The organism is Tabrizicola sp. YIM 78059, from assembly GCF_004959785.1.
In the GTDB taxonomy this organism is placed as follows: domain Bacteria; phylum Pseudomonadota; class Alphaproteobacteria; order Rhodobacterales; family Rhodobacteraceae; genus Tabrizicola; species Tabrizicola caldifontis.
In genome coordinates, this window is sequence record NZ_SJZH01000010.1 from 1 (window position 1) to 56,602 (window position 56,602).

Consider the following 56,602-nt stretch of genomic DNA (forward strand, 5'->3'; position numbering starts at 1 on the left):
ACCCGATGCCCGCCCAAACATTGCCAGAAACCGGTACGTCCGAGGAGGGTCTGCGGGAGGGGGCAGTCGCAAACCATGACAAAAAGCCGGTTTCCGATACACCGCCCGAGAGGCGGAGATCCGCCCCCGTCGTGGTCGTGCAGGAAGTGTCGCAGAAAGATGACACTGTTGCCGAGGACCTGCCTCCGGTGCGCTTGCGGCCGCGTCGCGTGATCGTCATAAGGTAGGGCATGGCACAGGCAGACGGAGAATTGACGGTCGCGCAGCGGCTTGGTCGGCTCTTGGATCGGGGCGTGCTTCCGGCTGGCGGCCCGGCGGAAGCGGCAGAGCGGCTGCTGGAACGCCTTGAACGCCCGGCGCGGGTGGCGCTGTTGGGCCTGCCCGGGTGCGGCAAGTCGTCCATTCTGAACCTGCTGACCGGCACCGTGGTCGTGCCAGAAATGCTGCGCCTTCCGACGATCATCGTGCAGCATGGCGAGGAGGAGCGGATGCTTTGCACGCTCGCCGATGGCAGGGCCGAGGTAGTGCCTGGCCGCGACCTGTCGCAGGTGCTGACGCTCAACCCCGCGCTCATCACGATCGAGGCCGATCTGCCGGCGCTGAAAGTGATCAGCCTGCTTGAAGTGGCCGCCGGCCCGATGGAGGCCGATCAGCGCCGTGCCGCGATCTGGGCCAGCAAACGGGCAGACATCCTGATCTGGTGCACGACCTCCTACCTGCCGAAAGAACAGCAGGTGTGGGAAGGCATGCCCGACATGGTCAAGGACAACGGCTTCCTGTTCCTGACGAAGATCGATCTGCTTGGCAGCCGCGAGGCCGCACAGGGCATGATCGAGCGGGTGGAGTTGCGGGCGGGGGAAGAGTTCCGCCAGGTGCTTGCGATTTCGGCCAAGCAGGCGCGCGCGGCCATGACAGCGCCGGGAGGGCTGGACCGCGACCTGTTCCGCGACAGTGGCGCCTCTGCCGTCATCACCACGATCAAGACCCGCGTGCAGATGGCGCGGCGCGCCGACACCGACATGGCCGAGCTTCTGATCGCACGTCATGCTGCGGCAGACGGTCCTGTGACGCGGCATCCGGCTGAGGCCGGCCCCGACATCCCGCACACCGGGGAAACACGGGGCTGGACGCCGCCGCCTGACCCGGTGCCGGAGGAACCCGCGCGCGAAGCCGCTGTCCCCGCAGAGCAACGCCCGGAACCAGAGCCCGCGCCCATTCCGGAACCCGTGCCCGAGCCGTCGGCCCAACCGGAACCCGAGCTGCTGCCGGAACCAGAGCCGGAAAAGGAACCGAGCCCGGTGCCGGAGCCTGCACCAGAACCGGACCCCAGGACCTGGCAGGAACCCGTCGCAGGCCCTGTCGTTGCCCGAGACGCCGTCGCCGGGCGGCAGCCCTCTGGCGACCCGGCTGCCGGTCGCAGGCGTTTTGCCGAGCGCATCAAGCAACTGCCGATGGGGGATGATGCCGGGTCCTCCTCATCGGTGCCGTTTCGCGCAACATGGAAATCCAAGGCCGAGGCTGCCGCACCACCGTCTAGGCCCGCCCGCGAAGCCGGGCCGGAGGCTGCATCGCCTGCCGTGCCAATGCCTGAACCCGCGGCGGGGCTTCCGCCAGAACCGGCGGTGATGAAGCGGCCCGGGCCCCGGAGTGGGCAAACCGGCGACACGGGTGCCGACGAGGGCGGCCCGGACGATGCGGCGATCGCAGCAATGCTGTCTGCGATTTCCGCTGCGCCCGAGGCGCCGCGCGTCCCGCGGGATCGCCTGGATGCCGGTCTGCGTTCGATGCCAGCGGAGGCTTCTGCGCAGATCGAACGTTTGGCGCGGCCATCGCTGTTTGGCGCGCGCAAGCCTGTGCCTGCCTCGCCGCAGGCTGCTGGCCGCCCTGCCGGCGGTGCCGCCGTTCCGGGCGAGCCGGTCACCCGGGTTCGGGGCCCCAGCCCGCGCCCTGCCGGGGAACAGCCCCGTGCCCCGATCCAGGCGCCAGAGGAATTCGCGTCGTCGCGCCCGGCCATGCCGCGCACGCCCCCCCCCGGTTCCCCTCGATGCGCAGGGACAGCCCGATCCGGCCCCCGCAGAACGCCGTGCGCGCCCGCGCATCGCGCGTGTGGTGTCGGTCAGGCCGGCCCCCCCACCTGCGGCCGCCTCTGGCGCGGATCAGGACATCGTGGATGCTGCAATCTCGCTGATCATGACCCGTGCCGCCGATCTTGCGGGCTGGGTCGATCCCGACGCCAAGGTGCCGGTGGACCAGATCCTTGAGCACAGCCGCGAGACGGCAGAGAAGGTAGCCGAGATCATCGGCAGGGGCGCGTCAGAGCATCTGAGGCGAATCAAGGCCGATCTGGGCGAGGTTCAGGATCTGATCATGCTGATGCAGCTTGAGAAGGGTCACGCGCCCGCAGACGATGCAATCACGCTGCTTCTGCAACTCAGGCGCGATCTGGAAACATTGCGCTCTATCTGACACGATTATTGAGCGTAGATTCGTCAAAAACCTGCCCAATTCGGACCACTTTCCCAACTTATGACACGATTGCGGGGACTTGCGCCTTGGGGTGTGACATAAATCTGGTTCAGGGCGAAGGTTGAGGGGTGATCATGGGACTTGGCGCAATCGTTCAGGATGATGATCCGGGTGCCGAACCGGTTGTTCCAGCCGTTGCGGATGCGGGTTCCGGCCTGAAGCGCAGCTTCCCCGGCCTTGGCCGCATTGCCGAGTCGATCCGGCAGTTCGAGGATGTCCTGCGCGACTTCGTCACCATGGCGGATCCGGACACATCCAAGAAAGTGACCCGCATCCTGCAGCAGGTGCGCGATGTCGAGCCGTCGGTCACGGTGATCGGGCAGATCAAGGCGGGCAAGACATCGCTGATCAACGCGATGATCGGCGCTCCGGGCCTTCTGCCTACCGACGTGAACCCGTGGACCTCGGTTGTCACCTCGCTGCACATCAATACGCCGCCGCCGGAACTGAACGTCAGGGCGAAGTTCAAGTTCTTCGACAACGCCGAATGGGAAAGGCTGGTGTCGAACGGTGGCCGGATCGGCCAGCTTGCGGCACGGGCCGGTGCGGACGAGGAGCTGGAAAAGCTTCGTCTTCAGGTCGTCGCCATGCGCGAAAAGGCGCAGGCACGGCTGGGCCGCAAGTTTGAGCTGCTTCTGGGCACCGAACATCGCTATGGCACGGTCGATGACGCGCTGCTGCGCCGTTATGTCTGTGTCGGCGACGATGATGCGGGCGGCGCCGATCAGGGCAGGTTCACCGACATCACCAAGTCGGCCGATCTGTACATGGATCGCGAGGACATTCCGATCATGCTGTGCGTGCGCGACACGCCCGGCGTGAACGACACCTTCATGATGCGCGAGCAGATCACGATCAACGCGGTGCGCGACAGCCGATCCTGTATCGTCGTGCTGTCGGCGCACCAGGCGCTGACCACGATGGACATGGCGCTGATCCGCCTGATCGCCCATCGCCAGAGCCGCGAGATCATCATTTTCGTCAACCGGATCGACGAACTGCCCGATCCTGCCAACCAGGTGCCGGAAATCCATCGCGCGATTCTGGAGACGCTGGAAAAGAACAACGCGCCGCAGGACATCGACATCATCTATGGTTCGGCCCACTGGGCCAATGCGGTGCTGGAAGGCAAGATCGACGAGATGTCCGACGACTCGACCGAGTCGGCGATCAACTGGACGCGCGCTGCCTTTGCCGAGAAGATGGGCGAATGGACGGCCGAGCAGCTTGTCTGGCATGCTTCGGGCGTGCCGGCACTGCTGGATGCGCTGGGGCAGCGGATGTACGAAGGCCCGGTGCGCGAGGCGCTGCAGAAATCGGCCCGCCAGGCGCTGAACCTGGCGCAAAGCCTGGACGTGGTCGATCAGGTCCGCATCCTGGAATCCGACGGTCAGTTGAACCGGACCATGACGCCGGAACAGCTGGACGCCGAGCTGCGCCAGATCGAACAGGCAGCCGTCGACAAGCTGACCCACCTGACGAACAACGTCTGCAAGGATTTCACCAACCGCATCGACCAGAGCTACGAACGCTTCCTCGACCGGGCGACGAACAGCCTGATCGAGCATCTGCAGACCCATGGCGAGGACGCGACATGGCACTACAGCCCCCTGGGGCTGCGGATGCTACTGTCGTCCAGCTACCAGGTCGTGCTGAAGAAGATGCACGCCATCGCGGCCGAGGTGAACAACGAGACGGCGGTCAAGATCGCCGACCTTTACGGCAAGACCTTCTCGATCGTCGTCGAGGGTTTCAAGATCGAGACCCCGGTCGTGTCCTACATTCCGCCGCCGATCAACCTGGGTCAGACCATCGCGCTGGACCTTCAGGTCAGCTGGTGGAAGGGCTGGTGGCAGCGCCGCCGCGGCTACAAGGCATTTGCACAGGACTTCAACAAGCTGATCCGGGCGGAAACCGACCCGATCATCAACGACCTGAAGACGATCCAGATCGGCCTGTTCCGCGAACGCACCCAGGCGACGCTGCGCGACTTCCTGCAGGAGCAGCGCGAACTTCTGATGAGCGCTCTGGCCAGCTCGGAAATATCGATGGAAGAGATGAAGGAGCTGTTCGGCGTGAATGCCTGGGAGGACCGGCAGCAATGCCTGGCCTCTATCATCGAAGAGCTTGGCGTCTATGCCGATTGAGGCCGGGAAGGGCAGGAAAGGATTGTACCCATGCCGATGACCCGCAAACCGCGCATCGCCATCATGGGCGAGTTCAGCTCGGGCAAGAGCACGCTTTGCAACGTGCTGATGGGCGCAAGGCCGCTGCTTGAAAAGGTCACGGCAACGCAGCTGCCGCCGGTGTGGCTATCCTATGGGCCGGAAGACGCCTATACGATGGGGCTGGATGGCGTGGCTTATGATCTTGACCTGGCCGATCTGGAACACGTGTCGCTGGATACGACGGAACATGTCCGCATCTTCATGAAAAGCGACATCCTGCGCTATTGCGACCTGATCGACATGCCGGGGATTTCCGACCCCTCGATGTCGCCTGAAGTGTGGGAACGGATGACCTATCTCGCTGATGGCGTCCTGTGGTGCACGCATGCGACCCAGGCTTGGCGGCAATCGGAAAGCGGTGTCTGGAACGGCTTCCCGCCCGAGATGCGGCGCAACAGCCTGCTGCTGATCACCCGTTTTGACAAGATCCACAGCGACACCGACCGCGCCAAGGTGTTGAAGCGTGTCCGGCAGGAAGTGGACGGGCTATTTGCCGATGTGTTCCCGGTTTCGCTTCTGAAGGCGATGAACGCGGGGGACGACCAGGAGAAATGGGCAGAAAGCGGGGCGGATGCATTCGCGACCGCGCTTTTCGAGATCATTCACCGCCTGATCGACGAAGGTTCCCCCGAGCCAGGACAGGAGAGGGCACCCGCAGTCCGACCCGAACCGTTCGACAGCGCCGAGGTGGGACAAAGCCTGATCGCCCGGTCGTTCGAGCGGCTGATGGCAGTGCGGAACAGGCCTGTTGTCAGGGTGATGCCGCGTCGCGTTGCCGCAGGCGAACGTCTGCTGCGCACCGAACGCCCGACGGGCGATACCGGCCCTGCCATCGTTTCCTTCTCGGATGACGACATGTTCGCAGCGGCCGAAGCGCAGATGACGGGCCTGCGGTCGCAAGGCAAGTAGGGCGGCGCAAGCCGGGGGGCGCAAATTGGGCGTGATCGAAAGCCTTGGCACCGTGGTCAAAGCCTTTCCCAAGGCGAGGGTGGTGGCTTTTGCCGACCTGTCGTCCAGCATGATCCTTGCCAGCCAGGGGGCAGAGGATATCACCCAGGAACATCTGGACGCCCTGTGCAAGCAGGCGCGGGCCAGCTTCGACGATCCGCTCTTCGCGCTATCGGTCGAGGCCTTTGGCGAGCCTCACGGGGCGCTGGTTGTGGGCGAAGACGGCGTTCGGGTCTTTCTGCGGTCGGAAAGCGAGCCGGCCGATGCACTGTGCTGCATCTGCGAGCATGGCATTGACCTGCCGGAATTTGTGACGAAAATCCGCGAAACGCTGGACGGGATTTCCGGCGGGTGACGCGCGGCACAGGCAGGGCGGGCAGGCCGTTGAACAAGGCAGCAATTCCGATCGTGGCTCGGCTGACGGCACTGCAGGCTGCGGCGCAGATCGCCCCCGGCGGTGCCAGGGTGATCGCCGTGGCGTCCGATCCCAGCCCTATCGTGGCGCTTCTGCGCGAGGTGAACGAAACCATCCTTGGCAGGGCACTACGATTCGAATCCAGCAGCGGTGCCTCCCTGACTCTGGAAGTCGCCGGGCGTCGCGCACTTCGCCTGACCGAGGCCGTCGGTCTTGCCGGGGCTGAACGCTGTCTTGCCGCCGGTGCCCTGGAGGATGAACACAAGGACGAGCTGATCAAGCTGTTGCAGGCGCTTGCCGCGCCGCGCTGCGAGTTGCGCGTGACCAGCCAGCCCCTTGGCCCTGCCGGCGAAGGCGTGAACGTCGGCTTGCCGGTGGCCCTTCTGGCCGACCTTCTGCTGATCGATCTGAACGCCGTTCCCGGAATGGCACCGCCCGCGCCCGAGCCGGAAGCAGAGCCCGTACGAGGGGGGCGCGGGCCGAAGGTCATTCCATTGCCGCGCACTGCTGCCGAACGAAAGGCGCCGCCGGCCGCGACATGCGATCTGGCGGCTCTGGCCCGTGCAATGGGGCCTGGCCTGGTGGCCTGGTTGGTCTCTGGCGGGGTGAGCGACGGGGTGACCGAGGGGCCGGAAGAGATGGTGGCGCATCTGCAGGGCTTTCTGGAGGAGGAAGCCGAAGCCGTTGGTCGCCAGCTTGACCTGATGTCGAACCAGCCCGGCAGCACGGTCTGTTCGCTTCTTGGGGCGACCCTTGTGGACGGCCACAGCATCCTGTGCGCCCGTTCGGGCGAGGGGCTGCTGCTTGGTGTGGTCGAGGGCGATGCGACCCAGGCACTGCTGTCTGCCTGGGCCGCGGCAAAGGCCTGATCAGCGACGCTTGCCCGCAGGATCGAACTGGAACATGCGATCGCGCTGCAGGGTCAGATAGACCGTCTCTGACACAGCGAAGTCATGCTCGCCGAACAGCCGGACGGTCAGCAGGCCATGATCGGGGTGACGTGCATAGACCAGCGTCTCGCCGCCCAGCTTCTCGACATGGCTGACCTCGGCCTTCAGGTCGCCGGACTCGCGGCTGATGGTCAGGTGTTCGGGGCGGATCCCGATCCGGCCGGGTGGATAGCCCATGCTGGCCGCGTCAAGGAAGTTCATCTGGGGGCTGCCGATGAAGCCCGCGACAAAGGTGTTCGCCGGGTTGTTGTAAAGTTCCATCGGGCTGCCGACCTGTTCCACCTTGCCCGCGCGCAGCACGACGATACGATCGGCCAGCGTCATCGCCTCCACCTGATCGTGGGTGACATAGATCATCGTCGCCTTGAGCTCGCGGTGCAGCTTTGCGATCTCGATCCGGGTGGCGACGCGCAGAGCTGCGTCCAGGTTCGACAGAGGCTCGTCGAACAGGAACAGTTTCGGCGTGCGCACGATGGCCCGACCGATGGCCACGCGCTGGCGCTGACCGCCCGAAAGTTCGGCCGGGCGCCGTTCCATCAGGGGTTCCAGCGCCAGCATTGCGGCCGCCTTGTCGGTCGCGGCCCTGATCTCGGCCCGCGAGACACCGGCCTGTTTCAGCGCCAGCCCCATGTTGTCGCGCACGGTCAGGTGGGGGTAGAGCGCATAGGTCTGGAACACCATTGCAAGTTCGCGCTTCGCGGGCGCCACGTCGTTCATGCGCTTGCCGTCCAGAAGGATGTCGCCCCCCGTCGTATCCTCCAGCCCCGCGATCATCCGCAGCAGCGTGGACTTCCCGCAGCCTGATGGGCCGACGAAGACGCAGAATTCGCCATCGTTCACGATCAGATCGACGCCCTTGATCACGTCGGTCTTGCCGAAGCTTTTCGTGACGCCCTTCAGTTCAAGTGCGCCCATGACGTCCTCCGCACAGCGCCTGGATTGAGAATCGTCGCCTCCCCTTGCTCCGGCTGTGGAGGGGATGGCGGCGGGCGATCCGGATGCGCCCCTCCCTCCCCCCTTTTGTGGGGGAGGGAGGCGCCTTGCGGCTGGGCCGCGTTCACAGCCGCACCGGCTTGCCCGACCGGACGCTTTCGTCGGCGGCAAGGCAGATGGCAAGCGACTGGACGGCATCCTCCATGTGGCGCGTCAGATCCAGGTTCTCCGTGATCGCACGGGCGACAAAGGCCTGTTCGCGCTCGCACAAATCCTGATGGCCGGGCTCGTCGGCCATCGACAGGTCCTGATCCGGCTGGCCGACGCGGTGCACGCGGATCGTCTGGGTCGCGGTGTGGGTGGCATGGTCGTCCGACCGCGCGCTTTCCGGCATCTTGATCGACACGGCACCATTGGGGCTGACCACGTCCTTCACGAAGAACGCCGTGTCCGACATCATCGGCCCCCAGCCGGCCTCATACCAGCCGACCGAGCCGTCATCGAACAGAACCTGGAAATGGCCGTAGTTGTACATGTCGGGCGCGATCTCGTCGGTCAGGCGCACCCCCATGCCTCGCACTTCCACGGGCTTTGCGTCGGTGATCTGGCACATCACGTCAACATAGTGAACGCCGCAATCGACCAGCGGGCTGGTGGTCTTCATCAGGGTCTTGTGAACCTCCCAGGTCGGGCCCTTGGACTGCTGGTTCAGGTTCAGGCGAAAGACGTAGGGTCCGCCCAGGGCGCGCGCCTCTGCGATCAGTCGCATCCATGACGGATGGTGGCGCAGGATATAACCGACGACCAGCTTCTTTCCGTTCGCCTTCGCGCAGTCCACCACCCGACGCGCGTCCTTCACGGTCGTCGCCAGCGGCTTTTCGACGAAGACATGCGCCCCGGCCTCCATCGCGGCCACGGCATAGTCGGCATGGCTGTCGGAATAGGTGGAGATGTTCACCAGATCCGGTTTCAGCCGGTTCAAGGCGGCGTGGAACTCGGGCTCGATGGCGTAGCCGTTCAGCGCCGGGTCCAGCGTCGGGGGAGAGCGGTTGACCAGCCCCACCAGTTGAAAGGCCGGGTTGCGGTGGTAGGCCAGCGCATGGCTGCGGCCCATGGTGCCAAGACCGGCGACCATCACTTTGATCATTTGACGGCTCCTGCGGTGATCCCGCGGATCAGCTGCCGCGAGAAGATGAGGTAGAGGACAAGGACGGGAACGATAGCCAGCGACAGCGCGGCAAGGACGGCATTCCAGTTGGTGACGAACTGCCCGATGAAGACCTGTGCGCCAAGCGTGACGGTCTTGGTCTGTTCGGCCGGAGCCAGGATCAGCGGGAACCAGAGGTCATTCCAGATCGGGATCATGGTAAAGACCGCAACGGTTGCCATGGCCGGCCGCACCAGCGGCAGGACGAGGGTAAAGAAGATGCGGTATTCCGACAGCCCATCGATGCGCCCTGCATCCTTCAGATCCTTCGAGACCGACTTCATGAACTCGGACAGGATGAAGATGGCCAGCGGCAGCCCCTGCGCCGTGTAGACCAGGATGAGCGCAGTCAGTGTGTTCACCAGGCCTGTGGCCACCATGATTTCCAGGATTGCCACCGTGCCCAGACGGATCGGGATCATGATGCCGAGGGCAAGGTAAAGGCCCATCAGGGTGTTTCCCTTGAAGCGGTATTCGCTCAATGCGAAGGCCGCCATGGCGCCGAACAGAAGGACGAAGAACAGGCTGGCCACGGTCACGATCAGGCTGTTCTGGAAGTAAAGCAGGAAATCGCCCTGCTTCAGCACCGTCTGATAGCCCACCAGGTCGAAGTTGGCTGGCATCGGCAGGGCCAGCGGATCGGCAAAGATGGCCTTGCGGCTCTTGAAGCTGTTGATGACGATGACGAAGACCGGAAACAGCGCGATCAGCGTATAGGTCAGAAGGACCGCGTGGGCTGCAATCGTTCGGCCAAGTGAGGTGCGCGCGCTCATCAGAACTGATACCTCCGCAGGCGGGTCTGGATGCCGAACAGGTAAAGGCAGACGCCGATCAGGATGATGCCGAACATCGAACCCGCGATGGCCGAGCCCATGTAGGGATCGCCCAGTTGCAGCTGGAAGCCGAAGAAGGTGCGATAAAGGAAGGTTCCGAGGATATCGGTCGAGAAGTTGGGCCCCGCAAGTGCCCCCTGCGCCACATAGATCAGGTCGAAGGCGTTGAAGTTGCCAACAAAAGTCAGGATCGAGATGATGCCGATACTGGGCAGGATCAGCGGCAGCTTGATCTTCCAGAACTGCGACCAGCCGGTGATCCCGTCCATCTCGGCGGCCTCGATCACCTCGTCGGGGATCGACAGAAGAGCGGCATAGATCAGCATCATCGGAATGCCGACGAATTGCCAGACCGACACCAGCGCCAAGGTGGTCAGCGCGGTTTCCTCCTTGCCCAGCCAGGGCTGGAACAGCGATTTCAGCCCCACAAGGTCCAGAAGGCCGGGGGCGATGCCCCAGATCGGCGACAGGATCAGCTTCCAGACGAAGCCGACGATGACGAAGGAAAGGATCGTGGGGATGAAGATCGCCGTGCGGTAGAACGCCGCCATCCGCAGGCGCGGGGTCGAAAGGATCGCCGCCAGTGCGATGCCGATCGGATTCTGGACCAGCATGTGGATCACGAAGAACCAGGTGTTGTTGGCCAGCGCGTTCCAGAAGGCGTCGGACCACAGCGCGTCGCCGAACAGGCGGGCAAAGTTCGCCAGCCCGACAAAGACCCGCTCGCCAGCCGCGTCCTTGTTGAACAGCGACTGCGCCAGGGTTCCGAACAGGGGAATGATCATCAGGCTGGTGTAGACCAGCACGGCCGGGGCCAGAAACACGGCAATGTGCCAGCGCACGGGCTTACGCGAAGCCATGTTCGTTCCCTTTCATGCTGGTAAGGATTTTCAGGCCGGGTGCGGGGGGCGCAAGGCCCCCCGTCCCGAAGGATCTGGCCTATTTCTGCGGCTCATACCACGAAGCCAGACCGGCTTGCAGGCGCGCGGCCGCAGCTTCCGGCGTTTCCGCACCACGGATCACGTTGGCCGCGGCATTCCAGGTCTCGTTCTCCAGGTTCGGCGTGCCGCGCGAAAGGATCTGGTAGGTGGACCGGATCGTGGACTGGCACTTCTGCCGCCAGGACACGAATTCCTGCGCCAGCGGGTCCGACATTTCGACCGGGGTCGAATTCAGGCTGAAGAAGCCGGGCAGGGCATTGGCATAAAGCGCCGCGAATTCGGGCGAACCCACCCATTCCAGGAACACCTTGGCGGCCTCTGCGTTCGGCGACTTCGCATTCAGGCCGATGGCGATGTCGGTGTGGTCGGAGATGTAGCAGGTATCGCCCGCAGCGCCCACCGGCGGCGGGAAGGCGCCCATCTTGAAATCGGCCTGGGCGTTGAAGCCCGCAATCTCCCACGAACCGGCCGGGTAGATCGCGGCGCGGCCGAGCGTGAAGAGGTTCTGGCTGTCCGGGTAGGTCTGGGCCTCGAAGCCGTCGCCCAGATAGTCCTTCCAGCGCGCCAGTTCGCGGAACGGCGCAACCCAAGGCTCGTCGGTCAGCTTCTGTTCGCCCTTGATCAGCGCCAGACGGCCCTCCTCGCCCTTCCAGTAGTTCGGCCCGATGTTCTGATAGCCCATCGTGGCGGCTTCCCACTGGTCGTTGGTGCCCATCGCCATCGGGATATAGGTGCCGTCTTCCTTGATCTTGTCGAGCACGGCGAAGAACTCGTCCCGGGTGGTCGGAACCGACAGGCCCAGTTGCTCGAAGGCATCGGCGTTGTAGATGAACCCGTGGATCACCGAGGCCATAGGCACGCAGAAGGTTGCGCTGCCGTCGTCGGTCTGCCAGGCCGACTTCGCAACCGGAGAGAAGTTCGCCATCGCTGCCAGATCCGAAAGGTCGGCCAGGTGGCCCTGGTTGTAAAGCTCGAGGCTGGCGTCGAACGGTCGGCAGGTGATCAGGTCACCGGCCGATCCCGCGGCAAGCTTGGAGTTCAGCACCGCATTGTATTCCGCCGGGGCCGAGGGGGCGAAAACCACCTTGATGTCGGGATGCTGCGCCTCGAAGGCCGGGATGATCGTGTCCTGCCAGATGGTCAGGTCATCGTTGCGCCAGCTTTCGATGGTCAGCGTGGTTTCGGCCAGCGCCGGACCGGCAAGCAGCGTGCTGGTCAGAAGCGCGAGGCGGATTTTTCTGGTCATTCTCAGTCTCCCTGTTGGGGCATATCGCCCGGTGGTCTTCGTGTCAGGTGTTCATCGCAGCGGCCAGATGGCCGCCCGCGCTTGCCAGCCGCGCCAGCGCAGCCTCGGGCGACGCGCCTCGTGCGACCAGCACGGCGGCCTTTACCGCCCCCCCCGTCCGATTCAGGGCGACGCGGGCGGCTGCGGTCTCTACCCCCGCCACATGGGCGACGATCCGTGCCGCACGGTCGCGGAGCTTGGCATTGTCGGCGATCACGTTCACCATCATCCCATCATGGATATGCCCCAGACGCACGCCTGTCAGCACCGAGATGAGGTTCAGCGCCACCTTCTGCGCCGTTGCAGCGCCCAGACGGGTAGACCCGGCCACGATCTCGGCCCCCGTGTCCAGCAGAACCGGCACATCGGCGGCTGTAAGCAGGGCCGAGCCTGCGACATTGGCGATGCCGATGATCCTGGCCCCCGCCGCCGCGGCCCCCTCGGCAACTTTCAGCGTATAGGGCGTCGTGCCCGAGGCTGAGACAGTTATCACCACATCGCCGGGCCGAAGCCCGGCGCGGGCAAGGTCGGCAGCGGCAAGGGCCGGGTTGTCCTCGACCCCGCCGGTCATCTTGAGCAGTGCATCTGCCCCTCCTGCAAACAGCATCGGCGTCCGCTCGGTGGGGATGCCAAAGGTGCCCAGAAGTTCCAGGCAGTCGGCCAGCGCCATAAGGCCGGAGGATCCGGCGCCGGCATAGGCCAGCTTGCCGCCGTTGCGCAGCGCCTCGGCCGCAAGGTCGGCAGCCCTTTCCAGCGCAGGAAGCGCTGGGCGCACTGCCGCAAGGGCGCCCAGCTGGGCGTCAAGCGCGCGTGACAATACCTGATCCGCCGGGGCCAGATGCAGGCCTTGCGCCAGTGGATGCAGTGCCTCGGTCGAATGGTCGGCCATGTGATTCCTCCTTGATCAGGATAATGCCAAAACAATACCACTTGTAAAGCTTCATCTTCCATCTACGGATTTTTCGGCGCAATATTGTGTCTTAAGAATACCTCAAAGATACTGCTTTCAAAATGGTATCTTTTTGGTATTATTTCCTCACAAGGGGATTCGCATGGACCTGTATCTGGGCATAGACGGTGGGGGGACCGGCTGCCGTGCGGCGGTTGCCGATGCTTCAGGCCGCATCCTGGGGCGCGGTGCGGCTGGCCCTGCCAATATCGCCAGCGATGTCCTGGGCGCGCGCGACAACATCCTGGCAGCCGCAAACAAGGCCCTTGCCGATGCCGACTGTCCCCCCGATGCCATTGCGCGCCTTGCTGCCGGGCTGGGCCTTGCCGGGGCCAACGCGGCAGGTGCGGCGCAGGCCTTGCGACGGGCTCTGCCGTTCACGCGCCTGCGGATCGAGACCGATGGTCATGCGGCTGTCAGGGGCGCGCTTGGCGGCCATGATGGAATCGTTGCCGCAATCGGCACGGGGTCTGTCCTTGCCCGGCAAAGCGGCGGTGTCATCCGCCAGATCGGAGGCTGGGGGCTGGTTCTGGGCGACCAGGGCAGCGGGGCCTGGCTGGGGCGGGGCCTTCTGGCAGAGGTGCTGGCGGGGCTGGATGGATTCCGGCCGATGACGCCCTTGCTGCAACAGGTTGCCGCCCAATACGGCGGCAAGGAGGGGATCATCGCCTTCTCGCTTTCGGCCCGACCGGCAGACTTTGCCGCTCTTGCCCCGCGCATCCTGGACAGCGCAGACCCGGTGGCGCAGCTTCTGCTGGCCCGGGCAACCGATGACGTCGCGGCGGCGATCTCGGTACTTCAGGGCGACCGTCCGCTTCCGGTGACCTTCATCGGCGGGCTCGGCCCTGCCCATGCCGAAAGGCTGGCAGGGCGCTGGCCGATCCGTCCGTCGCAGGGTACCGCGCTGGACGGGGCGCTGATGCTGGCGCGGGAGGCTGCGTGATGGACGGGCTGTTCTCACCCGAGGGGTTCGGCGATGGCGCAGGGCCGCTTTACCTGCAACTTCAGCGCCGGCTGGTGGATGCCATGGCGCAGGGCGCGCTGCCGCCCGGATCAAGCCTTCCGGCAGAGCGCGACATAGCGGCGATGACCGGGCTTTCCCGCGTGACGGTGAGGAAGGCGATCGAGGCGCTGGTCGCCTCGGGCCAGCTGGTGCAGAAGCGCGGTTCCGGCACCTATGTCGCGCCGCGCGTTGAACGGCTGGAGCAGGCATTGTCGCTGCTGACCAGCTTCACGGAAGACATGGCCCGGCGCGGCAAGTCGGTGGAATCGGTCTGGATCAGCCGGTCGGTGCAGCCGCCCACGCCGGAAGAGGTGATGGCCCTTGGCCTTGGCGCCGGCGACCGGGTCGCGCGGCTGGAACGGGTGCGGAGGTCGGACGGTGTACCGCTGGCCATCGAACGCGCCTCGATTCCGACACAGGTTCTTCCCGACCCGGAGGTGGTCGGCAGCTCGCTTTATGCCGTGCTGGAAAGATCCGGCCATCGCCCCGTGCGCGCGGTGCAGCGGATTTCGGCCGCCAATCTTGGCCCGCGGGATGCCGAGCTGCTGGGCGTGGCCCCGGGCGCTGCAGGGCTGAAGATCGAGCGCATCGGCTATCTGGCCAATGGCCGGGTGGTGGAATTCACCCGCTCGCTCTACCGGGGCGACGCATATGATTTCGCGGTGGAGCTGAAGCTTGCACCGGAACCGGAAAGGCCGCCAGCATGACCCAATCCCACATGGCCCGCGAAGTGGCCGAAATACCGGAGGCCGCGCGGCGGTTCCTGGCTTTGGCGACCGCTTCGATCGCACAGGCGGCCGAGGCGATGCGCCGCGCCGATCCCGACGTGATCGTGACCGTGGCACGCGGGTCGTCGGATCATGCCGCGACCTATGTGAAATATGCAGTCGAATTGCTGGCTGGGGTGCCGGTGGCAAGCGTCGGACCATCGGTCGCCTCGATCTACCGCCGTCCGCTGCGGCTGCGCCGGGGGGCCTGCATCGGTATCTCCCAATCCGGCCAGAGCCCGGACATCGTTGAAATGATGCGGGCGGCAGCCCAGGGGGGGGCGCTGACCGTAGCGATCACCAACCACGCGAACAGCCCGATGGCAAAGGCTTCGGCGCATTGCCTTGCCTTGCAGGCCGGGGCCGAAAACAGCGTGGCGGCGACCAAGACCTTCGTGATCTCGGTCCTTGCCGGGCTGGCGCTGCTGGCCGAGTGGCAGCAGGACGACAGCCTGCGCGCCGCCGTGGCCAGGCTGCCAGAGGCCTTTGCCCAGGCGCTGACGATGGACTGGTCGCCCCTGGCCGCACGGTTGGCTCGGGCGCAGTCCCTTTATGTGCTGGGGCGCGGGCCGGCCTTTGCCATCGCGAACGAGGCGGCGCTGAAATTCAAGGAAACCTGTGGCCTTCACGCCGAAAGCTTCTCGGCGGCAGAGGTGCTGCACGGGCCTTCGGCCATTGTCCAGGCGCAGTTCCCGGTTCTGGCGCTGGGTGTGGAGGATGCCGCACTGCCCCGCCTGCGCGAGACCGCCGAGCGGCTGGCGGTACAGGGGGCTGACGTGTTCCTGACCGGGGCTGACGCACCGGGGGCCACCCGCCTGCCCAGCCTGCCCGACCTGCACCCGCTGTGTTCGCCACTGGTCCTGTCGGTCAGCTTCTACGCCTTCATCGAAGGCCTTGCCCGCCGCCGGGGGTTCGACCCCGACGTGCCCCCCCATCTTCGCAAGGTGACGGAAACAGTATGACTGCGCAGATCTTCACCGGCGCGGCGGTCTTTGACGGCACGCATCTGCACCACAGGGCAAGCCTGCGGGTCGAAGACGGCATCGTCACCGAAGCCGGCCCCGGAGAGGAGGTTCGGCTGCACGGCGGCATCCTTGCGCCGGGGTTCCTGGACCTTCAGGTGAATGGGGCAGGCGGGCGGATGGTGGATGCAGGCTGCACCGCCGGCTGGCTGGCCGAAATGTGCGCGATCCATGCCCGGCTGGGGGCGACGGGCATTCTGCCCACGCTGATCACGGACACGCCCGAGGCCACATCCGCGGTGATCGCTGCGGGCATCAAGGCGGCACAGGCCGGCACACCCGGCTTTCTGGGCCTGCATCTGGAAGGCCCGCATCTCGACCCTCGCCGCAAAGGCGCGCATGATCCCGCCCTGATCCGTCCGATGACCGATGGCGACCTCTCTCTCCTGCTCGAGGCCGCGCGGCATCTGCCTTCGCTGCTGGTCACCGTCGCGCCGGAAAGTGTCACGGCAGAGCAGATCGGGCAGCTCGCGGCGGCGGGCGTGGTGGTCAGCCTCGGCCATACCGACTGCACCTGGGCCCAGGCGATGGCCGCCATCGCTGCGGGCGCGACCTGCGTGACGCATCTGTTCAACGCCATGAGCCAGCTGGGCAATCGCGAGCCGGGTCTTGTCGGCGCCGCGTTGACCCAGCCGGTCCATGTCGGGCTCATCGCCGATGGCATCCACGTTGCTCCGCCAGCGATCCGGATCGCCATGGCCGCAAGCGACCGGCTGTTTCTTGTCAGCGATGCGATGGCCGCTGCGGGCAGCGACCTGACCGAATTCACGCTGGGCGGACGCCGCATCCTGCGCCGCGACGGCCGGCTGACCCTGGAGGACGGCACGCTGGCCGGGGCCGACCTGACCCTGCCGCAAGCGGTGGGGGTGATGACCGGACTGGGCTTTCCGGTCGACGTGGCACTGGCCATGGGCACGGCGCGACCAGCAGCCTGCCTGGGCCGAAGCGCGGAACTGGGCCACCTGCTGCCGGGGCGCCGGGCGGACATGGTTCATGTCACGCCAGAGGGGAAGCTTCTTGGTGTCTGGCAAGCCGGGTCGCGGATCGTCTGACCCCGGCGCAATATGGCCCCATCACGGCCTTTCCCTAAAAGCCCGCAGGTTAAGGTTGGGGAAAGTGTCCTGGTGCTATCACCCGTAACGGGTGTGACAAAGGGTGATACGGAATGGCAGGGCAAGGCAATGCCACGCCGGTCATCATCAGGCGCAGGAAGGTCGTGGCTGGCGGCGGTCACCACAGCGGGGCATGGAAGGTGGCCTATGCCGACTTCGTGACCGCGATGATGGCCTTCTTCCTCTTGATGTGGCTTCTGAACGCAACGACCGAAAGGCAGCGCAAGGGAATTTCGGATTACTTCAATCCGACGGTCCCGGTGAACCGCGTTTCGGGCGGCGGTGACGGGGCCTTTGGTGGCGACAGTGTTTTCGCCGAAGAGACGATGGCACATACCGGGACCGGTGCGATCGACACGAGGGGCATGCTGGCCGCTGCTGCCTCACCTGGCATGAACGGCAAACAGGAAACGGCGGGCATCGAAAAGGCACCATCGGACCTTGAGGACGTGGAAAAGGCCTTGCTTGCCCGTGGCGGTGAAAGCAGCACGATGCAGCGCTTGCTGCGTCATGTCGTGACCAGGATCACCGACGAGGGGCTGGTGATCGAACTGTTCGATCGGCCCGACGCCACCCTGTTCAGGCAGGAAACAGCCGAGCCTTCGGCCCTCACGCGTGAGATAGCCTTGCTTCTGGGCGAGGTTCTGAACCTGACCACGAACGAAATCGCTGTGAACGGGCATCTGCGCGCCCATCCCGTGACCCTGGCAGACAATCCCGTCTGGCCACTGTCTGCGGAACGCGCGCAGGCCACGCGTGCGCTGCTGGAAACATCTGGAATTGACGCAGGCAGGATGCAGCGCGTCACGGGCTATGCCGACCGCAAACCCGTGACAAGGGATCCGACGGCCCTGCGGAACAACCGGATCGAGATCGTTCTTCTACGCCGCGACCGATGAAGGAATCTGTCGGATTTTACCCGTTAGGCCGGTGTTAATCCACCCCGGTGCAGCTTTCCCCCATCGGGGCACGAAGCAGCAGAAGGGCGCTTTCCCATGACGATTTCCTCATCGCTCTCCGCGGGCGTGGCCGGCCTCAATGCCAATGCGACGCGGCTTGCCGCGATTTCCGACAACATCGCGAACTCATCCACCTATGGCTACAAGCGGGCACAAACCGAATTCACCTGCATGGTGGTCTCTTCCGCCCGCGGTGCCAGTTCCTATTCCGCCGGCGGCGTGCGCGCGTCGGCCGTTCGACTGATCGACGAGCGTGGTGATCTCATCGGCACCGGAAATGCCCTGGATCTGGCGATTTCCGGCCGGGGAATGCTGCCGGTGATCAGCGAGGCCGCGCTGGGCAACCCACTCAGCAACTCACCGCTTCTGATGACACGGACGGGCAGTTTCCGCACGGACGCGAACGGCGTTCTCAAAACCGATACCGGGCTGGTGCTGCTTGGCTGGCCGGCCAATGCCGATGGGTCGATCCCGCCGAAGCCGCGCGACACGATTGCGGGGCTTGTGCCGGTGGTGATCAACACCAACCAGGCGGCAGGCGATCCGACGACGATGATGAGCCTGGGGGTCAACCTGCCGGCGACCTACACCAATGCCGGCTCGACTTCAGTTCCGCCGCCGCTGTCGGTGGAATATTTCGGCAACCTCGGCACCTCGGAGACGCTGGAGGTGACATTCATCCCTGTTGTGCCGGTATCGGGATCCTCGAACCAGTGGCGGATGGAGATTCGCGATTCTGCCTCGGGCGGGGCGCTGATCGGTGAATACAGCCTGACCTTCGACGATTCGCGCGGCGCGGGCGGAACGCTGGCCTCGGTGAGCGTGATTTCCGGTGGGGCCTACAACCCGGCAGATGGCACGCTGGCGCTGACAGTCGCCGGGGGGCCGATGACCGTCGGGATCGGCCGGCTGGGTGATCCGAACGGGCTGACGCAGCTTTCTGACAGTTTTGCTCCGGTATCCATCGCAAAGAACGGCTCTCCGGTCGGCAACCTGACCACGATAGAAATCGACGAAAACGGTTATGTGAACGCCACCTACAACACCGGCTTCACGAAGCGGCTCTATCAGATCCCCCTTGTCGATGTGCCCAACCCCAACGGGCTGTTATCCCTCTCGAACCAAGCATATCAGGTTTCGCCCGAATCGGGCTCTTTCTTCCTGTGGGATGCCGGGGCCGGGCCCACCGGGACCATCCATGGCTATTCGCGCGAAGGATCGAAGACCGATGTCGCGGCGGAACTGACCAGCCTGATCCAGACCCAGCGCGCCTATTCATCAAACGCCAAGGTCATCCAGACCGTGGACGAGATGCTGCAGGAAACCACCAACATCAAGCGATAACGGGACATGAGCATCACCTCTGCCCTATCGTCTGCGCTGAGCGGCCTCGCGGCCACTTCGCGCCAGGCCGAGATCCTGTCGTCGAACGTGGCCAATGCTGCCACGCCCGGCTACGCCCGCCGCGAGGTCAACCTGCGCGCGGCAATCCTGGGCGGCTCCGGGCAGGGCGTGTCGATCGTCGGGATCACCCGGGATGTGGATCGGTTCCTGCTGGGCGAAAGGCGGCTTGCCCAGGCCGCCGGGGGCGATCGCGATCTTCGAGCGCAGTTCCTGCAGCGGGTAGAGGCTGCCATGGGCACCGCGGACAAGCCGGGCTCGCTTGCGGCACGCGTTGCGGCTTTCGATGCCGCCCTGCTTGAGGCTTCGGCGCGACCGGAATCGGAGGCGCGGTTGCTGACGGTTGCCGCGACAGCCGAATCGCTTGTCCAGGGTCTGGCCGAGGCCACCGGCGAAATCCAGTCCGCCCGTGCCGCAGCCGACCGGCAGATTGCCGAACAGGTCGGCCGGCTGAACCTGGCGTTGAAGCAGGTGCGCCAGTTGAACGTCGAACTTCAGGCATGCGGCGGCGCGGGCCGCGACATTTCCTCTCTCCTCGACGAACGGCAGCGGCTGGTAGACCAGATCGCCGCCATCGTTCCGGTGCGGGAAATCCCGCGCGCGCAGGACCAGATCGCGTTGTTCACCGCAGGCGGTGTGGCGTTGCTGGACGGATCGGCCGCAGTTCTGGGGTTCACCGCAGTACACACTGTCACTCCAGAGATGTCGCAGGCCCTGAGCGGTCTTTCCGGGATCTCGATCAATGGCAGGCAATGTGACACCGCTGGTCCTGGAAGCCCTATTCTTGGCGGGACGCTGGGCGCCCTGTTCGCTATCCGGGACGAGCTTGCGGTCACCGCCCAGGCCAGGCTTGACGCTTTCGCGCGTGACCTCGCAGAGCGGTTTGCTGACAGCGGGCTTGATCCTACGCTGACCCCCGGTGCCGCGGGGTTGTTCACCGACATGGGCACCCCATTCCTTCCCGCCAATGAAACCGGCCTTGCCGGCCGTCTGAAACTGAATGCCCTTGTCGATCCGAGTCGGGGCGGGGCGCTCTTCCGGCTGCGCGACGGAATCGGGGCCACGGTCGAGGGGCCCCCGGGCAATGGCGCACTGCTGGCGGCGCTGCATGACAGGTTGAATGCGGTCCGACCGCTTGCATCGCCCGGTTTCGCATCGGGCAGCCGCAGTCTTGCAAGCCTTGCGGCCGATCTCATTTCGGATGCGTCGGCCAGGCGGCTTTCGGCGCAGTCCGAACAGACCTTCGCCTCGGCGCGGTTGACCGCACTGACCGACCTCGAGGCTCAGAATGGCATCGACACCGACAGGGAAATGCAGACGCTGCTGACGATCGAAAAGAATTATGCCGCAAACGCGCGGGTGCTCCAGACGCTCAGCGAGATGATCGACAGGTTGCTGGAGCTTGGCCGATGACCCGTGTCTCGCTTGGGGATGCCAGTCTTGCGAACATGCTTGCCCGACAGGGTGCAGAGTTGCGTGGTCAGGTCCAGCGCGCCACGCAGGAAGTGACGACCGGGCGACACGCTGACCTGGGCAAGGCCCTTCGCGGTGACTTTTCCCCCCTGCTGGCCATTGACGCAAGCATCGCGCGGCTGAGTGCCTTCGGCCGCGTAGCCACCGATGCTGGCACGCAGACTGCAGCACAGCAGGCGGCAATGGCGGGGCTGTCCTCGCTGGCTACCGGGATCACCCCAATGTTGATCGGCATGCGCGATTTTCAGACAGCTGCGCAGACAAGCACGCTTGGCGCGCAAGCGCGCGGGCGGCTGGAATCTGCCATTGGGCTTCTGAACACGCAGGCCGCGGGCCGCGCCGTGTTCTCCGGGGTCGAAACCGGCACCATCCCGCTGGGCCCGGCCGATGACATGCTCGCCGCGCTCGAGACAGCAGTGGCCGGCGCCACGACCGGGGGGCAGGTTGCTGCTGCGGTCCTTGACTGGTTCGATGATCCTTCGGGCTTTGGCGCCTTCTACCGCGGCGGCAGTCCGCTGCCGGCCGTCGCGGTAGCGCCCGGCCAGATGGTCGGGCCCGGCACCACCGCGATGGACCCCGTCCTGCGCAAGACGCTTGCGGGTTTTGCCATGGCAGCCCTGCTTGACCGGGGTGTCCTTTCCGGCATGCATGAGGAACGCGCCCGGCTTGCCGTGGTCGCGGGCGAAACCCTTCTGGCCGGTGAGGATGGTCGGATCGCGCTGGCCGCAAGGATCGGCATTGCCGAGGCGCAGATCGAGGCTGCGCGCACCCGCAACGCTGCCGAGACCACAGCGTTGGGCATCCTGCGGTCCGAGATCGCCTCGGTCGATCAATACGAAGCCGCCACCCGGCTTGAAGCCGCGCGAACACAGCTGGAGGCGCTATATCTTCTGACTGCCCGTGTCTCTCGCCTGAGCTTGACGGAGTTCCTCAGATGATGCGCTTTCTGCTTGTCCTGTTTCTTGCAGCAACGGCGGCTGTCGCCGAACCGGTCCGCATCAAGGATCTGGTGGAGTTCGACGGGGTGCGCGGCAACGACCTGGTGGGCTACGGGCTGGTCGTCGGCCTGAACGGCACCGGCGATGGCATTCGCAACTCGCCCTTCACCGAAGAGATCATGGCCAACCTTCTGGAGCGCCTTGGGGCAAACGTGACGGGTGAGCAACTGCGGCCGAAGAACGTGGCCGCAGTCTTCGTCACGGCGCAACTGCCACCCTTTGCCCGCGCGGGAACGCGGATCGACGTGACCGTTTCGGCGATCGGCGATGCCAAGAGCCTGCTTGGCGGAACACTGATCATGACGCCTTTGAACGGGGCGGACGGACAGATCTATGCCGTCGCCCAGGGAACCATCATCGCGGGCGGGATCTTGGCCGAGGGTCAGGCAGCACGGGTGGTGCAGGGCGTGCCGACCGCCGGGAGCATTCCTTCGGGTGCGCGGGTCGAGCGGGAGGTGGAATTCGACTTTACCAGCCTCTCTGTCCTTCGGCTGGCGCTGAAGTCAGCCGATTTCACCACTGCCGAACGGATCGAACGTGCGATCAACGCCGAATTCGGGGCCCGGATTGCCCTGATGAAGGATGCGGGAACGGTGTCGGTAGACATCAGGGCGGCGGGCAGCGCGTCGCCAGCCCATGTCCTGAGCCGGATCGAGGGCATACGGGTGGAACCCGAGACACGCGCCCGTGTCGTGGTGGACCAGCGCTCTGGGACCATCGTCATGGGGGCGGATGTGCGGATCAGCCGGGTTGCGGTAGCGCAGGGCAATCTGACATTGCGGGTCGAGGAAGAGCCCTTGGCCGTTCAGCCGAACCCGTTCAGCCGGGGCGAGACAATTGTCGTGCCGCGTTCCAGTGCCGAGATCGGCAAGACGGGCACCGGTCTGGCAGAGCTGCGCGGCGGCACCGACCTGGCAGAGGTGGTGGCCGGTCTCAACGCACTGGGCGTCGCGCCGCACGACATGATCGACATCCTGAAAAGCATCAATGCCGCCGGCGCCCTCCATGCCGAATTCGTGATCAATTGACCGCCGGGGGCGAAATCAGGTGCCGATTGGTTCTGGCGGACGATGCCCGGGTCGGCGTGCTTCGGCCGCTGCAGCCAGCCGCGCCGCGGCAAGCCGGCGGAAGGTTGCCGGAAGGGGATCGGGCACTGACAGGTGCAGCGCCGAAAGCCGGGCATGCGCCCCGGCCTGATCCGCTGCGCCGCCAAGGGCGATCTGACCCAGCGCAACTGCCCAACGCGAAAGTCCCGCGGCGCCGGCGCGTTCCGCCGCCAGGGCCCAGAGCTGGTGCGTCAGCGGCGCGGCCAGCGCGCGGCGCTCGGCTTCGGCCAGAGCTGCCACCGCCCCATCCCCTAGGGCTACAAGCTCGACCAGTGACCGCGCCGCCGCACTGTCGGCCGGGTCAAGCGACAGGGCGGCGCGAAACGCAGCCATGGCGCCGTCCTTGTCGCCGCAGTCGCGCCGCAGTTCACCGACCCGGCGCGCCTTGATCTGGTCTTCCGGGTCAAGCGCCCAGGCGGCCTCGGCCTTTTCAAGGGCAGCCTCGGGCCTGTCGGCAAGAGCCGCTGCCTCGGCCAGCAAGGCATCGGCCGACCGGATCTGCGCGAAGCCCTCGGTCAGGCCGTGCCGGTCGGCCTGGGCGGCAAGCCACAGTGTTGCAGCCGCGCATCTGCGTTCGGCATGCGAAAGGCCGGGCTCGTCGGCTAGCCGGCACTCTGCCAGGGCCAGTCGCCGCCGCAGCGAGGGCTGCAATGTCAGGGCAGGCGTAGCTTCGGCCGCCAGCGACCGGTAGGGCAAATGCGCCGATCGGCGCAAGCCGCGGCGGCGTTCATCGCGAAGCAGATCGATGAGGGTGGTTGCGTCACGATGCACCGTCACCACGTCCGGCGCCCAAGCGGGCACCGCGAAGCGGGCGGCACGACGATTCAGCACCGTGTCCTCGGTGGCGGCGAGACCCGGCGGGAAGGCGCCACAGAGATCGAGCAGGTCGCGCGAATAGGACAGTCCGTAGTGAACAAGATGCCGTCCATCCGTCAGCGGATGGCGGGTCGAGTAATGCAGCCGGTTGGCCGCAAGCGCGACTGGCCCGGTTCCATCCTCGCCGACAACGGCTGAGGAGACAGCCAGTGCGCCCGCCCGGTGACGCGCAAGCCGGCCCGCGACCCAGCCGGGACGTGCGCGGCAGTCGCCTGCCAGAAATGCCACGAAGGGCGCGCGGCTGGCTGCTATCCCGATGTTCCTGGCCGCACCCACCTGCAGTGGCGTTTCACAGGTGATGAGCCGGATCCGGTCGAGGAACGGGGCAAGCGCGACTGCAACCCTGCCGCCACCGCTGTTGACCACCACGACTTCCGGCACCTCGTCCTGATCCAGCAGCGATTGCACGGCCGCAGGCAACCCCGGCTGGTTGCGAAAGCCGATCACCACGGTCGCAAGGTCAGAGCGGACCATCGCCAGGCCTTCTCGGATCGTTGCATCGCCTGGGGCGATGCCGCGCCATGCCGCATCGGGTGCCATCAGGTCGGCGCGGGCAAGGTTCGCCCGGCAAGCAAGCGCCGCCACCAGCGGGCTGCCGGGCACGGCTGCGTCCAGCACGCCGATGTCATCGCCCGCATCGTCCGATCTGCTTAGGCCGATCAGCGCCCGTGCCCGCAGGATGCGGGGGTAAAGATCGTCAGGCCGCGCTGCAAGCGCCTCATCCACCAGATGCAGCGCCCGATCGAAGGCTTGGGCGTCGCAGGCGAACCGGGCAGACAGCAGCCGCAGGTCGTTGTCCTGGGGGCTCGCGCGGAAAAGATCGTCCATGACATGATGCGCGGACAACTGTCCCCGGCGACGGGACGAGCGCGCCGCACGCGTGAGGCAGACCTCATAGGGATCGGGCCTGATCTCACCGGTTGCGCCAGCCGGCGGGGACCAGAGGCCGTGGTCCTCCACGAAGGGAGGATGGAAGCCTCGCCCCGGCGGGATCGGTTCCAGAACCATTTCCCGTTCGTCTGACAGATAGTCGTAGCCGATCGCCTGGAACTTCCGCTCGGGATCGGCGGCAGCATAGAGATCGCGGCGAAGCTGGCGGCGGGCGGGCAAGGCCATGCGCAGATGGAACAGGCCGATGCCCGAGTGGCGGCAGACATGGCCATCTTCATCAACCGCCCATCGGCCGTGCAGCCTGCGGGCCGGGTCGATCATGGCAGCCCCGATGGGAAAAAGCCGCAGCACCGTCTTGCGGCCCCACAGCCCGTCGGTCCGGATTTCGGTCGGACTGAACAGTTCGTGCAACTGGAAGGACCAGAGGATCCGGTCGCCTTCCTCCAGCAGATCGGGCAGCCAGCTTTCGATGCCTCTTTCGAAGCGTTCGTCGGGGTCGGGGGTCAGAAGCCAGTCCGCACCCAACGCCTGCGCCTCGGTCAGAAGGGCCTGACGTCGCGTCGTTTCGTCCGACAGCGTATCCGCGGCACCGCGGTCATCCCACATGACACAGCCGTGCACACCGGGACGGACGTTCTCGATAAGGTCCGGCACCAGATGTGCATCATGGCGGAACGAGAAAGCGGCCAGCACCATCGGCTTGCCCGGCGCAGGGGTGCGGAAGATCTGGCGATGAATCATTGCTGTGGCAATTCAGGGAAGCATGTGCTGCCCGATGTTATCCGCCGCGCCCTTCCGCGCAAGCGCCGGAGCCCATGTTGACCCCGTGGGATGCCGGGCGTAATCGGGGGGGCACCTGACCGGAGCTTGAGTGTGGCCATACATCTGCACAAGAACGACCTTCCCGACGGGCTGTCCCTTGGCCCCGTCGTTGCCATCGATACCGAAACGATGGGCCTGGATCCCCGCCGCGACCGGCTGTGCGTTGTGCAGCTTTCGGACGGTTCGGGTGATGCGCATCTGGTGCAGATCGCCCGGGGCCAGACCCGCGCGCCGAACCTGGAGCAGCTGCTCGCCGATCCCGGAACGCTGAAGCTGTTCCATTACGGCCGGTTTGACATCGCCATGCTGAAGAAAGCCTTCGGTGTGACTGCGGCCCCGGTCTGGTGCACCAAGATCGCCTCCAAGCTGGTGCGCACGTTCACGGACCGGCATGGTCTGAAATACCTGCTGGCCGATCTGGTGGGCATCGACGTCTCCAAACAGCAGCAGACCAGTGACTGGGGGGCCGAGACGCTGAGCGATGCGCAGAAGGAATATGCCGCGTCGGACGTCCTGTATCTGCATGCCCTCAAGGCCGAGCTGGAAGCGCGGCTGCTGCGCGAAGGGCGGCTGGAGTTGGCGCACAAGTGCTTCGACTTTCTGCCCGTGCGGGCCGAACTCGACCTTCTGGGATGGGAGGACACGAATGATATCTTCCTCCACTGACTTCCTCGCTACCGGCCGCCGTGTGATCCGGCGCGAGGCCGAGGCGCTTGCTGCCCTGGCCGATGCGCTGGGGGAAAGCTTTTCCGCCGCCGTCGCCCTGCTGATGCAGGCGAAGGGGCGGGTGATCGTATCGGGCATGGGGAAGTCGGGCCATATCGCCCGCAAGATCGCGGCGACCTTTGCCAGCACCGGGACGCCCGCGCATTTCGTTCACCCCGCCGAGGCGAGCCATGGCGACCTGGGCATGGTGGCACGGGGCGACGTTCTGATCGTGCTGTCGAACTCCGGCGAGACGCCGGAACTGGCCGACATCCTGTCCCATGCCAAGCGGTTCGGAATCCCGCTGATCGGGGTTGCGGGCCGCGAGGGATCGACCCTGCTGCGACAGGCGGATGTGGCGATCCTGCTGCCGCAGGTGGCCGAGGCCTGCGCCACGGGGATCGTGCCGACCACCTCGACCACGATGACGCTGGCGTTGGGCGATGCACTGGCGATCGCACTGATGGAACATCGTGCCTTCACGGCAGACCATTTCCGCATGTTTCACCCCGGCGGCAAGCTGGGGGCGCGGCTTCTGCGGGTGCGCGACCTGATGCACACCGATCCACCGCTGGTTCCCGAAACCATGCCGATGGGCGAGACCCTGGTGGAAATCTCGCGCCGCGGTTTCGGCGTCGTGGGGGTGACGGATGCACATGGTCACCTGACCGGCATCATCACCGATGGCGACCTGCGCCGGCACCTTGACGGGCTGCTGTCCCACCGGGCCGGAGAAGTGATGACGCGCGGCCCCCGCACCATAGAGCCCGAAGCGCTGGCCGGCGAGGCGCTGGCCCTGATGAACGACCGCAAGATCACCTGCCTTCTGGTGGCCGAAGGGCCCCGCGCGATCGGTATCCTGCATGTGCACGACTGCCTGCGCGCCGGGGTTGCCTAGGCCATGGCGCGCGCCGATCCACATACGCGGATCGTGGGCTGGCTGAAGGTTGCCTTGCCGATCCTGGCCCTGGTGATCCTGGCCACGCTTTTCCTGGTTGCCGACCGGATCGACCCGGAGGACGCGCTTCCCTACGCAGAAGTCGATGTCGCAGAGCGCGCCCGCGAACCTCGGATGACGGCGCCCAGCTATGCAGGCACAACCTCTGATGGTGCTTCGCTGACGTTGACTGCCGAAGAGGCCAGGCCGGCAGCCGCAGGATCCCCGGCCTCTGCCAGGGGCGTGCGGCTGGACCTTTCCACGCCGGACGGCGCGACGACCGAATTGCGCGCGGCAACGGCGGTGGTCGATCAGGCGGCGCGGTTGCTGGTCCTGTCGGGGGGGGTCACGGTGACGACCGGAACCGGCTATCGGCTGGAGACGCCGGAAGTCGCGGCGCGGCTGGACCGGTCGGGGCTGGAAAGCCGGGGTGAAGTCAGCGCGACGGGTCCTCTGGGCGAAATCCGGGCCGACGGGATGCGGCTGGATCAGGACAACCGGACCCCCGGTGTCTATCTTCTGGTTTTCAATGGTGGCGTCCGGCTGGTATACCGTCCAGGGGGCTGAGGCCCGAGAGGTTGATGGAATGACATTGAAGCATCTGGCATTGGCGGCAGTTCTGGCGTTCGGCACATTCCCCGCATTGGCGCAGCAGGCGAAGGTCGCCTTTGGCGAGCTGAACCAGGATACGACCCTTCCGGTCGAGGTTACGGCCGACCGGCTGGCGGTCAACAACGCAGACGGCACCGCCGTGTTCAGCGGAAATGTTCTTGTCACCCAGGGCGAGATGAAGCTTTCGGCCGCGGAAGTGCTGGTGAAGTACGCCCCCGACCAGAAGGCGATCGACCAGCTTGTCGCCACCGGCGGGGTGACGATAACCAACCTGGGCGATGCGGCCGAGGCGCAGGAAGCCGTCTATACCATCGACACCGGCGTGATCGTCCTGACAGGTAACGTGCTTCTGGCACAGGGGCCTTCGGCGATGACCGGGCAGAAGCTGACGATAAACCTGAAGGACGGGACGGGCATCATGGAAGGCCGCGTGACCACGACCTTCGTGCCGGGCGGCAATTGATGGCGGTCAAGCCGGATCTGACGGTCAGGCCGGGCGAGGCCGGGTTGCAGATCCGCAGCCTGCGCAAAAGCTACAGGAAGCGCCCGGTGATCCGCGATGTCAGCATGGATTTGCGGCGCGGCGAGGTGGTTGCCCTGCTGGGGCCGAACGGATCAGGCAAGACGACCTGCTTTTACGCCATAGCCGGGCTGGTCATGCCAGAGGGCGGCCAGGTGCTTATCGACGGCAAGGATGTGACAGGGCTGCCGATGTATCGCCGCGCCCGGCTGGGGATCGGCTATCTGCCGCAGGAGGTCAGCATTTTCCGTGGCCTCAACGTCGAGGACAATATCCTGGCCGTGCTGGAAATTGCCGAGCCCGACCGCCACAAGCGGCGCGAACGGCTGGAGGAGCTTCTGTCGGAATTCTCGATTACCCACCTGCGCCGCACGCCGGCGCTGGCGCTGTCGGGTGGGGAACGCCGAAGGGTGGAAATCGCCCGCTGTCTGGCGGCCAGTCCGAAGTATCTGCTGCTGGACGAACCTTTCGCCGGGGTTGACCCGATCGCCGTGGGGGAAATCCGTCATCTGGTGCATGACCTGAAGGCGCGCGGCATCGGCGTTCTGATCACCGATCACAACGTCCGCGAAACGCTGGAGATCGTCGATCGCGCCTATATCCTGCATGATGGCAAGGTGCTGATGAGCGGCACCACGGATGAAGTCGTGCGCGATGAAACCGTGCGTCGCGTCTACCTGGGCGAGAACTTCCGTATCATCTGAAGGCGCGGCGCCGTCGTCCATCGACTCGGTTGACAAGGGGCGCGGGCGTGACGCCAAATGCCTGTGATGCGTGCGTTACAAACCCCCAGCTTCAGCCGTTTTTCCGCGCCGAATCCGGTCGGCGGGGCTTGCGTGACGCAACGTTCCAACCAACATCGGAACAAGGGTCCGGACGGCCCGGAATGACCCGGCCCGCGCCGGTAGCATGCGAAAGGAGAGGCCATGCGCTATCAGATCAGTGGGAAACAGATCGACGTCGGTGAGGCCCTTCAGACCCATGTGAAGGCTGAAATGGGCGAACTGGTCGAGAAATATGCCCAGCGCCCGACCGAATGCATCGTGGTGTTTTCCCGTTCCGCGCATGAATACGTCTGCGAGGCAACGATCCACCTGTCTACGGGCCTGAATGCGCAGGCCAAGGGCCATGCGACAGAAATCTACGCGGCCTTCGAATCGTGCCGCGAAAAGATGGACAAGCAGTTGCGCCGCTACAAGCGCCGCATCCGCAACCACCACAGCCATCGCGCGACCCCGGTTGAATTCGCCGGGGCGGCCTCGTATATCCTCGCCGCACCAGAGGATGCCGAGGATGCAGAGCCCGAAACGCTCCAGCCCATCGTCATCGCCGAGATGGAGACGAAGATCCCTTCGATCACCGTCGGCGAAGCCGTGATGCAGATGGAGCTGGCGGGGCAGCGCATGCTGGTTTTCCGCAACGAAGGCCATGGGGGCGTGAACGTGGTGTATCGCCGGGATGACGGCAACATCGGCTGGATCGATCCCCGCAACAGCAAGTAAAGGTGCGCCCCCTGGCGCAGGAACATCGCCCGCTCATGGAACTTTCCAAACTGCTTACCCCCGCCGCCGTCCGCGTTGTCGGGCAATTCACATCGAAGAAGCGGCTGTTCCAGGAACTGGGCGAAATCGCAGCGCAGGTCTACGGGCTGTCGGCGGCGCAGGCCATCGACGGCTTGCAGGAACGCGAGACGCTGGGGCCCACCGGCGTGGGCCACGGCGTCGCCTTGCCGCATGCCCGGCTGGAGGATCTGAAAAGCATCGTCGGGGTCTTCGTCCGGCTGGAAAAGCCGCTGGACTATGACAGCGTGGACCGTCAGCCGGTCGATCTGGTCTTTGCCCTGTTTGCGCCGAAGGATTCGGGGGTTGATCACCTGAAGGCGCTGGCGCTGGTCAGCCGCACGATGCGGGATGCCGGAATCGTTGCGAAACTGCGGGCCAATACCGACCCGGCCAAGCTGCACGCGATCCTGACCGAAAGCCGCGCCCCTCAGGCGGCCTGAGGCGGGTCAGCGCCGCCAGCGCCCAAAGCCGAAGCCCACATAGTCGCGCCCGTAGGCCGCCTCGGCCGCCTCTTCCAGGCTATCGTCGTGTATTGCGGCCAGCGCCTCGGCGGCGGGGTCGGGGCCGGGGGGCGGCGCCGTTGCAAGGCCGATCTCGTTGCACAGGAAGGCCAACCCTTCCGCCAGGCGATCCTCGCGGATCACCAGGTCGGGCGGATGGAAGGCGGAAAAGCCTTGCACGATCGCCGTCTGGCTTGCCCAGTTCGGATCGACGCGCTGCCCGGTCTGGCCAGAGGTTGCCAGACGGCAATAGTGCAGGAAGATGCGGAATGCCTCGCGCTCGGCCGCGGCATCGGGAAAGGGCTGGCCCGGTTCGGGCAGCCTGGCCTTGTAGGCACGGATCAGGATGCGGCGGTGGTCGGCCAGCTGGCCCGAGGCGATCCTTTCTCGGAAGGCCACATGGGCGCGCAGCAGCGGATGGCGCACCACGGTAAAGGTGCGGTGGCCGGCATGGGCGCGCTTCCATTGGCGCAAGGTCTTTTGGTCGAACCCTTCGCGAAGTCCGCCGAAGCCTGAAAGCCAGTTACGCAGGGCAGCGTCGGGGCCCGACCGGACCGGAAAGAACAACAGTGGCGCTTCGCCGGCCGCCACTGCGGTGGGCACCGCGGCAGGGCGCCGGGGCTCGAACACGGGGCTGCGCGACATGGCGAACAGGTCGGCGCGGGCCAGCGCCGGGGCCAGCGCCTCGGGATTTTCCAGCCTGGATTCCAGCGGTTCGGGGTTCTGCTTCTTCAGCGTGTCATCGACCGCCTTCAGCCGCCCCTCGACCCCCAGAAAGGCGGCGAGCCCGTTCAGAACCTCGACCGAGGCCAGGTCTTCGTAATCCAGGATGAAGGCCGTCTGCCCCGTAGTCTGCAGCCTGCGCAGAACCCGCAGATGGAAATCCTGCGCCGTGGCCAGGTGTTCGGCGAAGCCGTCGGGATCGAACCGGACCGTGGTGGATTTCAGGCGCCTGGCATCAGTCAGTTTCCATTGCCCCGTGGATCGCGCGGCCAGCAGGCTTACATAGCTTTCAACGGGATTGCGCGTCAGGATGATCTTGGCGCAGGTTACATCGTCCAGCACCAGGTCAAGGACACGGGGATCGTGGTCGTGAAAGAAGCGGAAGCCGGCAATCCCCCTGGTTTCCGACCGGAGCCGGCGCAGCAGTGGCATCGGGTTCGCTTCGCGTTCGGCCAGGGTGACCCCGAACAGTTCGGTCGTGTCCTTCTTGCCGATGAAATGCGGGTTGAAGACCTCGCCGTAGCTTGTGACACCAGGCAACGCATTCAGGTTCGCCTCGAGGAAGTTCGAGCCTGTCCGCATCCCCGCAAGAATGACGAAACTGTTGAAGCCGACTGCAGCCATCGTGTTACCGCACCACCCGCAGCCTGGCAGTGGGCAGCGTTTCGGGCGCCGTGTCGAGGCTTGCGTCGATATCACCGATCAGCACGGGAAGCATGCCCTGGTTGCGCAGATCCTGCACGAAATCGCCGAAACCGCGCAGCGGTACCAGCTGCGGCAGGTCGGTAACACGGTGGCTGCTGCGCGGGTTCAGGTCATCCAGAAGCTGCTGCAAGGGTTCCGCCGGGTTTTCCAGAAACTCGGCCAGGGTCCAGCGCCGAACCTGCGCCTTCGTCCAGGGAGACTCGAGTCTTGCGATCAGGTCGGCCTCGATCTTCTGCATCCGGGCAGCCAGCGGGCGGACTTCAGCCACGCTCATGCCCGATCGCCAGAGCGGCACGGCAAAGGCGCCCGACACGATGAAGACCCGCGCCTGCGGATCCTCGGCGATGAACCAGACAATGTCCTGTACGTCGCCGGGACCGAACTGGAAGCACTGGGTTTCGCCCCTGGTGTTCCAGATCAGGTTCGTCAGGAAGCTTTGCGGATTGTAGTCGCGCAGCGTCGCGCTGTCGGAAAGGCCACCCTTGAACACGGTTTCGCCGCCTGCAAACTGCACCCGGTCGGGGTCGAAAAGATGGCCGTGGACCCGCGCGCCTGCGGCCCGGGTTAGCCAGGGCCGGAAGTCCGTGAACAATTCGTCGAACCCTGCAAGCACCCCATAGGGTCCGGCCGAACACTTCGCCCCCCGGCCCCATGTGGGGAAGCGGCTTTGCATGAACAGCCCCTGCCGCCCCCGGGTGCGCCGTTCAACCGCTTTGGCGAACAGCCGGTCGATCTTGCCGGGGTTCGGGGCCGGACGTTTCTGGTCGTCCTCGCCAAGGAAGGTGCGATACAGCAGATCTGCCTGCGGCCAGATCTTGCGCGCGACGAAGGCCGGGGACTGCCGCAGAAGGTGCAGATGATCGTCATAGAACACATGCGGTCGCCCTTGGAAATCGAACTTCGCCAGCGTAAGCGACCGGCTTTCGATCCGCGTCGATACCCGCCGCACGAGCGTCTGGAAATAGCTTTCGTCGGGAATCCAGACACGGCGGAAATACCGGTCGTGGCGTGGGCGGTCAGGATGCGTGAGGATCGCTTCCAGCGAACGGCGCGTCAGGCACCACCACTGGCTGCCAAGGTGGGGCACGATCCCCTCGGGGATGCGGCGCTGAATGCGCAGTCGGCGCTGCAGCCGGACATAGGCGTCGAAGAGACGCCGCTGCTTCTTCCACGAAAAGGGAAAGTGCAGGGTGAAGCGTTCCTTGTTCAGGCCGCCGACGGTCCAGCCGACATCGGCGGTAGTCACGCTTTCGATGAAATCGGTGTCGGGGTGGGCGGCAAGATGCGCTTTAAGGTCCGCCACCGGCCGGATCGGCAGGCAGGATCCCGAGGCAAGGAAAACATGCGAAACGTCCGGGAATTGCTCAAGCATCCGGGTAGCGGCCAGAATCGTGGCCTCGACAAGGCCGAAGGTGCCCCATTCACAGGCCACCCGCGGTGAAAAGAGGACGTCGGGCAGATCGGCCAGCCCTGCCTTCATGGCATCAAGGTCGGCTTGCGGCACCCTGCTGTCCACGTGAATGACGACCGGGCAGGCATTTTCTGCCCAGTGCCGCGCCACCTGGGCCGCGCGGTTCAGCGCCGTGTGACAGAGCATGACGACGCCAAGGCTCATGCCCAGTTCCCCTTCGACATCAGCCCCAGGATCTCGAGCTGCCGCCAGTTGATATACTTCTCGCTCCATGTGCACCACAGGTCGCGTTCACGGGCGAGGCCATCCCGATAGGCGCGATATTCGTGGCTGTCGGCATAATGCTGGCCACGTTTCATCTCTTCCTCGGCCTTGGCGGCGAAGGTGTCGAGGAATTTTGCATGCAGAAGGCAACCCGATGGCTTTTCGCCCCCGTCCTGCTCGTAGGTCAGGTTCAGGCCGCGTGGCAGCAGCATATGCGTCGAACTGATGTAGGCATAGGAGCGGTGCCATTTCACCAGAGGGATCTTGTTCATCGCCGGGGCCTGCCTCGGCTGCGATGCGAAGAACAGCCTTGCCCTGGGACCACCCTGAATCCAGAGGTTGTGATAGTGCCAGTTGCGGCTGATCGTGTAGTTGCCGCTGTCGAAATACTGGGCGATTTCAAAGGGGCTCTGTCCTTCGCGGTAGGGCTGCTCATGCATCGCGCCCTTGGGATACATGTCCAGCAGCATGGCCGAGAAGGTTCTTGTTCCGCTGCTGTCCAGCCAGTCCGTCAGGGCGCGCAGCGGTCGGGTCTCGCAATAGGGATAGACCAGGAATTCGTCGACATCGACTGTCAGGCACCAGCGCCCGGCACCATGCCGGCGCAGCAGGTGCATGATCCAGTCCATGCCGAACCGCGACTGCTTGTAGCCCGCTTCGGCAGACCACAGCGAAACATCCGGTTGCTGTGCCAGATATTCGTGTGTGCCGTCATCGGACGCGTTGTCCACGACCAGGAAGTGATCGATGCCCAGCCTGCGGTAGTGGTCCAGAAAATAGGGCAGGCGGATGCGTTCGTTTCGCATGGTCGAGAACAGCAGGATCGGCTGATCGCGCAGCCGATCCATCCGGTTCGTGACCGGCCGCAACTGCCGGCGTTTCAGGAAGGCCCGCCAGAGAAGCCGTTTCCGCTGCAGCCGCAGGCGATAGATCGACAGCGGGTTCACCGCGATTGCCTCATACCCAACCACCACGCGAGATGAGACCCAGGGCCTCCAGCTGGCGCCAGCCGGTCAAACGGGTCGAGGCAGCGCAGCGCAGCACCGGATCGGCAGTCAACCGATCATAGTAGCTGGCATATTGCGCACCGTCGGCAAAATGCTCTGCCCTGACCTTTTCCTCGGCGGCCCGTTCGATGATGCCGGGAAGGAACTTGGTGTGCAACAGGGCACCGGAGGTCAGCATCCCGCCATCCGTCGCATAGACCCGGTTCAACCGCGGCGGCAGAAGCGCGTGGGTCGAATTCACGTAGGCATAGCGCCAGTGCCATCTGACCAGCGGGATCTTGTTCAGGGTTGGCGCGCGGCGCGGCTGCGAGGCAAAGAAGACCCGCGCCCTTGCCCCCCCCTGGATCCAGAGATTGCCCATTCTCGGCTGGACCTGGACCTGATAGTTGCCGCTGTCGAACCATCTCAGGATGCCCAGCGGATCGTCGCCCGGCGCATAGGTGCCCTCGGACACGCGTCCAGCAGGATACAGGTCGATTGTCAGGGCCCCCAGGGCGATTTGTCCCTGCCGGTCAAGCCAGTCGGTCAGTGCGGCAAGGCAGCGGGTCTGCCAGTGGGGATAGACAAGCAGCTCGTCGGCATCCAGTGTCAGGCACCAATGCCCATGGCCATATCGCATCAGAAGCCAGTTCACCCAGTCCATGCCGAAACGGGCAGACTTGTAGCTGCCTTCCGTCCGCCACAGTGACACATCCGGTCTTGCGGCAAGAAGATCGGCCGTCCCGTCGGTACTGGCGTTGTCGATGATCAGGAAGTGGCGCACCCCCAGATTGCGGTGATGGTCCAGCATGAAGGGCAGGCGGGCGTTTTCGTTGCGCACGCACATGAAGCCCAGAATGTCACCCGGCGCGATCCTGTCGGTGCGATCGGCCACCGCGACCAGCTGACGCCGCCGGTGCAGCGCGCGGCCCAGAAGCCAGCGCCGGCGCATCCGCAGACGATAGGCATGCCACAGACCTTTGGCGCCGGACTGGGGCCGATCCGGCATAGCCCCGATCGGCCAGGCATGCGGTTGGGCTGACAAGGGACTACTGCGCTGCCTTCTGCGTTGCCATCAGTTCATGAAGGAAGCTCTCGAATTCGGCACCCAGATCGGGACGCGACAGGCCGAAGGCCACCGTGGCCTGAAGGAAGCCGATCTTCGAGCCGCAATCGTAGCGATGCCCGCGGAAGCGCAGGCCGTGCACGCCCGCCGCAGTATCGACCTCTTCGGCGATGGCGTCTGTCAGCTGGATTTCCCCGCCCGCGCCCTGCTTCATCCGGTTCAGATTGGTCAGCACCTTGGGGGTCAGGATGTAGCGGCCGATGATGGCCAGGTTCGACGGGGCGTCCTCGGGCCGCGGCTTTTCGACAAGGCCCTTGGCGCGGACGATTGTTCCCCTGTCCTCGCCGATGTCCAGAATGCCGTAGCTCGAGGTTCTTTGCGGGGCGACTTCCATGGCTGCGACCATGCAGCCCCCGGTTTCGGCATGGGCCTCGACCATCTGCTGGAGGCAGGGTCGATCGGCGGCAATCACGTCATCGGGCAAAAGCACGGCAAAGGGTTCGTTCCCGATCAGGCGGCGCGCGCACCACACGGCATGGCCCAGGCCCAGGGCCCGATTCTGCCGCACATAGGCAATGGCGCCCGAATCCATGTTGGTGTCCTTCAGGATATCCAGCAGTTCGGTCTTGCCCTTCTTGCGCAGTTCTGACTCCAGTTCCGGTGCGTGGTCGAAATAGTCCTCGAGTGCCGACTTGCCGCGAGCCGTCACGAAGATGAATTCCTTGATGCCGGCAGCGCGCGCCTCGTCGATGGCGTACTGAATCAAGGGGCGATCGACGAGTGTCATGATCTCTTTGGGGATCGACTTGGTCGCGGGCAGAAAGCGTGTGCCAAGACCGGCCACGGGAAAGACGGCCTTGGTGATCTTCTTCGTTCTCATGTTCGACTCGTTATTGCGCATCCAGAGCCGCCTCTGCGGACATCGCCCCGGCTCTGACCCCACCATTGCAGGAGAATCTGGCCGTATCCGGGCGGACCTGCGGCAGTAACGTCAATCTGCCCGGCAAAAATCCGCATTGCACGCGAAAAGTCGCGGGCTCTTGCGCCGACGCCCGATTGCCAGGCTACGCAGCGGGATCCGGCAGGGCCGCAAGCATGCTTTCGATGACTGGCACGTCCGAAGGATTGTTCAGTTCCCAGAACTGCCGCCCACGCGCCTGAACCTCGACGCACAGGACCACACGACCGTTTTCCAGGAAGCGCAGTTGCTCCAGCCCTTCCAGGGTCTCCAGAGGGCCGATGGGCCAGGACGGATAGGCCGCCAGCGCCGCCGGACGATAGGCATAGACCCCGACATGGTGAAAGACGGGTGTGGGCTCGTCTGGCGCGTAGTCCCGGCCGGTGTAGGGGATGACCTCTTTCGAGAAGTAAAGCGCCCGCCCTCCGGCCCCGAAGACCGCCGTGGTTCCCCCGACCCGCCCGGCACGGCGATCGGCAAGAAAGCCCGCCACCGCCCGGCCGTCACAGCGCAGGACCGGGGTGGCAATGTCGGCCCCCGGGTCGGCCGCGAGGCCCGCCACCAGATCCTCGACGAACCAGGCAGGTGTCAGCGGCGCGTCACCCTGCAGGTTCACGACCACGTCGTAGCCCGGCAGCCTTGCCGACACCTCGGCGCAGCGTTCGGTGCCGTTGCGCGCGTCAGCAGAGGTCATCACCACCTCGGCACCGAAGCCCGCAGCATGGTCGGCGATCCGGTCGTCATCGGTCGCCACCACGACCCGGTCGATACCGCGCACGGCCATTGCCGCCTCCCAGCTGCGGCGTATCAGGGTCTTTTCGCCGTCGCGTCCGCGAAGGGCGACCAGCGGTTTTCCGGGATAGCGGGTCGAGGCATAGCGGGCGGGAATGGCGATCAGCGTCTTCATTTCAGGACCACACCGGGGGCAAAGGCTACGAAGAAAGGGTTTTCCCAGCCGGGCTTGCCGTAGGTCAGCGGCTGGTGATCGTCGAACCGCACCACCTGCCCGCCCGCGCCACGCAGCACCGCGTCGCCGGCGGCCGTGTCCCATTCCATCGTGCGGCCGAGGCGCGGATACAGGTCGGCCTCGCCGGTGGCAACCAGGCAGAACTTGAGGCTGGAGCCTGCCGAGGTCATGTCCTTCACGGCATAGCGGGCGATGTAATCGTCGGTCGCCTGATCACGGTGCGATTTCGACGCCACCACCATAAGGGCGGAATTGTCCGGGACGGATACATGCAGCGGTGCCAGCGGACCGGGCCGATCCTTGTCGAGGGGGCCTGTCTCCTCGACCGAGGTTCCGTCCGCCAGCGTGTAGAACAGCCGCCCCTTTGCAGGGGCGTAAACGATGCCCCGGCAGGGCAGGCCATCCTGCACATAGGCGATGTTCACGGTAAAATCGCCGCGGCGCCGGACGAATTCCTTGGTGCCGTCCAGCGGATCGACGATCAGGAAGGTGCGCGCGGACTGGGCGTGGCTTTCCGCCTGTTCCTCGGTGATCAGCGGCACATCCGGGAAAGCCGCACGCAGACCGGCGGAAATCACGGCATCGGCGGCCTCGTCAGCCACGGTCACCGGCGAGGCATCGCCCTTGGCGCGAACCTCGAACTCCGGGCCGGCATAGACCTGCATGATGCGGTCTCCGGCCTCCAGCGCAAGGCGGCGGATTGTCTTCACGAGGATTTCGAGGTCCATCAACGCTCCTGCCGCCGTGTCGTCGGCGATTTGACATCTTATGGGCCGCCCTTATCCTGTGTGAATAACGGAACGGCAAGGTTTCCCTGCGCAGTCTGCCGAACCGACCGGAGAAGGCCGCATGTTTCGTTACCATTCCGCCAGGAAGACAGCCCTGGGCAAGGCCTTCGAGACGGCCGAACTGATCTACCATGCGGCGGTCAGGGAACTGCGCAAGTCGAATGGCAACGCGGTCCTGGGCCTGGTCATCCAGATCGTGCAGTCGCTGATTCTGGTCCTGACGATGTATTTCCTGTTCAGCGTGCTGGGCCTGCGCCGCATCGCCGTGCGCGGCGACTTCATGTTGTATGTCATGTCGGGGGTCTTCCTATTCATGACGCATATCAAGGCCATCGGTGCGGTGGCGGGCGCGGATGGCCCGACATCGGCCATGATGATGCACGCGCCGATGAATCCGATCATCTCGATCGGCGGGGCGGCGCTTGCCTCGCTCTATCAGCAGGTTCTGGCGGCCACGGTCATCATCTTCTTCTATCATTCCGTGATCACGCCGATCACCATCGAGGATCCCGTCGGCGTACTGGGGGCGTTCCTTCTGGCCTGGTTCTCGGGTGTGGGGCTGGGCATGGTGTTCCTTTCAGCCCGGCCCTGGCAGCCGGAGGCGATGTCGATCATCATCCCTCTCTACCAGCGGCTGAACATGATCGCCTCGGGCAAGATGATGCTGGCCAACAACACCAAACCCGACATGCGGGCGATCTTCGACTGGAATCCGCTGTTCCACACCATCGACCAGGGCCGCGGCTTCATGTTCCTGAACTACACGCCCCGCTATACCTCGATCGAGTATGCGGTGAAGTTCGGTCTTGTCTGCCTCATGATCGGTCTTATGGCCGAATTCTTCACCCGCAAACACATGTCGGCCAGCTGGAACAAGCGAAGATGATGCGTCTTGCAACGATCATGCTCCTGATGTCGCCCCTTGCCGTGATGGCCGAGGATTTTCCCGCACGTTACGCGGTGAGCGGGGTCTCGTCCGACAACGTTCTGAACATCCGCGCCGCACCCGGGGCCGGGTCGGCAAGGATTGGCGAACTGGGGCCCGACACCACGGATATCGAGGTGTTGGGCCTGTCGGAGAACGGCCGCTGGGGCCGGATCGGCATGCCGGAGGGGAACGGCTGGGTGGCGATGCGCTATCTGGCCCGCCAGGACCAGCCCGAGGGGACCGTGATACCCCGTCCGCTGTCCTGTCGCGGAACCGAACCCTTCTGGCGGATCGGCCTTTTGTCGCGCGGCGACATATACGAAAGGCTGGGTGAGAACCCGGTCGATCTGGACCTTGTGGCCGAACGCCCGGGCGATAACGGCTACGAGGCCGATCTATCCGCCCCGGACGGCACGGGCTTCAGCCTGGTCGTTGCCCGTGGCACCTGCCTTGACGGCATGTCCGACCGCGAGTTCGGCTGGACAGGCACGCTTCGGATCGGCGGGCAGGGCCAGGACGAGACGCTGCAGGGCTGCTGCACGCTGGATCACAGACAGGGGGAATGAGCCGCGCCCCGACCCTGCGGCAGGGGTGCTGCAAATTTGTCGCATCGCGCCTCTTGCTACCGTTGCAGCCCCGCCCGCACCTGCCTATATACGCCAAGTCCGGCAAGGGGCGTGCACCCCGACGCCGTAACATGTCCGGCCCCGCGTGCCGCCGTCTTCGGGCGCTGGGCCGGTAGATCGCCTGCAAGAAAGGGATGAACACATGGCCAAAGTCATCGGTATCGACCTCGGGACGACCAACTCCTGCGTTGCCATCATGGATGGTTCGCAACCCCGGGTGATCGAGAACTCGGAAGGCGCGCGCACGACGCCCTCCATCGTCGCTTTCACGGACAACGAACGCCTGGTCGGCCAGCCCGCCAAGCGGCAGGCCGTGACCAACCCCGCAAATACCATCTTTGCCGTCAAGCGCCTGATCGGGCGCCGGCTTGGCGACCCGGAGGTCGAGAAGGACAAGAAGCTTGTCCCCTACAAGATCGTCGATGGCGGCAACGGCGATGCCTGGGTCGAGGTGCGCGGCGAGAAATACAGCCCGTCGCAGATTTCTGCCTTCATCCTGCAGAAGATGAAGGAAACCGCCGAGAACTATCTGGGCGAGCCGGTGACGCAGGCCGTGATCACGGTGCCCGCCTATTTCAACGACGCGCAGCGCCAGGCCACCAAGGACGCGGGCAAGATCGCGGGCCTGGAAGTCCTTCGCATCATCAACGAACCGACGGCGGCCGCGCTGGCCTATGGCCTGGACAAGAAGGAATCGAAGACCATCGCCGTCTATGACCTTGGCGGCGGTACCTTCGACATCACCATCCTGGAAATCGACGACGGCCTGTTCGAGGTGAAGTCCACCAACGGCGACACCTTCCTGGGTGGTGAAGACTTCGACATGCGCATCGTCCAGTATCTGGCCGACGAGTTCAAGAAAGAGCATGGGGTTGACCTGACGCTCGACAAGATGGCGTTGCAGCGCCTGAAGGAAGCGGCCGAAAAGGCCAAGATCGAGCTGTCGTCCAGCCAGCAGACGGAAATCAACCAGCCCTTCATCAGCATGGACAAGAATACCGGGCAGCCCTTGCACCTGGTGGTCAAGCTGACCCGCGCCAAGCTGGAGAGCCTGGTCGATGACCTGATCAAGAAGTCGCTGAAACCCTGCCAGGCCGCGCTGAAGGATGCCGGTGTCAGCAAGGACGACATCGACGAGGTGGTGCTGGTCGGCGGGATGACCCGGATGCCGAAGGTGATCGAGGAAGTCACCAAGTTCTTCGGCAAGGAACCCCACAAGGGCGTGAACCCTGATGAAGTCGTGGCCATGGGTGCAGCGATCCAGGCCGGCGTCCTGCAGGGCGACGTGAAGGACGTGGTGCTTCTGGACGTGACGCCCCTGTCGCTGGGCATCGAGACGCTGGGTGGCGTGTTCACCCGGCTGATCGACCGCAACACGACGATCCCGACGAAGAAGAGCCAGGTCTTCTCGACCGCCGAGGACAACCAGAACGCGGTGACGATCCGCGTCTTCCAGGGCGAACGCGAAATGGCGGCCGACAACAAGCTGCTGGGTCAGTTCAACCTGGAACAGATCCCGCCGGCACCCCGCGGCGTGCCGCAGATCGAGGTGACCTTCGACATCGACGCCAACGGCATCGTGTCGGTTTCGGCCAAGGACAAGGGCACGGGTCGCGCGCAGCAGATCACCATCCAGGCTTCGGGTGGCCTCTCGGAAGAGGACATCGAGAAGATGATCAAGGACGCCGAGGCGAATGCCGAGGCTGACCGCGCCCGCAAGGAACTGGTCGAGACGAAGAACCAGGGCGAAAGCCTGTTGCACTCGACCAGGAAGTCGCTGGCCGAACATGGCGACAAGGTCGATCCCTCGACTGTCGAGGCGATCGAGCTGGCGATGAGCCCGCTGGAAGACGCGCTCAAGGGCGAAGATGCCAGCAAGATCCGTTCGGCGATCCAGAACCTGACCGAAGCCGCGATGAAACTGGGCGAGGCGATCTACAAGGCCCAGCAGGCCGAGGGTGGCAGCGACGACGAGCCGCGTCCGGTGGACGATGACGACATCGTGGATGCCGACTTCGAGGATCTGGGCAGCGACAAGCGGAAGTAACGCCGCGTGAACCGGAAACAGGGGCGGTCTGGAAACGGGCCGCCCCTGTCCGGTTCGGTTTGGGGGTTTTGCCGTGGCAAAGCGTGATTACTACGAGGTTCTGGGCGTCAGGAAAGGCGCCTCGGCCGAGGAACTGAAGAAAGCCTATCGTCAGAAGGCGAAAGAGCTGCACCCCGACCGCAACGCCGACAATCCGCAGGCCGAGGCCCAGTTCAAGGAGGTGAACGAGGCCTGGGAAGTCCTGAAGGACGAACAGAAGAAGGCTGCCTACGACCGGTTCGGCCATGCGGCCTTCGAGGGCGGCATGGGTGGCGGCCCGCGGCCTGGCGGTTACGCCGGGCAGGGCGATTTCGCATCCGCATTCTCGGACGTGTTCGAGGATCTGTTCGGCGACTTCATGGGCCGTGGCGGCGGCGGGCGCGCCCGTGCGCAGCGCGGGTCGGACCTGCGGTACAATTTGCGTGTGACGCTTGAAGAGGCTTACACCGGCCTGCAGAAGACCATCACCGTGCCCACAGCCGTCACCTGCGAGGTCTGCCACGGTTCAGGCGCCGAAGGCGGGGCCGAACCCGTCTCCTGCCCGACATGCGGCGGGATGGGCAAGGTGCGTGCCCAGCAGGGTTTCTTCACCGTCGAGCGTACCTGCCCCCAGTGCAATGGCATGGGGCAGATCATCAAGAATCCCTGTCGCGCCTGCGGTGGCCATGGCCGTGTGCAGAAGGAACGGACGCTTTCCGTCACCATCCCTCAGGGGGTTGAAACCGGAACGCGCATCCGTCTGGCGGGCGAGGGCGAGGCCGGTCTGCGCGGCGGGCCGAATGGTGATCTGTACATCTTCATAGAGGTGAAGGAACACCCGATCTTCCAGCGCGAAGGCGTGCATCTCTTTTGCCGGGTGCCGGTGCCGATGACGACCGCCGCCCTGGGCGGCGAGGTAGAGGTGCCGACTATCGACGGTGGCAGGGCAAGGGTGAAGGTGCCCGCCGGTTCCCAGACCGGCAAGCAGATGCGGCTGCGGATGAAGGGCATGCCGGCCCTGCGGTCGTCGAACACCGGCGACATGGTGATCGAACTGGCGGTGGAAACGCCGGTCAACCTTACTGCCCGCCAGCGCGAATTGCTGCGCGAGTTCGAGCAGCTGTCGGAAGAGAACAACCCGGAAGGCAAGTCGTTCTTTTCCAAGGTGAAAAGCTTCTGGGACGGGATGAAGGGCTGACCCTTCGCTATTCGGCCGCGGCGGCGGGTGCGGGCACTGTTCCGTGCAGCCGCCGCCAGCGGATCGACGACCACAGTGCCACGCCGATGAAGCCCGCGCCCAGCAGGCCGGTGACGACCTCGGGGATATGGGTCAGGGTCTGGCCGAACATGACACAGGCCAGAACGAAGATCGACCAGAAGGCCCCGTGCTCCAGATAGCGGAACTGCGACAGGGTCTGGCGTTCCACCAGCATGATGGTCATCGACCGCACATACATCGCGCCGACGCCCAGGCCGATGGCGATCAGGAAAAGGTTCTGCGTCAGGGCAAAGGCGCCGATCACCCCGTCGAAGCTGAAAGAGGCATCAAGCACCTCCAGATACAGGAAGGCGCCCAGCCCCCCCTTCACTGCGATGTCAGCTGCCTGATCAGCCTTGTCCAGGACATGGCCCAGCACATCGACCACCATGAAGGTCACGAGCCCGGCCACTGCAGAATACAGGAATGTTGCCACCAGTATCGCCGGGATGATCGTGGCGAAGGTCAGGATGATGACCAGGACGATGGAAATCTCCAGCCCCTGGACCGACGAGAAACGGGCCATCGCGCGCTCGATCCCGGCAATCCAGTGCACGTCCTTGCCTTCGTCGAAGAAATATTTCAGCGCCACCATCATCAGGAAGGCCCCGCCGAAAGCCGCGATGGAAATATGCGCCCCGCCGACGATGCGGGAATATTCGGCCGGTTCCGTGGCGGCCAATCGCACCGCCTCGATAGGGCCGATCCTTGCGGCGAAAACCACGATCAGGATCGGAAAGACAATCCGCATCCCGAAGACGGCGATCAGGATGCCCCAGGTCAGGAAGCGTTGCTGCCAGACCGGGGTCATGTCCTTCAACTTGTTCGCGTTCACGATGGCATTGTCGAAGGACAGGCTGATTTCCAGCACCGACAGGACCGCCCCGATGAACAGGAAGCCCAGCGCACCCGACAAGGTGCCCGTATAGGCCCAGCCGAGCCACAGCGACAGGACCAGCCCAACCCCCGTCACGAGTAAGGCCCAGCGGAAGTAATGCAGCGCGGTCGACATCATGCCCTCGCAGGTGGCGCAGCGCCGATCTAAGCCCAAGCCGGGCCATCCGCAAGGAAGCCGTTGGCATTAACCGTTCGTTCACCACCTTGTCGGCAAACTGGCGCCATGAACGCACCGCCCGGCTTCCGCGATTCCCTGTTTTCCCTGCCCGGCCCGGCCGACAGCGACGAGGCGCCGGTTGCCGACCTGCCCGCGCGGCTGCCCAGCTATATCGCCGATCACCGTGCCCGCCTGCGCGCCCGGTTTCTTGACGGCGGCGCCGCAGCCATGCCCGACTATGAACTGCTGGAACTGGTCCTGTTCCGCGCCATTCCCCGGCAGGATGTGAAGCCCTTGGCCAGACTGCTTCTGGATACCTTCGGCGATTTCAACCGGGTGATCACGGCCTCGCCAGCGCGCCTGAACCTGGTGAAGGGGGTGGGCCCCGCCGTGGTGCTGGAGCTGAAGCTGGTGGAAGCCGCCGCCCAGCGGATGATGCGGGCGCGGGTGATGCAGAAGCCGCTGATTTCCAGCTGGGATGCCCTGCTTGACTACTGCCACACCGCCATGTCGCATCGGGAAACCGAACAGTTCCGCGTCCTGTTCCTCGACCGGAAGAACGTGCTGATCGCCGACGAGGAGCAAGCGAAGGGCACCGTGGATCACGTCCCCGTCTATCCGCGCGAGATCGTCAAGCGCGCGCTGGAACTGAACGCAAGCGCGCTGATCCTGGTTCATAACCACCCGTCGGGCGATCCGACCCCGTCGGATGCGGACCTGTCGATGACTCATCAGGTGCAGGACGCCTGCCATGCCCTGGGGCTGACCCTGCACGACCACCTGATCATTGGCAAGTCGCGCGAACTGAGTTTTCGTGCGCAGGGCTACCTTTAGGGCAATCCATGCGCTAGCCATGGACGCATGAACGAATTCGACCTCGTCATCTTCGACTGCGACGGCGTGCTGATCGACAGCGAAATCATCAGCGCCCGGATGCTGGTGGCCGAACTCGGACGCCTGGGGCTGGCGATCGACCTGGCTTACGTCGAACGCCATTTTCTCGGCCGCAGCTACCCGGTGGTGATGGAAACGATCCGCCGCGACTTTGGCCTGGACCTGCCGCCCGGATTCGAGGCGCAGTATCGCGAATCGCTCCTCGCTGCCTTCCGGGACGATTTGACCATCGTCCCCCATGTCCGCGAGGTGCTGGAAGGCATCGGTGTGCCCTTCTGCGTCGCCACCTCCTCCAGCCCGCGCCGGGCGGAGATGTCGCTGGATCTTGTCGGTCTCACGGCGCTGGTCGGCGACAGGCTGTTCACCTCGACCATGGTCGCCCGCGGCAAGCCCGCGCCCGACCTGTTCCTCTTCGCCGCCGAACGGATGGGCGTGCTTCCCGACCGGACTCTGGTGATCGAGGACAGCCTGACCGGCATCCGCGCCGGGCTGGCCGCGGGGATGACCGTCTGGCGCTTTGTCGGCGGCAGCCATCTGGGGCCGGACGCGCCCGAGGAACCGCCGGACGCTCGCCCGCACCGCAGGCTTGCCAGCTTTGCCGAGTTCTTCCAGATTGCCCCGGGTCTGAAATCTGCCCGGGCACCGGCATGAGCAACGAACTCACCTTGCAGGACGAAGCCGCCCGCGCTGGCTGGCTTTACTACGTTGCCGGCATGACCCAGGACCAGATCGCCGCCGAGCTGGGCGTCAGCCGCCAGCGGGCGCAAAGGCTGGTCGCGCGGGCCTTGGCCGAGGGGCTGATCCAGATCCGCCTGGTGCACCGGATCGGCGCCTGCCTCGAGCTGGAGCGGGCCCTGACGGAACGTTACCACCTGACACGATGCCGCGTGGCCCCGGGTCTCGGACCGGGGGGTGATCCGGCAAGGGCCATCGCCACGGCCGCCGCAGCCGAGCTGGAGCGCGTGCTGCGCATGGAAACGCCGCAGGTCATCGCCTTCGGCACCGGACGCGCCCTGCGTGCGATGGCCGAACAGCTGACCCACACCGACCCGGGGCGGCACCGCATCGTCTCGCTTCTGGGCAACATCGCGCCGGACGGGTCGGCAACGCTCTACGACGTGATCAGCCGCATCGCCGAGAAGCTGAACGCCACCTATTACCCGATGCCCGTGCCCGTGATCTCCGACACGCCGGAAGAACGCGAGTTCTTCATGCATCTGCGCCCGGTGCGAACAGTGTTCAACCTGGCCCGGCAGGCCGACATCACCTTTGTCGGCGTGGGGCAGATGGGCCCCGACGCGCCCCTTGCCCTGGACGGTTTCGTGACACCCGATGTGCTGCGAGAGTTGCAGGAGCTTGGCGCGGCCGGAGAGATCTGCAGTTGGGTCTATGATGCGCAGGGCCGCTACATCGACACCCCGCGCAACGCACTTGTCGGCGGTGTGCGTGTCGAACCGGGGCAAAGCAAGCCGGTCATTGCGGTGGCGGCCGGCAGTGCAAAGGTCACGGCCATCCGGGCGGCGCTGACGGGGCGCATCGTCAACGGCCTTGTCACCGACGAGCCCACCGCCACCGCGCTTCTGGCAAGTTCCTGAACAGTGCACGCGCAGCGAAAGTTTGGGCTTGACGACTCATGGCGCAATGTGGGCATTTACTCATACGGTGAGGATTTGCTCAACCGTCAGAGGGAGGAATTCTAATGACCATCTCGCTCCGCGCCCTTCTGGGTGCGACGGCGTCGCTCGCCCTTTCGGGTGCGGCGATGGCCCAAACCACCATCACCGTCGCCACCGTGAACAACGGCGACATGGTCCGCATGCAGGGCCTGATGGACGACTTCAACGCCAAGCATCCCGACATCAAGGTGGAATGGGTGACGCTGGAGGAAAACGTCCTGCGCCAGAACGTCACGACCGACATCGCCACCGGCGGCGGGCAGTATGACGTGATCACCATCGGTACCTACGAGGTTCCGATCTGGGGCAAGCAGGGCTGGCTGGAAAGCCTGAACGACCTGCCCGCCGATTATGACGTGGACGACCTCCTGCCCGCGATCCGCGGCGGGCTTACGGTGGACGGCACCCTCTATGCCTCGCCCTTCTACGGCGAAAGCTCTATGGTGATGTATCGCACCGACCTGATGGAAGCCGCCGGGATGACCATGCCCGAGGCGCCGACCTGGGCCGACATCGAGAAGGCCGCCGCCGCCATGACCAACAAGGATGCCGGCATCTACGGCGTCTGCCTGCGCGGCAAGGCCGGCTGGGGCGAGAACACGGCCTTCATAACCGCCATGTCGAACAGCTTCGGCGCGCGCTGGTTCGACGAGAACTGGGTGCCGCAGTTCGACCAGCCGGAATGGAAGGCGACGATCGACTTCTACCTCAACCTGATGAACAACTATGGCCCGCCCGGTGCCAGCAACAACGGGTTCAACGAAAACCTGACGCTGTTCCAGCAGGGCAAGTGCGGGATGTGGATCGACGCCACCGTCGCGGCCTCTTTCGTGACCAACCCGAAGGATTCGACCGTCGCCGACAAGGTGGGCTTCGCGCTCGCCCCCGACAACGGGCTGGGCAAGCGCGGCAACTGGCTCTGGGCCTGGAGCCTGGCAATCCCCGCCTCCTCGGATGCCAAGGACGCGGCCAAGACCTTCATCAACTGGGCAACGAACAAGGACTATCTGGCGCTGGTCGCGTCCAAGGAAGGCTGGGCGAACGTGCCTCCGGGCACCCGGACCTCGCTTTATGAGAACCCGGAATACCAGAAGGTGCCCTTCGCCAAGATGACGCTCGACTCGATCAACTCGGCCGACCCGAACAATCCGACGGTGAAGCCAGTGCCTTACGTCGGCGTGCAGTTCGTGGCGATCCCCGAGTTCCAGGGCATCGGCACCACGGTGGGCGAGATCTTCTCGGCCGCGCTGGCCGGGCAGAAGACCGCCGATCAGGCTCTGGCCGAGGCGCAGGCCGCCGTCACCGAAGAGATGAAGGCCTCGGGCTACATCCAGTGACGCCGAGCCCCGGGGGCGGTCCTCTCAAGGCCCCCGGGATCACCTTCGGCCTGCGGGCGGCTTGGTACGCCCGCAGGCCGACCCTTCGCAGGCGCATGTCCGATCCCTGCTTGCGCAGTCGCCGTTCCGGCCGCACCCTTCCACTTCGTCATCCGAGCCTCGGGAGACCGCCATGTCCACCCAGTCCAGCCGCTTCGCCGCCCGCCTGATGGTCGCGCCTTCGGTCGCGCTGCTTTTGATCTGGATGATCGTTCCCCTGGCGATGACGCTTTACTATTCCTTCCGGCTCTACCGCCTGTTGTCGCCGGACCGGACGGGCTGGGTGGGGTTCAACAATTATCTGTGGTTCTTCAATTCGCCCGACTTCTGGCTTGCGCTGTTCAACACCCTGGCGCTGGTGGGCGGCGTTCTGGTCATCACCGTGACCCTGGGCATCCTGATCGCGCTTCTGATCGACCAGCCGGTGAAGGGGCAGGGATTCCTGCGGATCCTGGTGATCGCGCCCTTCTTCGTGATGCCGCCCGTCGCCGCCTCGATCTGGGAAAACCTGTTCATGCATCCGCAGAACGGGCTCTTCTCGGCCGTCGCGCGCGGCTTCGGGGCGCAGCCGATCCTGTTCCTGGAGCAGTATCCGATGTGGTCGGTCATCGGCATCGTCAGCTGGGAGTGGCTGCCCTTCGCGACGCTCATCCTGCTGACCGCATTGCAGTCGCTGTCCTCCGAACAGCTCGAGGCGGCCGAGATGGACGGCGCCGGGGCCTTCGCGCGCTTCCGCTACATCATCCTGCCGCACCTGACGCGGGCGATCACCGTGGTGATCCTGATCCAGACCATCTTCCTTCTCGGCATCTTCGGTGAGATCTTCACCACCACCCAGGGCGGGCCCGGTTCGGCTTCGACCACGCTGCCTTACATGATCTTCAAGCAGGCCATCGCGGCCAAGGACATCGGCCGCGCCGCCGCCGGGGGGATCATCGCGGTCATTCTGGCCAACATCGTCGCCTACTTCCTGATGCGCGGCCTTGGCCGCAACCTGGACAGCTGAGGTTCCCATGGCCCGCGCCCTTTCCCCCCGCCGCCAGCTTGTCACCACCCTTGCCGCCTGGACCGTGGCGCTGCTGATCTTCTTCCCGGTCCTCTGGATGATCCTGACCAGCTTCAAGACCGAAGCTTCGGCCGTTGCCATGCCGCCGCAGTTCCTGTCGGCCGACTGGACGCTGGAGAATTACGCCGAGGTCTGGGCGCGGTCGGATTATCCGCGGTTCTTCTGGAACTCGGTCGTCATCGCGGTGGGTTCCACCCTTCTCGGCCTTCTGGTCGCGATCCCTTCGGCCTGGGCCATGGCCTTCGTGCCCGGGCGGCGCACACGCGATCTGCTGATGTGGATGCTGTCCACCAAGATGATGCCCGCGGTGGCGGTCATGGTGCCGCTTTACCTGATCTTCCAGCGCCTCGGGCTTCTCGACAGCCGGATCGGCCTTGTCATCGTGCTGATGCTGATGAACCTGCCGATCATCGTCTGGATGCTCTACACCTACTTCAAGGAAATCCCCGGCGAGATCCTGGAAGCCGCGCGCATGGACGGGGCGAGCCTGTGGAACGAGATCGTCCATGTGCTGACGCCCATGGCGCTGCCCGGCATTGCCTCGACCATGCTTCTGAACATCATCCTCGCCTGGAACGAGGCGTTCTGGACCATCGTCCTGACCACGACCAAGGCGGCCCCCCTTTCGGCCTTCATCGCGAGCTTCTCGGCGCCGCAGGGCCTGTTCTACGCGAAACTCTCGGCGGCTTCGGCCATGGCCATCCTGCCGATCCTGATCCTTGGCTGGTTCAGCCAGAAGCAACTCGTCCGCGGCCTGACCTTCGGCGCGGTGAAGTGAGGACAACATGGGCAAGATCCAACTGACCAAGGTCCGCAAGGCGTTCGGCGAGGTGGATGTCATCCCCGGCATCGACCTGACCATCGAGGATGGCGAATTCGTCGTCTTCGTCGGCCCCTCGGGCTGCGGGAAATCCACGCTGTTGCGGCTGATCGCGGGGCTGGAGGATACGACCTCTGGCACCATCGAGATCGATGGCAAGGATTCGACCAACCTGCCGCCCGCGAAGCGGGGGCTAGCCATGGTGTTCCAGTCCTACGCGCTCTACCCGCACATGACGGTGCGCAAGAACATCGCCTTCCCGCTGAAGATGGCCGGGATGGACCAGGCCGAGCAGGACCGCCGGGTGGAGCGCGCGGCCAAGGTGCTGAACCTCACCAATTACCTTGACCGCCGGCCCGGCCAGCTTTCGGGCGGCCAGCGTCAGCGCGTCGCCATCGGGCGGGCGATCGTGCGCGAACCGGCGGCCTTCCTGTTCGACGAGCCCCTGTCCAACCTGGACGCCGCCCTGCGCGTGGGCATGCGGCAGGAGATCAGCGAACTGCACCAGTCGCTCAAGACCACGATGATCTACGTCACCCATGATCAGGTCGAAGCGATGACCATGGCCGACAAGATCGTGGTGCTGAACGCCGGCCGAATCGAGCAGGTCGGTGCGCCGCTGGAGCTTTACAACCATCCCCGCAACCTCTTCGTTGCGGGCTTCATCGGCAGCCCGAAGATGAACTTCATCGAAGGCGCCGAGGCGGCGAAGCACGACGCCCACACCATCGGCATCCGGCCCGAACACATCGCGGTGGGCGATGGCCCGTGGGAAGGTGTGGTCGGCCTGTCCGAACATCTCGGCTCCGACAGCTTCCTCAAGGTCGCGGTCGAGGGGATCGGCACCCTGACCGTCCGCGCCCCCGGCGAAGTCGCCGCACGCCACGGCGACCGCATCCGCCTGGCCCCGGCCGGCAAGATCCACCGCTTCGACACGAATGGACTGGCAATATGAGACTTGCAGGAAAATCCGCCCTGATCACCGGGGCCGCGCGCGGTATCGGGCTGGCCTTCGCCCGCGCCTACATCGCCGAGGGGGCCGAGGTCGCCATCGCCGACATCAACCTGGATGCCGCCCGCGCGGCGGCCGATGCGCTCGGCCCCAAGGCCCACGCCATCGCGCTGGACGTGACCCGGCAGGACTCGATCGACGCCGGTTTCGCCCAAGCCATCGAGCGGATGGGCAAGCTCGACATCCTGATCAACAACGCCGCCCTCTTTTCTGCCGCCCCCATCGTCGAGATCACGCGGGAAGACTATGACCGCCTGTTCGCGGTGAATGTCGCCGGCACGCTCTTCTGCCTGCAGGCCGCCGCGCGCCACATGATCGACCGCGGCCAGGGCGGCACGATCATCAACATGGCCTCGCAGGCCGGGCGGCGCGGTGAAAGCCTGGTGGCCGTCTATTGCGCCACCAAGGCCGCCGTCATCAGCCTGACGCAATCGGCCGGGCTGAACCTGATCCGTCACGGCATCAACGTGAACGCCATCGCGCCCGGAGTGGTGGACGGCGAACACTGGGACGGGGTGGATGCCTTCTTCGCGAAATACGAAGGCAAGGCCCCCGGCCAGAAGAAGCGCGAGGTCGGCGCCGCCGTTCCCTTCGGGCGCATGGGCACGGCCGAGGATCTGACCGGCATGGCGATCTTCCTCGCCACCGACGAAGCCAAATACATCGTCGCCCAATGCTTCGGTGTGGACGGCGGCAACTGGATGGCATGACCCATGGACCTTGGACTTGAAGGAAAACTGGCGGTGATTTCGGGCGGGTCGGTCGGCATCGGCCTTGCCGCTGCGCGCACACTGGCGCGCGAAGGCGCGCGCGTGCTGATCGCCGCCCGCGACGGCGCCCGCGCGGCAGACGAAGCCGCCAGCATCCGCGCCGATTTCGGCGGCGACGCGCAGGCCGTTGCCGCTGATGTGACAACGGCCGAAGGCTGTGCCGCCGTGGTGGCGGCCGCTGCGGCGATGGGCGGGGCCGAGCTTCTGTTCAACAACGCCGGCACCGGCTCGAACGAGACGATCCTCGATGCGCCGGACGAGAAATGGCTGCACTACTGGAACCTGCACGTGATGGCCGCCGTGCGCCTCGCCCGGGGCCTCGTGCCGCAGATGCGGGCCCATGGCGGCGGCGCGATCCTGAACAACGCCTCGATCTGCGCGGTCCAGCCGCTCTGGTACGAGCCGATCTACAACACCACCAAGGCGGCGCTGATGATGCTGTCGAAGACCATGTCCACCGAGTTCATCCCGCTCGGCATCCGGGTCAACACGCTGAATCCGGGGCTGATCCTGACGCCCGACTGGATCAAGACAGCCAAGGCCCTGGCAAAGGATGGCGACTGGCAGGGCTATCTGCAATCGGTCGCCGACGAACACGCCCCGATCCGCCGCTTCGGCACGCCCGAGGAACTGGCCGATGTCATCGCCTTCCTGCTGTCGCCGCGCGCCAGCTACTGCACCGGCTCTGCCTACCATGTCGATGGCGGCATGCTGAAAACCGTCTGAGGCCCCGAATGTCCCCCACCGTCACGCTTCCCGCCTACGACCGCTCGCGCCTGACCCCGGGCATCGTCCATATCGGGCTGGGCAACTTCCACCGCGCCCACATGGCCGTCTATCTGGACGACCTGTTCAACCTGGGGCTCGACCACGACTGGGCGATTCTGGGCGCCGGGGTGCGCGAGGCCGATGCCCGGATGCGCGAGGCGCTGAAGGCGCAAGATTGCCTGTCCACGGTGATCGAGCTGGATCCGAAGGGCAAATCCGCCCGCCGGGTGGGGGCGATGATCGACTTCCTGCCGGTCCAATCCGACAACGCCGCACTGATCGAGGCCATGTCCCGGCCAGAGATCCGCATCGTCAGCCTGACGGTTACCGAGGGCGGCTATTTCATCAATCCCGCGACCGGGCAGTTCGACCCGACGCATCCCGAGATCGTCGCCGATGCCGACAACCCGCACCGCACAGCCTTCGGCGCGATCATCGCGGCGCTGAAGGCGCGGAGGGCCGCCGGCGTGGCGCCCTTCACCGTCATGTCCTGCGACAACCTGCCCGGCAACGGCCATGTCACCCGCGCCGCCGTCACCGGCCTTGCCGCGCTTCGCAACCCGGACCTGGCCGACTGGATCGCGGCCCATGTCGCCTTCCCGAACGGCATGGTGGACCGCATCACCCCGGCGACCGGCCCGCGTGAACGGGCGATGGCGGCGGCCTTCGGACTGGCCGACGATCCGGTGCCCGTGACCTGCGAGCCCTTCCGGCAATGGGTGCTGGAGGACAACTTCCCCGCCGGCCGTCCGGCCTGGGAAAAGGTCGGGGTCACGCTGACCCCGCATGTCCACAATTTCGAGCTGATGAAGATCCGCATCCTGAACGGCGGCCATGCGACCATCGCCTATCCCGGCGGGCTGATGGACATCGAATATGTCCACGAGGCCATGGCCGACCCGCTGATCCGCGGCCTGCTCGACAAGGTCGAGATCCACGAGATCATCCCCTACATCCCGCCGGTCCCCGATACCAACCTCGGCGACTATTACCGGCTGATCGTGGACCGCTTCTCGAACCCCGAGGTGGCCGATACCGAACGCCGGCTCTGCCTCGACGGGTCGAACCGGCAGCCCAAGTTCATCGTGCCCTCGATACGCGACGCGCTGGCCGCCGGCGGGTCGGTCGAGGGGCTGGCGCTCGTCTCGGCCATGTGGTGCCGCTACTGCTTTGGCGAGACGGACAGCGGCACGCACATTCCGCCGAACGACCCCGACTGGGCTGCGCTGGTCGCCCGGTCGCAGGCGGCAAGGTCGCGCCCGGCGGCCTGGCTGGAGATGACGACGGTCTATGGCGATCTCGGGCAGAATCCGCGCTTTGCCGCAGCCTTCGAACGGCACCTGAATCGGCTCTGGGCCGTGGGAACCCGCCAGACGCTCGCCGAGTTCCTGTCCTAGGGAGGTGGCTCCGGCGCCGGCGCACTGCCGGTGTGGGTAAAGTCGGGCAGCAGCCAAAGTTCCACCCGACGGTTCAACTGGCGGCCGATTGCGGTTTCATCACAGGCCATCGGCAGGGCTTCGCCAAAACCTTCGACCGCTGGAATGGCATCGGGTGGCAGATCGGGTGCAACGGCAGCAAGTTCCTGCGCCACGCGTGCTGCACGTTCGACCGACAGTGCCAGATTGGCCGGCGCCGCGCCCGATCCGTCGGAAAAGCCGGCCAGAACCATCCGTTCGTTGCGAAACCGGCCCGAGGCAATCAGCTGCGCCAGATCCAGCAGGTTATCGCGCGACTGCGCATCCAGCGTGGACGATCCGTCTTCGAAGCGAAAGGTCAGCGACAGCCGGTCTGCACCGTCCATCACATCGACCAGCCGCTTGAGGTCGGCCAGGGTGATGTCGTCGCCTGCCCCCTGAATGGCGTTGATCAGCCGCAAGCCGTCGGCTGTCATCGGCTGGCGGGTGGGGGAACGATCGATGTAGCCGTTCGCCGAGATCACCTCCTGAGCGGCAGGCGTGCGCAGGAAATCCAGAAACTCGCGGGTCATCAGCGGCAGGCGCCGCCTTGGCGCAAGCAGAAGGACGGGAATGGAAAACGGGTAATCCTCGGCCTTGACCGCCAAGGGGGTGGGCAGCAGCGGAAAACCGCAGCTATCGGTCAAGGGAATATGCCGGGCGGGGTAAACCGCTGCCCGTCCGGTGACGGCAATGGCCCAGGGGTCACGCGCCACGGCAAGGGCGAGGCTTGCCTGGCTATCGTGCTGCACCGCGGCTGATACGGGTGCCCCAAACCGTGCGGAAAGCGCAAGCTGCATGTCCACCTCGGGAGCCAATGCATGCAGGACCAGTGGCATGTCCGGCCCGCCGATCTGTGCCCAGTTCGAAACCTCTCCGGCCAGGACGCGCACAAGGTCGCTGGTCGATATGGCAGGCGTCGGATTGTCGGGGGCGACGATCGCCACCATGGCGTCCATCGCCAGACCGTGCGCGCCAAAGCTGCGGTCATCCTGAAAGGCAAGTTGCAGGTCGGCCTCGCCAGCAGCCACCGCAGCAGCAGCAAGGGCGGGCGTCTGCGGCTGAAAGCTGATCGCGGCCAGCTCCTCAAGGCTTTGCGGATCGCGAATGACCGCGGCAAAATCGGTGCCTTCGATCTGCTCGTAAAGAAGACCACGCCGATCTGCAAAGGCTTTGAACAGGGCGGGAAGCAGGTCGCTTCCCGGACCAGCAGCGCCGACAATGCGGATTTCCGCCCGGGGGGCCATCAGATCGGGGCAGGCAGGCCCTTCGCAGATCACGCCCTGACCATCGACGGTCAGCAGGCCGTAGGAGGTCTCGATCCGGTAGAACTCGCCATCATAGCCCTGCAGCGTGCCGGTCAGTGCGATGCCCCCTTCGCGAGCCATCAGGGTGACGTCCTGCGCCTTGGCAGATTTACAAAGGAAAACGGCGGCGAAAGCCGCCGCAACACCTGCCTTGAACCACATGTTCCCTGATCCGGCCCCTAGTCTGAGGCGGCGAGTGTCAGGGGGCCAAGAAGATTCTTCAACACCAGAATGTCCCCTGCCGTGCCGCAAAGCGGCAGCGAAAGCGGAAGGCTGCCACGGACAGTGTTGCCGCCCCGCGATAGCACGGTTTCACCCAGATAGCTGTTGCCGCAGGTTTCGGGCGTGATGCGCAGTTCGACGGTTAGGTTGGCCGCGGTCAGGTCAGTGCCGGGAAACGTATATACCTGCGACAGAATCGGGTCCGACACCGACGCTGTTCCAAGCAGTCGGATCTTGCGGCTTCCGTCCTGTGCGGCCTGGGCACCCCGGCCGGAATAGACACGCCCGGCCTCCTCTGCGCGCAGGTCGAACTGCACCGGGAAGGGGGCCTGGAAGGCAAACCGTGTCAGACCTGCCATTTCCGGAACGCTGACAGTCGCCAGCGCCATCTCGGAATTCTCGAAATAGACCGCGACCAGCGCCTCGTCATCAAGGGCGGGAAGGCGCTGCGCAAGTTTGCCATCGGGGCCGGTCTTGGCCGTGAACGAAAGACCCGCGTGCCGGATCACAACGCGCTGGCCCTGATTGCAGGGCGCATCAAGTGCCAGGTCAATGCTCGCGTCCTCGGCCGCGGCCAGCGTCACGGTGGGTACACAGGCCGTCTGGCTGCCTGTGTCCGCTGTGGCAGCAACCGGGGTGATGCCCATCAGCTGTGGCATGTCGCCGTCTGCCGAAAGCGACGCCGCTCTGGGCAGACCCGATGGTGCCGTGGCCGTGCCCTGGCCGGATCTGCCGTCCAGAGGGCCGGACCGTTCGGAAGGCAGGTTCCAGGGACTTGCCGTCGAGCGCATGTTTTCCACAAGATGTCCGGCCGCTACAGCGACCGACAGCACGGAAATGACCCGCAGTATCCGTTTCCGGCCAAACAGCATCCGTTTCCGGCCAAACATCGCACCACCCCAAACCGATTCGAACCCTTAGGAGTTAGGGGGGAATCCGGGCGATGACGTGGCGAAT

At 65.2% G+C, this 56,602-nt stretch carries 54 protein-coding genes; 37 read left to right on the forward strand and 17 right to left on the reverse strand.

Annotated features, from left to right (window positions below):
* The 7 genes from EZM81_RS18445 to EZM81_RS13000 form a co-directional block, all read left to right on the forward strand.
* A partial coding sequence (locus tag EZM81_RS18445) for a hypothetical protein (protein WP_211195416.1) occupies positions 1-227 on the forward strand: 227 nt, incomplete at its 5' end.
* 3 nt (positions 228-230) lie between these two features.
* Positions 231-2,261: a hypothetical protein gene (locus EZM81_RS12975; protein ID WP_136646012.1), complete on the forward strand. Its 2,031-nt coding sequence runs from the start codon at positions 231-233 to the stop codon at positions 2,259-2,261.
* Positions 2,191-2,466, forward strand: a complete 276-nt coding sequence (locus EZM81_RS12980; protein WP_136646013.1) for a hypothetical protein — start codon at positions 2,191-2,193, stop codon at positions 2,464-2,466. Before EZM81_RS12975 ends, EZM81_RS12980 begins: the two co-directional genes overlap by 71 nt.
* A 134-nt stretch (positions 2,467-2,600) precedes the next feature.
* Positions 2,601-4,673 (forward strand): dynamin family protein, encoded by a 2,073-nt coding sequence (locus EZM81_RS12985; RefSeq protein ID WP_135450497.1) that lies wholly within the window; start codon positions 2,601-2,603, stop codon positions 4,671-4,673.
* 30 nt (positions 4,674-4,703) lie between these two features.
* Complete coding sequence (locus EZM81_RS12990) at positions 4,704-5,663, forward strand: GTPase (RefSeq protein ID WP_135450498.1); 960 nt, start codon at positions 4,704-4,706, stop codon at positions 5,661-5,663.
* Positions 5,664-5,688: 25 nt separating this feature from the next.
* Positions 5,689-6,057, forward strand: coding sequence for a hypothetical protein (locus EZM81_RS12995; RefSeq protein ID WP_135450499.1), 369 nt, complete (start codon positions 5,689-5,691; stop codon positions 6,055-6,057).
* Positions 6,058-6,110: 53 nt separating this feature from the next.
* Positions 6,111-6,986, forward strand: coding sequence for a hypothetical protein (locus tag EZM81_RS13000; protein WP_169052373.1), 876 nt, complete (start codon positions 6,111-6,113; stop codon positions 6,984-6,986).
* On the opposite strand, the gene EZM81_RS13005 is transcribed toward EZM81_RS13000, so the two are convergent.
* The 6 genes from EZM81_RS13005 to EZM81_RS13030 form a co-directional block, all read right to left on the reverse strand.
* Positions 6,987-7,982 carry an ABC transporter ATP-binding protein gene (locus tag EZM81_RS13005; RefSeq protein WP_136646015.1) on the reverse strand — a complete coding sequence of 332 codons (996 nt, stop codon included), beginning with the start codon at positions 7,980-7,982 and terminating at the stop codon, positions 6,987-6,989.
* A 142-nt stretch (positions 7,983-8,124) separates the two neighbouring features.
* On the reverse strand, positions 8,125-9,147 hold the full coding sequence (locus EZM81_RS13010; protein ID WP_211195417.1) for a Gfo/Idh/MocA family protein: 1,023 nt from the start codon (positions 9,145-9,147) through the stop codon (positions 8,125-8,127).
* A complete protein-coding gene (locus tag EZM81_RS13015) occupies positions 9,144-9,980 on the reverse strand; it encodes a carbohydrate ABC transporter permease (RefSeq protein ID WP_205909989.1) in 837 nt (278 codons plus the stop codon). The genes EZM81_RS13010 and EZM81_RS13015 overlap by 4 nt, the downstream gene beginning before the upstream one ends.
* A complete protein-coding gene (locus EZM81_RS13020; protein WP_135450502.1) occupies positions 9,980-10,900 on the reverse strand; it encodes a carbohydrate ABC transporter permease in 921 nt (306 codons plus the stop codon). The genes EZM81_RS13015 and EZM81_RS13020 overlap by 1 nt, the downstream gene beginning before the upstream one ends.
* A 79-nt stretch (positions 10,901-10,979) precedes the next feature.
* Positions 10,980-12,227 carry an ABC transporter substrate-binding protein gene (locus EZM81_RS13025; protein WP_135450503.1) on the reverse strand — a complete coding sequence of 416 codons (1,248 nt, stop codon included), beginning with the start codon at positions 12,225-12,227 and terminating at the stop codon, positions 10,980-10,982.
* Positions 12,228-12,270: 43 nt separating this feature from the next.
* A complete protein-coding gene (locus EZM81_RS13030; protein ID WP_135450504.1) occupies positions 12,271-13,155 on the reverse strand; it encodes an N-acetylmuramic acid 6-phosphate etherase in 885 nt (294 codons plus the stop codon).
* A gap of 163 nt (positions 13,156-13,318) precedes the next feature.
* On the opposite strand from EZM81_RS13030, the gene EZM81_RS13035 reads away from it, so the two are divergent.
* The 9 genes from EZM81_RS13035 (at position 13,319) to EZM81_RS13075 (ending at position 22,978) form a co-directional block, all read left to right on the forward strand.
* On the forward strand, positions 13,319-14,158 hold the full coding sequence (locus tag EZM81_RS13035; protein ID WP_136646016.1) for a BadF/BadG/BcrA/BcrD ATPase family protein: 840 nt from the start codon (positions 13,319-13,321) through the stop codon (positions 14,156-14,158).
* Positions 14,158-14,925: a GntR family transcriptional regulator gene (locus tag EZM81_RS13040; RefSeq protein WP_135450506.1), complete on the forward strand. Its 768-nt coding sequence runs from the start codon at positions 14,158-14,160 to the stop codon at positions 14,923-14,925. The genes EZM81_RS13035 and EZM81_RS13040 overlap by 1 nt, the downstream gene beginning before the upstream one ends.
* The gene (locus tag EZM81_RS13045) at positions 14,922-15,947 is read left to right on the forward strand and encodes an SIS domain-containing protein (RefSeq protein WP_135450507.1); all 1,026 of its coding nucleotides are present in this window, start codon (positions 14,922-14,924) and stop codon (positions 15,945-15,947) included. Before EZM81_RS13040 ends, EZM81_RS13045 begins: the two co-directional genes overlap by 4 nt.
* The gene (gene nagA, locus EZM81_RS13050; RefSeq protein ID WP_136646017.1) at positions 15,944-17,059 is read left to right on the forward strand and encodes an N-acetylglucosamine-6-phosphate deacetylase; all 1,116 of its coding nucleotides are present in this window, start codon (positions 15,944-15,946) and stop codon (positions 17,057-17,059) included. Before EZM81_RS13045 ends, nagA begins: the two co-directional genes overlap by 4 nt.
* A gap of 113 nt (positions 17,060-17,172) precedes the next feature.
* Positions 17,173-18,018, forward strand: coding sequence for a flagellar motor protein MotB (locus EZM81_RS13055; RefSeq protein WP_135450509.1), 846 nt, complete (start codon positions 17,173-17,175; stop codon positions 18,016-18,018).
* Positions 18,019-18,114: 96 nt separating this feature from the next.
* Positions 18,115-19,422 (forward strand): flagellar hook protein FlgE, encoded by a 1,308-nt coding sequence (locus EZM81_RS13060; RefSeq protein ID WP_136646018.1) that lies wholly within the window; start codon positions 18,115-18,117, stop codon positions 19,420-19,422.
* Positions 19,423-19,428: 6 nt separating this feature from the next.
* Positions 19,429-20,892, forward strand: coding sequence for a flagellar hook-associated protein FlgK (gene flgK, locus EZM81_RS13065; RefSeq protein WP_136646019.1), 1,464 nt, complete (start codon positions 19,429-19,431; stop codon positions 20,890-20,892).
* The gene (locus EZM81_RS13070) at positions 20,889-21,890 is read left to right on the forward strand and encodes a flagellin (RefSeq protein WP_136646020.1); all 1,002 of its coding nucleotides are present in this window, start codon (positions 20,889-20,891) and stop codon (positions 21,888-21,890) included. Before flgK ends, EZM81_RS13070 begins: the two co-directional genes overlap by 4 nt.
* The gene (locus EZM81_RS13075; protein ID WP_136646021.1) at positions 21,887-22,978 is read left to right on the forward strand and encodes a flagellar basal body P-ring protein FlgI; all 1,092 of its coding nucleotides are present in this window, start codon (positions 21,887-21,889) and stop codon (positions 22,976-22,978) included. The genes EZM81_RS13070 and EZM81_RS13075 overlap by 4 nt, the downstream gene beginning before the upstream one ends.
* Before the next feature lie 15 nt (positions 22,979-22,993).
* Here EZM81_RS13075 and EZM81_RS13080 read toward each other — a convergent pair whose 3' ends face one another.
* Complete coding sequence (locus EZM81_RS13080) at positions 22,994-25,564, reverse strand: glycosyltransferase family 2 protein (RefSeq protein WP_136646022.1); 2,571 nt, start codon at positions 25,562-25,564, stop codon at positions 22,994-22,996.
* Between the two features lie 132 nt (positions 25,565-25,696).
* On the opposite strand from EZM81_RS13080, the gene EZM81_RS13085 reads away from it, so the two are divergent.
* The 7 genes from EZM81_RS13085 to EZM81_RS13115 all read left to right on the forward strand — a co-directional run bounded on the left by EZM81_RS13085 (position 25,697) and on the right by EZM81_RS13115 (position 30,421).
* On the forward strand, positions 25,697-26,311 hold the full coding sequence (locus EZM81_RS13085) for a ribonuclease D (RefSeq protein ID WP_136646023.1): 615 nt from the start codon (positions 25,697-25,699) through the stop codon (positions 26,309-26,311).
* A complete protein-coding gene (locus tag EZM81_RS13090) occupies positions 26,292-27,248 on the forward strand; it encodes an SIS domain-containing protein (RefSeq protein ID WP_136646024.1) in 957 nt (318 codons plus the stop codon). Before EZM81_RS13085 ends, EZM81_RS13090 begins: the two co-directional genes overlap by 20 nt.
* Before the next feature lie 3 nt (positions 27,249-27,251).
* Complete coding sequence (gene lptC, locus EZM81_RS13095) at positions 27,252-27,854, forward strand: LPS export ABC transporter periplasmic protein LptC (protein WP_135450517.1); 603 nt, start codon at positions 27,252-27,254, stop codon at positions 27,852-27,854.
* A gap of 19 nt (positions 27,855-27,873) precedes the next feature.
* Complete coding sequence (gene lptA, locus EZM81_RS13100) at positions 27,874-28,362, forward strand: lipopolysaccharide transport periplasmic protein LptA (RefSeq protein ID WP_135450518.1); 489 nt, start codon at positions 27,874-27,876, stop codon at positions 28,360-28,362.
* A complete protein-coding gene (gene lptB, locus EZM81_RS13105; RefSeq protein WP_135450519.1) occupies positions 28,362-29,123 on the forward strand; it encodes an LPS export ABC transporter ATP-binding protein in 762 nt (253 codons plus the stop codon). The genes lptA and lptB overlap by 1 nt, the downstream gene beginning before the upstream one ends.
* Before the next feature lie 222 nt (positions 29,124-29,345).
* Positions 29,346-29,921, forward strand: coding sequence for a ribosome hibernation-promoting factor, HPF/YfiA family (gene hpf / locus EZM81_RS13110; protein WP_135450520.1), 576 nt, complete (start codon positions 29,346-29,348; stop codon positions 29,919-29,921).
* Between the two features lie 35 nt (positions 29,922-29,956).
* Positions 29,957-30,421: a PTS sugar transporter subunit IIA gene (locus EZM81_RS13115; protein ID WP_135450521.1), complete on the forward strand. Its 465-nt coding sequence runs from the start codon at positions 29,957-29,959 to the stop codon at positions 30,419-30,421.
* Positions 30,422-30,427: 6 nt separating this feature from the next.
* Here the strand turns inward: EZM81_RS13115 and EZM81_RS13120 are convergent, their stop codons facing one another.
* The 7 genes from EZM81_RS13120 to cysQ form a co-directional block, all read right to left on the reverse strand.
* Complete coding sequence (locus EZM81_RS13120) at positions 30,428-31,828, reverse strand: sulfotransferase domain-containing protein (protein ID WP_136646025.1); 1,401 nt, start codon at positions 31,826-31,828, stop codon at positions 30,428-30,430.
* Positions 31,829-31,832: 4 nt separating this feature from the next.
* Positions 31,833-33,524, reverse strand: coding sequence for a beta-1,6-N-acetylglucosaminyltransferase (locus tag EZM81_RS13125; RefSeq protein WP_136646026.1), 1,692 nt, complete (start codon positions 33,522-33,524; stop codon positions 31,833-31,835).
* Positions 33,521-34,558 (reverse strand): glycosyltransferase family 2 protein, encoded by a 1,038-nt coding sequence (locus EZM81_RS13130; RefSeq protein ID WP_248298226.1) that lies wholly within the window; start codon positions 34,556-34,558, stop codon positions 33,521-33,523. Before EZM81_RS13130 ends, EZM81_RS13125 begins: the two co-directional genes overlap by 4 nt.
* Positions 34,542-35,522, reverse strand: a complete 981-nt coding sequence (locus EZM81_RS13135; RefSeq protein WP_248298227.1) for a glycosyltransferase family 2 protein — start codon at positions 35,520-35,522, stop codon at positions 34,542-34,544. The genes EZM81_RS13130 and EZM81_RS13135 overlap by 17 nt, the downstream gene beginning before the upstream one ends.
* A 97-nt stretch (positions 35,523-35,619) precedes the next feature.
* The gene (gene galU, locus EZM81_RS13140; protein WP_136646028.1) at positions 35,620-36,516 is read right to left on the reverse strand and encodes a UTP--glucose-1-phosphate uridylyltransferase GalU; all 897 of its coding nucleotides are present in this window, start codon (positions 36,514-36,516) and stop codon (positions 35,620-35,622) included.
* 184 nt (positions 36,517-36,700) lie between these two features.
* A complete protein-coding gene (locus EZM81_RS13145) occupies positions 36,701-37,501 on the reverse strand; it encodes a 3-deoxy-manno-octulosonate cytidylyltransferase (protein WP_136646029.1) in 801 nt (266 codons plus the stop codon).
* The gene (gene cysQ / locus EZM81_RS13150) at positions 37,498-38,289 is read right to left on the reverse strand and encodes a 3'(2'),5'-bisphosphate nucleotidase CysQ (RefSeq protein ID WP_135450527.1); all 792 of its coding nucleotides are present in this window, start codon (positions 38,287-38,289) and stop codon (positions 37,498-37,500) included. Before cysQ ends, EZM81_RS13145 begins: the two co-directional genes overlap by 4 nt.
* Positions 38,290-38,410: 121 nt before the next feature.
* On the opposite strand from cysQ, the gene EZM81_RS13155 reads away from it, so the two are divergent.
* From EZM81_RS13155 to dnaJ, 4 genes are all read left to right on the forward strand, one after another.
* Positions 38,411-39,235 carry an ABC transporter permease gene (locus EZM81_RS13155; RefSeq protein ID WP_136646030.1) on the forward strand — a complete coding sequence of 275 codons (825 nt, stop codon included), beginning with the start codon at positions 38,411-38,413 and terminating at the stop codon, positions 39,233-39,235.
* Positions 39,232-39,843 (forward strand): COG3650 family protein, encoded by a 612-nt coding sequence (locus EZM81_RS13160; RefSeq protein WP_167851017.1) that lies wholly within the window; start codon positions 39,232-39,234, stop codon positions 39,841-39,843. The genes EZM81_RS13155 and EZM81_RS13160 overlap by 4 nt, the downstream gene beginning before the upstream one ends.
* 202 nt (positions 39,844-40,045) lie before the next feature.
* On the forward strand, positions 40,046-41,950 hold the full coding sequence (gene dnaK, locus EZM81_RS13165) for a molecular chaperone DnaK (protein ID WP_136646031.1): 1,905 nt from the start codon (positions 40,046-40,048) through the stop codon (positions 41,948-41,950).
* Positions 41,951-42,023: 73 nt separating this feature from the next.
* The gene (gene dnaJ, locus EZM81_RS13170; protein WP_135450531.1) at positions 42,024-43,166 is read left to right on the forward strand and encodes a molecular chaperone DnaJ; all 1,143 of its coding nucleotides are present in this window, start codon (positions 42,024-42,026) and stop codon (positions 43,164-43,166) included.
* Positions 43,167-43,173: 7 nt separating this feature from the next.
* Here the strand turns inward: dnaJ and EZM81_RS13175 are convergent, their stop codons facing one another.
* Positions 43,174-44,238 carry a DUF475 domain-containing protein gene (locus EZM81_RS13175; protein WP_136646032.1) on the reverse strand — a complete coding sequence of 355 codons (1,065 nt, stop codon included), beginning with the start codon at positions 44,236-44,238 and terminating at the stop codon, positions 43,174-43,176.
* A gap of 108 nt (positions 44,239-44,346) precedes the next feature.
* On the opposite strand from EZM81_RS13175, the gene radC reads away from it, so the two are divergent.
* The 10 genes from radC (at position 44,347) to EZM81_RS13225 (ending at position 54,059) form a co-directional block, all read left to right on the forward strand.
* A complete protein-coding gene (gene radC, locus EZM81_RS13180) occupies positions 44,347-45,114 on the forward strand; it encodes a DNA repair protein RadC (RefSeq protein WP_136646033.1) in 768 nt (255 codons plus the stop codon).
* Between the two features lie 27 nt (positions 45,115-45,141).
* The gene (locus EZM81_RS13185; RefSeq protein ID WP_136646034.1) at positions 45,142-45,825 is read left to right on the forward strand and encodes an HAD family hydrolase; all 684 of its coding nucleotides are present in this window, start codon (positions 45,142-45,144) and stop codon (positions 45,823-45,825) included.
* Positions 45,822-46,769, forward strand: a complete 948-nt coding sequence (locus EZM81_RS13190; RefSeq protein WP_136646035.1) for a sugar-binding transcriptional regulator — start codon at positions 45,822-45,824, stop codon at positions 46,767-46,769. Before EZM81_RS13185 ends, EZM81_RS13190 begins: the two co-directional genes overlap by 4 nt.
* Positions 46,770-46,873: 104 nt before the next feature.
* Entirely contained in the window at positions 46,874-48,187 is a 1,314-nt protein-coding gene (locus EZM81_RS13195; RefSeq protein ID WP_136646036.1) for a sugar ABC transporter substrate-binding protein, read from the forward strand.
* Between the two features lie 172 nt (positions 48,188-48,359).
* The gene (locus EZM81_RS13200) at positions 48,360-49,232 is read left to right on the forward strand and encodes a carbohydrate ABC transporter permease (RefSeq protein ID WP_136646037.1); all 873 of its coding nucleotides are present in this window, start codon (positions 48,360-48,362) and stop codon (positions 49,230-49,232) included.
* Positions 49,233-49,239: 7 nt separating this feature from the next.
* A complete protein-coding gene (locus EZM81_RS13205; RefSeq protein WP_136646038.1) occupies positions 49,240-50,070 on the forward strand; it encodes a carbohydrate ABC transporter permease in 831 nt (276 codons plus the stop codon).
* Positions 50,071-50,077: 7 nt separating this feature from the next.
* On the forward strand, positions 50,078-51,067 hold the full coding sequence (locus tag EZM81_RS13210) for an ABC transporter ATP-binding protein (protein WP_136646039.1): 990 nt from the start codon (positions 50,078-50,080) through the stop codon (positions 51,065-51,067).
* Positions 51,064-51,834 (forward strand): L-iditol 2-dehydrogenase, encoded by a 771-nt coding sequence (locus EZM81_RS13215; RefSeq protein ID WP_135450539.1) that lies wholly within the window; start codon positions 51,064-51,066, stop codon positions 51,832-51,834. Before EZM81_RS13210 ends, EZM81_RS13215 begins: the two co-directional genes overlap by 4 nt.
* Positions 51,835-51,837: 3 nt before the next feature.
* Complete coding sequence (locus tag EZM81_RS13220; protein ID WP_135450540.1) at positions 51,838-52,620, forward strand: SDR family NAD(P)-dependent oxidoreductase; 783 nt, start codon at positions 51,838-51,840, stop codon at positions 52,618-52,620.
* 8 nt (positions 52,621-52,628) lie between these two features.
* Complete coding sequence (locus EZM81_RS13225; protein ID WP_136646040.1) at positions 52,629-54,059, forward strand: mannitol dehydrogenase family protein; 1,431 nt, start codon at positions 52,629-52,631, stop codon at positions 54,057-54,059.
* On the opposite strand, the gene EZM81_RS13230 is transcribed toward EZM81_RS13225, so the two are convergent.
* Entirely contained in the window at positions 54,056-55,504 is a 1,449-nt protein-coding gene (locus tag EZM81_RS13230; RefSeq protein ID WP_248298228.1) for a phosphate ABC transporter substrate-binding/OmpA family protein, read from the reverse strand. The two genes, EZM81_RS13225 and EZM81_RS13230, sit on opposite strands and share 4 nt — an antisense overlap.
* A 98-nt stretch (positions 55,505-55,602) precedes the next feature.
* The gene (locus EZM81_RS13235; protein WP_169052374.1) at positions 55,603-56,304 is read right to left on the reverse strand and encodes a hypothetical protein; all 702 of its coding nucleotides are present in this window, start codon (positions 56,302-56,304) and stop codon (positions 55,603-55,605) included.
* Positions 56,305-56,602: the final 298 nt, after the last annotated feature.

Bases quoted from the DNA above. Each gene is read 5' to 3' on its own strand.
- EZM81_RS12975 (WP_136646012.1), top strand. From the start codon at position 231: ATGGCACAGGCAGACGGAGAATTGACGGTCGCGCAGCGGCTTGGTCGG.
- EZM81_RS12980 (WP_136646013.1), top strand. From the start codon at position 2,191: ATGACCCGTGCCGCCGATCTTGCGGGCTGGGTCGATCCCGACGCCAAG.
- EZM81_RS12985 (WP_135450497.1), top strand. From the start codon at position 2,601: ATGGGACTTGGCGCAATCGTTCAGGATGATGATCCGGGTGCCGAACCG.
- EZM81_RS12990 (WP_135450498.1), top strand. From the start codon at position 4,704: ATGCCGATGACCCGCAAACCGCGCATCGCCATCATGGGCGAGTTCAGC.
- EZM81_RS13005 (WP_136646015.1), bottom strand. From the start codon at position 7,982: ATGGGCGCACTTGAACTGAAGGGCGTCACGAAAAGCTTCGGCAAGACC.
- EZM81_RS13010 (WP_211195417.1), bottom strand. From the start codon at position 9,147: ATGATCAAAGTGATGGTCGCCGGTCTTGGCACCATGGGCCGCAGCCAT.
- EZM81_RS13015 (WP_205909989.1), bottom strand. From the start codon at position 9,980: ATGAGCGCGCGCACCTCACTTGGCCGAACGATTGCAGCCCACGCGGTC.
- EZM81_RS13020 (WP_135450502.1), bottom strand. From the start codon at position 10,900: ATGGCTTCGCGTAAGCCCGTGCGCTGGCACATTGCCGTGTTTCTGGCC.
- EZM81_RS13025 (WP_135450503.1), bottom strand. From the start codon at position 12,227: ATGACCAGAAAAATCCGCCTCGCGCTTCTGACCAGCACGCTGCTTGCC.
- EZM81_RS13030 (WP_135450504.1), bottom strand. From the start codon at position 13,155: ATGGCCGACCATTCGACCGAGGCACTGCATCCACTGGCGCAAGGCCTG.
- EZM81_RS13035 (WP_136646016.1), top strand. From the start codon at position 13,319: ATGGACCTGTATCTGGGCATAGACGGTGGGGGGACCGGCTGCCGTGCG.
- EZM81_RS13040 (WP_135450506.1), top strand. From the start codon at position 14,158: ATGGACGGGCTGTTCTCACCCGAGGGGTTCGGCGATGGCGCAGGGCCG.
- EZM81_RS13045 (WP_135450507.1), top strand. From the start codon at position 14,922: ATGACCCAATCCCACATGGCCCGCGAAGTGGCCGAAATACCGGAGGCC.
- nagA (WP_136646017.1), top strand. From the start codon at position 15,944: ATGACTGCGCAGATCTTCACCGGCGCGGCGGTCTTTGACGGCACGCAT.
- EZM81_RS13055 (WP_135450509.1), top strand. From the start codon at position 17,173: ATGGCAGGGCAAGGCAATGCCACGCCGGTCATCATCAGGCGCAGGAAG.
- EZM81_RS13060 (WP_136646018.1), top strand. From the start codon at position 18,115: ATGACGATTTCCTCATCGCTCTCCGCGGGCGTGGCCGGCCTCAATGCC.
- flgK (WP_136646019.1), top strand. From the start codon at position 19,429: ATGAGCATCACCTCTGCCCTATCGTCTGCGCTGAGCGGCCTCGCGGCC.
- EZM81_RS13070 (WP_136646020.1), top strand. From the start codon at position 20,889: ATGACCCGTGTCTCGCTTGGGGATGCCAGTCTTGCGAACATGCTTGCC.
- EZM81_RS13075 (WP_136646021.1), top strand. From the start codon at position 21,887: ATGATGCGCTTTCTGCTTGTCCTGTTTCTTGCAGCAACGGCGGCTGTC.
- EZM81_RS13080 (WP_136646022.1), bottom strand. From the start codon at position 25,564: ATGATTCATCGCCAGATCTTCCGCACCCCTGCGCCGGGCAAGCCGATG.
- EZM81_RS13090 (WP_136646024.1), top strand. From the start codon at position 26,292: ATGATATCTTCCTCCACTGACTTCCTCGCTACCGGCCGCCGTGTGATC.
- lptC (WP_135450517.1), top strand. From the start codon at position 27,252: ATGGCGCGCGCCGATCCACATACGCGGATCGTGGGCTGGCTGAAGGTT.
- lptA (WP_135450518.1), top strand. From the start codon at position 27,874: ATGACATTGAAGCATCTGGCATTGGCGGCAGTTCTGGCGTTCGGCACA.
- lptB (WP_135450519.1), top strand. From the start codon at position 28,362: ATGGCGGTCAAGCCGGATCTGACGGTCAGGCCGGGCGAGGCCGGGTTG.
- hpf (WP_135450520.1), top strand. From the start codon at position 29,346: ATGCGCTATCAGATCAGTGGGAAACAGATCGACGTCGGTGAGGCCCTT.
- EZM81_RS13115 (WP_135450521.1), top strand. From the start codon at position 29,957: ATGGAACTTTCCAAACTGCTTACCCCCGCCGCCGTCCGCGTTGTCGGG.
- EZM81_RS13120 (WP_136646025.1), bottom strand. From the start codon at position 31,828: ATGGCTGCAGTCGGCTTCAACAGTTTCGTCATTCTTGCGGGGATGCGG.
- EZM81_RS13125 (WP_136646026.1), bottom strand. From the start codon at position 33,524: ATGAGCCTTGGCGTCGTCATGCTCTGTCACACGGCGCTGAACCGCGCG.
- EZM81_RS13135 (WP_248298227.1), bottom strand. From the start codon at position 35,522: ATGCGCCGGCGCTGGCTTCTGGGCCGCGCGCTGCACCGGCGGCGTCAG.
- galU (WP_136646028.1), bottom strand. From the start codon at position 36,516: ATGAGAACGAAGAAGATCACCAAGGCCGTCTTTCCCGTGGCCGGTCTT.
- EZM81_RS13145 (WP_136646029.1), bottom strand. From the start codon at position 37,501: ATGAAGACGCTGATCGCCATTCCCGCCCGCTATGCCTCGACCCGCTAT.
- cysQ (WP_135450527.1), bottom strand. From the start codon at position 38,289: ATGGACCTCGAAATCCTCGTGAAGACAATCCGCCGCCTTGCGCTGGAG.
- EZM81_RS13155 (WP_136646030.1), top strand. From the start codon at position 38,411: ATGTTTCGTTACCATTCCGCCAGGAAGACAGCCCTGGGCAAGGCCTTC.
- EZM81_RS13160 (WP_167851017.1), top strand. From the start codon at position 39,232: ATGATGCGTCTTGCAACGATCATGCTCCTGATGTCGCCCCTTGCCGTG.
- dnaK (WP_136646031.1), top strand. From the start codon at position 40,046: ATGGCCAAAGTCATCGGTATCGACCTCGGGACGACCAACTCCTGCGTT.
- EZM81_RS13175 (WP_136646032.1), bottom strand. From the start codon at position 44,238: ATGTCGACCGCGCTGCATTACTTCCGCTGGGCCTTACTCGTGACGGGG.
- radC (WP_136646033.1), top strand. From the start codon at position 44,347: ATGAACGCACCGCCCGGCTTCCGCGATTCCCTGTTTTCCCTGCCCGGC.
- EZM81_RS13185 (WP_136646034.1), top strand. From the start codon at position 45,142: ATGAACGAATTCGACCTCGTCATCTTCGACTGCGACGGCGTGCTGATC.
- EZM81_RS13190 (WP_136646035.1), top strand. From the start codon at position 45,822: ATGAGCAACGAACTCACCTTGCAGGACGAAGCCGCCCGCGCTGGCTGG.
- EZM81_RS13195 (WP_136646036.1), top strand. From the start codon at position 46,874: ATGACCATCTCGCTCCGCGCCCTTCTGGGTGCGACGGCGTCGCTCGCC.
- EZM81_RS13200 (WP_136646037.1), top strand. From the start codon at position 48,360: ATGTCCACCCAGTCCAGCCGCTTCGCCGCCCGCCTGATGGTCGCGCCT.
- EZM81_RS13205 (WP_136646038.1), top strand. From the start codon at position 49,240: ATGGCCCGCGCCCTTTCCCCCCGCCGCCAGCTTGTCACCACCCTTGCC.
- EZM81_RS13210 (WP_136646039.1), top strand. From the start codon at position 50,078: ATGGGCAAGATCCAACTGACCAAGGTCCGCAAGGCGTTCGGCGAGGTG.
- EZM81_RS13215 (WP_135450539.1), top strand. From the start codon at position 51,064: ATGAGACTTGCAGGAAAATCCGCCCTGATCACCGGGGCCGCGCGCGGT.
- EZM81_RS13220 (WP_135450540.1), top strand. From the start codon at position 51,838: ATGGACCTTGGACTTGAAGGAAAACTGGCGGTGATTTCGGGCGGGTCG.
- EZM81_RS13225 (WP_136646040.1), top strand. From the start codon at position 52,629: ATGTCCCCCACCGTCACGCTTCCCGCCTACGACCGCTCGCGCCTGACC.
- EZM81_RS13230 (WP_248298228.1), bottom strand. From the start codon at position 55,504: ATGGCTCGCGAAGGGGGCATCGCACTGACCGGCACGCTGCAGGGCTAT.
- EZM81_RS13235 (WP_169052374.1), bottom strand. From the start codon at position 56,304: ATGCCACAGCTGATGGGCATCACCCCGGTTGCTGCCACAGCGGACACA.